55 protein-coding genes and 1 pseudogene (2 of these 56 cut by a window edge) are annotated in these 57,671 nt (G+C 39.9%); 28 read left to right on the plus strand and 28 right to left on the minus strand.

Annotated elements, in window-relative coordinates:
* Positions 1–53 (plus strand): annotated as a pseudogene (locus tag ACTWPM_RS04680) (response regulator) (it extends 296 nt beyond the left edge of the window).
* 34 nt (positions 54–87) lie between these two features.
* Positions 88–555, plus strand: coding sequence for a CcdC family protein (locus ACTWPM_RS04685; protein WP_443131906.1), 468 nt, complete (start codon positions 88–90; stop codon positions 553–555).
* A 32-nt stretch (positions 556–587) separates the two neighbouring features.
* On the opposite strand, the gene ACTWPM_RS04690 is transcribed toward ACTWPM_RS04685, so the two are convergent.
* Entirely contained in the window at positions 588–1,016 is a 429-nt protein-coding gene (locus ACTWPM_RS04690) for a DUF2621 domain-containing protein (RefSeq protein WP_443132033.1), read from the minus strand.
* Between the two features lie 292 nt (positions 1,017–1,308).
* Here ACTWPM_RS04690 and acnA point away from each other — a divergent pair, with 292 nt between their 5' ends.
* From acnA to ACTWPM_RS04725, 7 genes are all read left to right on the plus strand, one after another.
* Positions 1,309–4,014: an aconitate hydratase AcnA gene (acnA, locus tag ACTWPM_RS04695; RefSeq protein WP_443131907.1), complete on the plus strand. Its 2,706-nt coding sequence runs from the start codon at positions 1,309–1,311 to the stop codon at positions 4,012–4,014.
* Between the two features lie 156 nt (positions 4,015–4,170).
* On the plus strand, positions 4,171–4,767 hold the full coding sequence (locus tag ACTWPM_RS04700) for a TlpA disulfide reductase family protein (RefSeq protein ID WP_443131908.1): 597 nt from the start codon (positions 4,171–4,173) through the stop codon (positions 4,765–4,767).
* Between the two features lie 51 nt (positions 4,768–4,818).
* Positions 4,819–4,962, plus strand: coding sequence for an FbpB family small basic protein (locus ACTWPM_RS04705; protein WP_443131909.1), 144 nt, complete (start codon positions 4,819–4,821; stop codon positions 4,960–4,962).
* Between the two features lie 102 nt (positions 4,963–5,064).
* Positions 5,065–5,286 (plus strand): small acid-soluble spore protein Tlp, encoded by a 222-nt coding sequence (gene tlp, locus ACTWPM_RS04710; protein ID WP_443131910.1) that lies wholly within the window; start codon positions 5,065–5,067, stop codon positions 5,284–5,286.
* 134 nt (positions 5,287–5,420) lie between these two features.
* Positions 5,421–7,679, plus strand: a complete 2,259-nt coding sequence (locus ACTWPM_RS04715) for an AAA family ATPase (protein ID WP_443131911.1) — start codon at positions 5,421–5,423, stop codon at positions 7,677–7,679.
* A 3-nt stretch (positions 7,680–7,682) separates the two neighbouring features.
* Complete coding sequence (locus tag ACTWPM_RS04720) at positions 7,683–8,108, plus strand: acyl-CoA thioesterase (RefSeq protein ID WP_443131912.1); 426 nt, start codon at positions 7,683–7,685, stop codon at positions 8,106–8,108.
* Entirely contained in the window at positions 8,108–8,413 is a 306-nt protein-coding gene (locus ACTWPM_RS04725) for a hypothetical protein (RefSeq protein WP_443131913.1), read from the plus strand. Before ACTWPM_RS04720 ends, ACTWPM_RS04725 begins: the two co-directional genes overlap by 1 nt.
* A gap of 167 nt (positions 8,414–8,580) precedes the next feature.
* Here the strand turns inward: ACTWPM_RS04725 and ACTWPM_RS04730 are convergent, their stop codons facing one another.
* The 4 genes from ACTWPM_RS04730 to plsY all read right to left on the minus strand — a co-directional run bounded on the left by ACTWPM_RS04730 (position 8,581) and on the right by plsY (position 10,920).
* Complete coding sequence (locus ACTWPM_RS04730) at positions 8,581–8,868, minus strand: HesB/YadR/YfhF family protein (protein ID WP_443131914.1); 288 nt, start codon at positions 8,866–8,868, stop codon at positions 8,581–8,583.
* Between the two features lie 114 nt (positions 8,869–8,982).
* Complete coding sequence (gene yidD / locus ACTWPM_RS04735) at positions 8,983–9,204, minus strand: membrane protein insertion efficiency factor YidD (protein ID WP_443131915.1); 222 nt, start codon at positions 9,202–9,204, stop codon at positions 8,983–8,985.
* A gap of 11 nt (positions 9,205–9,215) precedes the next feature.
* Positions 9,216–10,148 carry a GTP cyclohydrolase FolE2 gene (gene folE2, locus ACTWPM_RS04740; RefSeq protein ID WP_443131916.1) on the minus strand — a complete coding sequence of 311 codons (933 nt, stop codon included), beginning with the start codon at positions 10,146–10,148 and terminating at the stop codon, positions 9,216–9,218.
* 190 nt (positions 10,149–10,338) lie between these two features.
* Positions 10,339–10,920, minus strand: coding sequence for a glycerol-3-phosphate 1-O-acyltransferase PlsY (plsY, locus tag ACTWPM_RS04745; RefSeq protein ID WP_443131917.1), 582 nt, complete (start codon positions 10,918–10,920; stop codon positions 10,339–10,341).
* A 402-nt stretch (positions 10,921–11,322) separates the two neighbouring features.
* Here plsY and ACTWPM_RS04750 point away from each other — a divergent pair, with 402 nt between their 5' ends.
* The 13 genes from ACTWPM_RS04750 (at position 11,323) to ACTWPM_RS04810 (ending at position 27,464) form a co-directional block, all read left to right on the plus strand.
* The gene (locus tag ACTWPM_RS04750) at positions 11,323–12,387 is read left to right on the plus strand and encodes an ABC transporter ATP-binding protein (RefSeq protein WP_443131918.1); all 1,065 of its coding nucleotides are present in this window, start codon (positions 11,323–11,325) and stop codon (positions 12,385–12,387) included.
* The gene (locus ACTWPM_RS04755; RefSeq protein WP_443131919.1) at positions 12,384–13,910 is read left to right on the plus strand and encodes an ABC transporter permease/substrate-binding protein; all 1,527 of its coding nucleotides are present in this window, start codon (positions 12,384–12,386) and stop codon (positions 13,908–13,910) included. Before ACTWPM_RS04750 ends, ACTWPM_RS04755 begins: the two co-directional genes overlap by 4 nt.
* A gap of 10 nt (positions 13,911–13,920) precedes the next feature.
* A complete protein-coding gene (locus ACTWPM_RS04760) occupies positions 13,921–14,334 on the plus strand; it encodes a CoA-binding protein (protein WP_443131920.1) in 414 nt (137 codons plus the stop codon).
* 194 nt (positions 14,335–14,528) lie between these two features.
* Positions 14,529–16,484: a DNA topoisomerase IV subunit B gene (gene parE / locus ACTWPM_RS04765; RefSeq protein WP_443131921.1), complete on the plus strand. Its 1,956-nt coding sequence runs from the start codon at positions 14,529–14,531 to the stop codon at positions 16,482–16,484.
* Between the two features lie 15 nt (positions 16,485–16,499).
* The gene (gene parC, locus ACTWPM_RS04770) at positions 16,500–18,959 is read left to right on the plus strand and encodes a DNA topoisomerase IV subunit A (RefSeq protein ID WP_443131922.1); all 2,460 of its coding nucleotides are present in this window, start codon (positions 16,500–16,502) and stop codon (positions 18,957–18,959) included.
* Positions 18,960–19,097: 138 nt separating this feature from the next.
* Complete coding sequence (locus ACTWPM_RS04775) at positions 19,098–19,730, plus strand: TetR/AcrR family transcriptional regulator (protein ID WP_443131923.1); 633 nt, start codon at positions 19,098–19,100, stop codon at positions 19,728–19,730.
* A gap of 70 nt (positions 19,731–19,800) precedes the next feature.
* Entirely contained in the window at positions 19,801–20,943 is a 1,143-nt protein-coding gene (locus tag ACTWPM_RS04780) for an acyl-CoA dehydrogenase (protein WP_443131924.1), read from the plus strand.
* 24 nt (positions 20,944–20,967) lie between these two features.
* Positions 20,968–22,608 (plus strand): AMP-binding protein, encoded by a 1,641-nt coding sequence (locus ACTWPM_RS04785; protein WP_443131925.1) that lies wholly within the window; start codon positions 20,968–20,970, stop codon positions 22,606–22,608.
* A 16-nt stretch (positions 22,609–22,624) separates the two neighbouring features.
* A complete protein-coding gene (locus ACTWPM_RS04790; protein WP_443131926.1) occupies positions 22,625–23,980 on the plus strand; it encodes an acetyl-CoA carboxylase biotin carboxylase subunit in 1,356 nt (451 codons plus the stop codon).
* A 13-nt stretch (positions 23,981–23,993) separates the two neighbouring features.
* A complete protein-coding gene (locus tag ACTWPM_RS04795; RefSeq protein ID WP_443131927.1) occupies positions 23,994–24,206 on the plus strand; it encodes an acetyl-CoA carboxylase biotin carboxyl carrier protein subunit in 213 nt (70 codons plus the stop codon).
* Between the two features lie 14 nt (positions 24,207–24,220).
* Positions 24,221–25,123, plus strand: a complete 903-nt coding sequence (locus ACTWPM_RS04800) for a hydroxymethylglutaryl-CoA lyase (RefSeq protein WP_443131928.1) — start codon at positions 24,221–24,223, stop codon at positions 25,121–25,123.
* Positions 25,124–25,139: 16 nt separating this feature from the next.
* A complete protein-coding gene (locus tag ACTWPM_RS04805; RefSeq protein WP_443131929.1) occupies positions 25,140–25,922 on the plus strand; it encodes an enoyl-CoA hydratase in 783 nt (260 codons plus the stop codon).
* A gap of 12 nt (positions 25,923–25,934) precedes the next feature.
* Positions 25,935–27,464 carry an acyl-CoA carboxylase subunit beta gene (locus tag ACTWPM_RS04810; protein WP_443131930.1) on the plus strand — a complete coding sequence of 510 codons (1,530 nt, stop codon included), beginning with the start codon at positions 25,935–25,937 and terminating at the stop codon, positions 27,462–27,464.
* Positions 27,465–27,505: 41 nt separating this feature from the next.
* Here ACTWPM_RS04810 and ACTWPM_RS04815 read toward each other — a convergent pair whose 3' ends face one another.
* A complete protein-coding gene (locus ACTWPM_RS04815) occupies positions 27,506–29,467 on the minus strand; it encodes an AMP-binding protein (protein ID WP_443131931.1) in 1,962 nt (653 codons plus the stop codon).
* Positions 29,468–29,931: 464 nt separating this feature from the next.
* Between ACTWPM_RS04815 and ACTWPM_RS04820 the strand changes: the two genes are divergently transcribed.
* The 3 genes from ACTWPM_RS04820 (at position 29,932) to ACTWPM_RS04830 (ending at position 34,551) form a co-directional block, all read left to right on the plus strand.
* The gene (locus ACTWPM_RS04820; protein ID WP_443131932.1) at positions 29,932–31,080 is read left to right on the plus strand and encodes an NAD-dependent epimerase/dehydratase family protein; all 1,149 of its coding nucleotides are present in this window, start codon (positions 29,932–29,934) and stop codon (positions 31,078–31,080) included.
* A 13-nt stretch (positions 31,081–31,093) separates the two neighbouring features.
* Entirely contained in the window at positions 31,094–32,257 is a 1,164-nt protein-coding gene (locus tag ACTWPM_RS04825; RefSeq protein WP_443131933.1) for a glycosyltransferase family 4 protein, read from the plus strand.
* 1,814 nt (positions 32,258–34,071) lie between these two features.
* Positions 34,072–34,551, plus strand: coding sequence for a site-2 protease family protein (locus tag ACTWPM_RS04830; RefSeq protein WP_443131934.1), 480 nt, complete (start codon positions 34,072–34,074; stop codon positions 34,549–34,551).
* Here the strand turns inward: ACTWPM_RS04830 and ACTWPM_RS04835 are convergent.
* Positions 34,548–35,420, minus strand: coding sequence for an aminoglycoside 6-adenylyltransferase (locus tag ACTWPM_RS04835; protein WP_443131935.1), 873 nt, complete (start codon positions 35,418–35,420; stop codon positions 34,548–34,550). The genes ACTWPM_RS04830 and ACTWPM_RS04835 overlap by 4 nt on opposite strands.
* Before the next feature lie 102 nt (positions 35,421–35,522).
* Between ACTWPM_RS04835 and ACTWPM_RS04840 the strand changes: the two genes are divergently transcribed.
* Positions 35,523–36,089: a hypothetical protein gene (locus tag ACTWPM_RS04840; RefSeq protein WP_443131936.1), complete on the plus strand. Its 567-nt coding sequence runs from the start codon at positions 35,523–35,525 to the stop codon at positions 36,087–36,089.
* Positions 36,090–36,109: 20 nt separating this feature from the next.
* Here ACTWPM_RS04840 and ACTWPM_RS04845 read toward each other — a convergent pair whose 3' ends face one another.
* From ACTWPM_RS04845 to msrB, 6 genes are all read right to left on the minus strand, one after another.
* Positions 36,110–37,027, minus strand: coding sequence for an exonuclease domain-containing protein (locus tag ACTWPM_RS04845; RefSeq protein WP_443131937.1), 918 nt, complete (start codon positions 37,025–37,027; stop codon positions 36,110–36,112).
* A 242-nt stretch (positions 37,028–37,269) separates the two neighbouring features.
* The gene (locus ACTWPM_RS04850) at positions 37,270–37,827 is read right to left on the minus strand and encodes a nitroreductase family protein (RefSeq protein ID WP_443131938.1); all 558 of its coding nucleotides are present in this window, start codon (positions 37,825–37,827) and stop codon (positions 37,270–37,272) included.
* 73 nt (positions 37,828–37,900) lie between these two features.
* Positions 37,901–38,374: a GNAT family N-acetyltransferase gene (locus ACTWPM_RS04855; RefSeq protein WP_443131939.1), complete on the minus strand. Its 474-nt coding sequence runs from the start codon at positions 38,372–38,374 to the stop codon at positions 37,901–37,903.
* A 13-nt stretch (positions 38,375–38,387) separates the two neighbouring features.
* Entirely contained in the window at positions 38,388–38,792 is a 405-nt protein-coding gene (locus ACTWPM_RS04860; protein WP_443131940.1) for a VOC family protein, read from the minus strand.
* Between the two features lie 112 nt (positions 38,793–38,904).
* The gene (locus ACTWPM_RS04865; protein ID WP_443131941.1) at positions 38,905–39,918 is read right to left on the minus strand and encodes an ABC transporter substrate-binding protein; all 1,014 of its coding nucleotides are present in this window, start codon (positions 39,916–39,918) and stop codon (positions 38,905–38,907) included.
* 186 nt (positions 39,919–40,104) lie between these two features.
* A complete protein-coding gene (msrB, locus tag ACTWPM_RS04870) occupies positions 40,105–40,689 on the minus strand; it encodes a peptide-methionine (R)-S-oxide reductase MsrB (RefSeq protein WP_443131942.1) in 585 nt (194 codons plus the stop codon).
* A 153-nt stretch (positions 40,690–40,842) separates the two neighbouring features.
* On the opposite strand from msrB, the gene ACTWPM_RS04875 reads away from it, so the two are divergent.
* A complete protein-coding gene (locus ACTWPM_RS04875; protein ID WP_443131943.1) occupies positions 40,843–41,292 on the plus strand; it encodes a YusW family protein in 450 nt (149 codons plus the stop codon).
* An 88-nt stretch (positions 41,293–41,380) separates the two neighbouring features.
* Here the strand turns inward: ACTWPM_RS04875 and ACTWPM_RS04880 are convergent, their stop codons facing one another.
* From ACTWPM_RS04880 to ACTWPM_RS04895, 4 genes are all read right to left on the minus strand, one after another.
* Positions 41,381–42,250, minus strand: coding sequence for a CvfB family protein (locus ACTWPM_RS04880; RefSeq protein ID WP_443131944.1), 870 nt, complete (start codon positions 42,248–42,250; stop codon positions 41,381–41,383).
* Between the two features lie 161 nt (positions 42,251–42,411).
* Complete coding sequence (locus ACTWPM_RS04885) at positions 42,412–42,498, minus strand: YjcZ family sporulation protein (protein WP_443132034.1); 87 nt, start codon at positions 42,496–42,498, stop codon at positions 42,412–42,414.
* Between the two features lie 82 nt (positions 42,499–42,580).
* Entirely contained in the window at positions 42,581–43,588 is a 1,008-nt protein-coding gene (locus ACTWPM_RS04890) for an LLM class flavin-dependent oxidoreductase (RefSeq protein ID WP_443131945.1), read from the minus strand.
* Positions 43,589–43,627: 39 nt separating this feature from the next.
* Positions 43,628–44,008, minus strand: coding sequence for a helix-turn-helix transcriptional regulator (locus ACTWPM_RS04895; protein WP_443131946.1), 381 nt, complete (start codon positions 44,006–44,008; stop codon positions 43,628–43,630).
* Between the two features lie 59 nt (positions 44,009–44,067).
* On the opposite strand from ACTWPM_RS04895, the gene ACTWPM_RS04900 reads away from it, so the two are divergent.
* Positions 44,068–44,193, plus strand: a complete 126-nt coding sequence (locus tag ACTWPM_RS04900) for a hypothetical protein (RefSeq protein ID WP_443131947.1) — start codon at positions 44,068–44,070, stop codon at positions 44,191–44,193.
* Here the strand turns inward: ACTWPM_RS04900 and ACTWPM_RS04905 are convergent.
* From ACTWPM_RS04905 to ACTWPM_RS04955, 11 genes are all read right to left on the minus strand, one after another.
* Positions 44,182–45,177: a zinc-dependent alcohol dehydrogenase family protein gene (locus ACTWPM_RS04905; protein WP_443131948.1), complete on the minus strand. Its 996-nt coding sequence runs from the start codon at positions 45,175–45,177 to the stop codon at positions 44,182–44,184. The genes ACTWPM_RS04900 and ACTWPM_RS04905 overlap by 12 nt on opposite strands.
* A gap of 524 nt (positions 45,178–45,701) precedes the next feature.
* Positions 45,702–46,499 carry a LysM peptidoglycan-binding domain-containing protein gene (locus ACTWPM_RS04910; protein ID WP_443131949.1) on the minus strand — a complete coding sequence of 266 codons (798 nt, stop codon included), beginning with the start codon at positions 46,497–46,499 and terminating at the stop codon, positions 45,702–45,704.
* 410 nt (positions 46,500–46,909) lie between these two features.
* Entirely contained in the window at positions 46,910–48,529 is a 1,620-nt protein-coding gene (locus ACTWPM_RS04915) for an ABC-F family ATP-binding cassette domain-containing protein (RefSeq protein WP_443131950.1), read from the minus strand.
* A gap of 75 nt (positions 48,530–48,604) precedes the next feature.
* The gene (locus ACTWPM_RS04920) at positions 48,605–49,951 is read right to left on the minus strand and encodes a DUF2252 domain-containing protein (protein WP_443131951.1); all 1,347 of its coding nucleotides are present in this window, start codon (positions 49,949–49,951) and stop codon (positions 48,605–48,607) included.
* A 99-nt stretch (positions 49,952–50,050) separates the two neighbouring features.
* Positions 50,051–50,257 carry a cold-shock protein gene (locus ACTWPM_RS04925; protein ID WP_443131952.1) on the minus strand — a complete coding sequence of 69 codons (207 nt, stop codon included), beginning with the start codon at positions 50,255–50,257 and terminating at the stop codon, positions 50,051–50,053.
* A 75-nt stretch (positions 50,258–50,332) separates the two neighbouring features.
* The gene (locus ACTWPM_RS04930; RefSeq protein ID WP_014643429.1) at positions 50,333–50,533 is read right to left on the minus strand and encodes a cold-shock protein; all 201 of its coding nucleotides are present in this window, start codon (positions 50,531–50,533) and stop codon (positions 50,333–50,335) included.
* A gap of 237 nt (positions 50,534–50,770) precedes the next feature.
* The gene (locus ACTWPM_RS04935; RefSeq protein WP_443131953.1) at positions 50,771–51,274 is read right to left on the minus strand and encodes a superoxide dismutase family protein; all 504 of its coding nucleotides are present in this window, start codon (positions 51,272–51,274) and stop codon (positions 50,771–50,773) included.
* Positions 51,275–51,510: 236 nt separating this feature from the next.
* A complete protein-coding gene (locus ACTWPM_RS04940; RefSeq protein ID WP_443131954.1) occupies positions 51,511–55,104 on the minus strand; it encodes a dynamin family protein in 3,594 nt (1,197 codons plus the stop codon).
* A gap of 81 nt (positions 55,105–55,185) precedes the next feature.
* Complete coding sequence (locus ACTWPM_RS04945) at positions 55,186–56,226, minus strand: C45 family autoproteolytic acyltransferase/hydolase (protein WP_443131955.1); 1,041 nt, start codon at positions 56,224–56,226, stop codon at positions 55,186–55,188.
* Positions 56,227–56,249: 23 nt separating this feature from the next.
* Positions 56,250–57,083 (minus strand): alpha/beta hydrolase, encoded by an 834-nt coding sequence (locus ACTWPM_RS04950; protein ID WP_443131956.1) that lies wholly within the window; start codon positions 57,081–57,083, stop codon positions 56,250–56,252.
* 13 nt (positions 57,084–57,096) lie between these two features.
* On the minus strand, positions 57,097–57,671 hold the 3' portion of the coding sequence (locus ACTWPM_RS04955; protein ID WP_443131957.1) for a gamma-glutamylcyclotransferase. The gene runs 298 nt beyond the window's last position; the window shows 575 of its 873 coding nt (coding positions 299–873); its start codon lies off the right edge, out of view — the gene reads right to left on this strand; its stop codon occupies positions 57,097–57,099.

The raw sequence follows: 57,671 nt of genomic DNA on the forward strand, positions 1-57,671 counted from the left end.
AAACCTTTCGATGAAAGAATGGTACCGAGGCCGTCGAACGTGTGTTAAGTTAAGAAAGGACGATCAGAAAAGAAAGTGTGAATGTATATGTTTTGGTTAATAGCAAGCACAGTGGTGGCAGCTTGCATGGCTACTGCTATGATTTTTGTTAGAATGCGAGCAGCCAGGCAGCCGGCTAGTATAAAGAAAATCATTCTCCCGCCGTTTTTCATGAGTACCGGTGCCTTAATGTTCATTTTCCCGGTTTTCCGGGTGGAGTGGACGCAAGTGATTGAAGCTGTAGTTGTAGGAATGCTTTTCTCCATTTTCTTAATTCGAACTTCCAAATTGGAGGTGCGAGACGGTGATATTTATCTTAAACCCTCCAAAGCGTTTGTATTTATTTTATTCGGATTACTTATTCTGCGGGTCATCCTAAAACTTATTATCGGTCAAACTATTTCCTTTGGAGAGACGAGCGGAATGTTCTTTTTGCTGGCTTTAGGAATGATTCTCACTTGGAGACTTGCCATGCTCAGACAGTATTTGCGACTTGAAAAAACGTTAGAAACATAAAAAGAAGACCCGGTATAATCTGCCGGGTCTTCTTAACGTTCAAATAATGGCTGGTAAGGTTCCAGGTCAATATTCTTTTCTTCAAGTTTTTTAATTAGGAATTTATGATCCCGTTTGGGAGTGGCTAAGATATATCCTTCTATGATCACTTCTTGAGTTATTTTCTTGCGTTTTTTTTCCAAAGCTACTTGACCTATTCTTCCAGCAATTTTTTGACGGGCAACATCACGGAATAATTCTGGAACCGGAGAAACTAATTCCTCTAAGAGATCTTTTTGTTCCTGGGTCCACATTTTGCGTGTTTTATCCACGTAGTATTCTTCCCAATCAATTATTGATTTACCATCTTCTTTTGGCAGACGTTTTAAAAACTTGCGAAACATAAAAAAGCCGCCGATCCCCATTAACGTGATAAGAATAAAGGTCCAAGCAATGATAAAAAGGGCAAATCCGCCTGACATATTATCACCTGTTTCATTCATATATAAACTTATTTTAATTATAAAAGGAACCTTCATGAAATACAAGGCAGCTGGTGACGAAAAGTAATCTACTTCTTGAATTTTCCATAAATCGTCGAAATATAAAAAATTGTGTCTATTTATTTTACTTATAAATCGTTTTCATTTACAATAAGGGGTGCAGATTTGTGAACTTATCTAAACAAAGGGCGCAAATGTACTATAATTGGGGAATGGAGAAGCCTTTATAACAGGGCTCGCCATTAAATTATGATGAGGGGGTAAAAGGAGTATGGCTAGCAATCCATATAATTCTCGCAAACAATTTGACCTAAATGGCCAAACGTACAACTATTATGACTTAAAAGCCTTAGAAGAAGCGGGACAGGGCAAGATTTCCCGTCTGCCTTTCTCCATCCGTATTCTGCTTGAATCTCTTCTGCGCCAGCATGACGGCCGTGTAATTAAAGACGAACACGTAGAGAGTCTAGCAAATTGGGGAACTAGTAAATCAAAAGGGGAAGATGTTCCATTTAAGCCTTCCCGTGTAATTTTGCAGGATTTCACTGGAGTACCTGCCGTTGTAGATCTTGCATCACTTAGAAAAGCAATGGTGGATATGGGCGGAAGTCCTGAAAAGATTAATCCGGAAGTACCGGTAGATCTTGTTATTGACCACTCTGTACAAGTTGATAAATACGGTACAGCAGATGCACTTAACATTAACATGGAGCTGGAGTTTGAACGGAACCAGGAACGGTATGAATTTCTTCACTGGGCCCAGAAAGCCTTTGATAACTATCGTGCCGTACCACCAGCAACAGGGATTGTTCACCAGGTAAACCTTGAATATATCGCGAATGTTGTCCATGCCAAAGAGGATGGCAACGGTGCATATGATACTTATCCCGATACACTTGTCGGAACAGATTCCCACACAACTATGATCAATGGACTTGGAGTCCTTGGCTGGGGTGTAGGTGGAATTGAAGCTGAAGCAGGAATGCTAGGACAGCCTTCATACTTCCCGGCACCAGAAGTTATTGGTGTGAAGTTAAATGGAAGCTTCCCTCAAGGTACAACAGCTACCGACTTGGCTTTGAAAGTTACGCAAAAACTTCGTGAGCAGAATGTAGTCGGGAAATTTGTTGAATTCTTCGGTCCTGGGTTACAGGAAATGCCGCTTGCAGATCGTGCTACAATTTCAAATATGGCTCCTGAATACGGAGCAACTTGCGGATTCTTCCCAGTAGACGGCGAATCACTTGAATACTTACGTTTAACGGGACGCAGCGAGGAGCAAATTTCTCTTGTGGAAACGTATTGTAAAGAAAACCAGCTATGGTATGATCCATCTCTAGAAGATCCAGAATTCACTTCTCTGGTTGAAATCGATCTCGGAGAACTGGAACCGAACCTGTCTGGTCCAAAACGTCCACAGGATTTAATTCCGCTTTCCAAAATGAAAAATTCATTTGAAGATGCTGTAACTGGCCCGGCCGGAAATCATGGGTTTGGTCTTGATAAATCAGAATTTAAAAAAGAAGCAGTAGTTCAATTTGAAAGTGGAGAAAAAGCGGTTATGAAAACAGGAGCATTGGCTATTGCCGCCATCACTTCCTGTACGAATACCTCAAACCCGCACGTTATGCTTGGAGCAGGACTTGTAGCGAAGAAAGCTATTGAAAAAGGCCTTGATGTTCCAGCTTACGTAAAAACCTCCCTGGCACCTGGATCTAAAGTAGTTACCCGCTATCTTGAAGACTCCGGGCTAATGGAGCACTTGAATACGCTAGGCTTTAACCTGGTAGGCTACGGTTGTACTACATGTATCGGTAACTCCGGCCCGCTGCTTCCTGAAATTGAAGAAACGATTGCTGATAATGACTTGATTGCTTCTTCTGTCCTCTCTGGAAACCGTAACTTTGAAGGCCGTATTCACCCGCTTGTTAAAGCAAACTATTTGGCTTCACCGCCTTTAGTAGTTGCTTATGCACTCGCAGGTACCGTGGATATCGACCTGAAAAATGAAGCAATCGGTAAAGACCAGAATGGAAATGATGTATTCTTTGACGATATCTGGCCTTCTCAAGAAGAAATCAAGGCGGAAATTGCAAGAGTTGTAACTCCAGAAATCTTCCGTAAAGAATATGAAAATGTCTTTAATTCCAATGAAAAATGGAATGAAATTAATACAACAGATGAGCCGCTTTATGACTGGAATGATGATTCCACCTATATTCAGAACCCACCGTTCTTTGAGGGATTATCCAGTGACCCTGAATCCGTTAAACCACTTAACGGCATGCGGGTTATCGGTAAATTCGGTGACTCTGTAACTACAGACCATATCTCTCCAGCCGGTGCTATCCCTAAGGATATGCCAGCAGGTGAGTATTTACAGGAAAAAGGCGTCAGTCCACGTAACTTTAACTCTTATGGTTCAAGACGTGGTAACCATGAAGTCATGATGCGTGGTACATTCGCTAATATTCGTATTCGCAATGAGTTAGCGCCAGGTACAGAAGGCGGTTATACTACTTATTGGCCGACAGAAGAAGTCATGCCGATTTATACGGCTGCTATGAAATATCAGCAGGACGAAACACCTCTTCTTGTTATCGCTGGAGATGACTACGGAATGGGAAGTTCTCGTGACTGGGCCGCTAAAGGTACTGACCTGTTAGGCATTAAGACGGTAATTGCTCAAAGCTTTGAGCGTATTCACCGCTCTAACCTTGTTATGATGGGTGTTCTTCCTCTCCAGTTTAAATCAGGAGATACAATTGAATCTCTAGGATTAACTGGTCGTGAAACTTTTGATGTTCAAATTGGAGAAGATGTTAAACCACACGATCTTGTTAAAGTTACAGCAACCGATGAAGATGGCAATAAGAAAGAATTTGAAGTTGTAGCTCGTTTTGATAGTGAAGTTGAAGTTGACTACTATCGTCACGGCGGAATTCTTCAGATGGTTCTGCGTAATAAAATGAGTTAAGTTTCATATAAAAAAGCCGCCTTATTCTTAAGGCGGCTTTTTTACATAGGAGTGTGACAATATTTCTAGAATTTCTTCATTCATCTTTACAGACATATTTGTATTTCTATATTCTTATACTTAGTACATGAAGAATGATTAGGGGAGTGGACCAGGTTGGTTAAACAAGTGCTCGCTTCTGTATTTTTATTGGCTCTATTATCTCTAGTGGCGTACAACGTCTGGAGCGAAAGAGAGACAAGTCCTGCAGACAGTGAATTACAGACATATGAATCTAAAAAGGAAGAAAAAGGTGCAGGTATGACTGCTCCAAACGCTCCGAGCGGATTAAAAGAAGGTGAGAAAGCCCCAAATTTCACTGTAGAGACCTTAAAAGGTGAAGTTGTTCAGCTTTCAGATTATAAAGGGAAGAAAGTTTTTCTGAATTTCTGGGCCACTTGGTGTCCGCCATGTCGTGAAGAGATGCCTGAAATGGAACGATTTCAAAAGCAATATGGTGAGGAAGTAGCTGTACTTGCCGTAAATGGAACAGGATCTGAAACCAATATTGGTGAAGTACGGTCTTATATTGATAAAGGTGGTTACAGCTTTCCCATTCTTCTGGATAAAGACTTAGAAATACACCAGACTTATCAGACCATCTCTATACCTACCACTTATTTTATAGGAACAGATGGCGTGATACAGGAACCCCGAAAAGTTGGACCAATGAACTATGATTTCATGGTAAAAATGAAAAATGCTTTAGAATAGGTATAATACAGTTTCTTAATGGAAATCCTTAACAAAAAAGGAGAGATTTCCATGAGAAAAAAGAGAACATTATCTTTTGAAGATCTTGTTAAAGAGAATATTCGCTCTATAGAGGAAGATGAGCAGTTGATGGCTCAAATTGATGAGCGGATAGAACAAAGACATAATGATAGAATGAAGCAAATCCCATCATAATCGTTGGGATTTTTTTATGGTATAAAAGCTTTTTAACAGGGGAAATTAATGGGTGACTTTATGAAATTAAAGTCAACTTTAGGTTTAAAAGGAGGCCATCACATGACTCATCGATCTAATCCAGATAACCGATCAGACAATGTAGAGAAACTGCAAGAGAAAGTAACCAATACTATTGAAAACATTGAAGCTTCTCATGATTCTCTTGAGTTTGCTACGGAAGAGGAAAAGAAGACTATCAAAGATAAAAACAAACGAAGAAACCAATCCATTAATGCTATGCGTGAAGAAATCAAAGACGAGGCTAGTCACCAGGATTATTAATGATCAGAAACCGCTTCTAACTTTTTAGGAGCGGTTTTGTTATTTAATAGACTATAAGTAGAAAATCAAGTTCATCTACATAGAAAGCTTACTATGATAAAATGAATTACGGTGATAGGAAAGGAAGTGAATTCATGATTGCACAATTAAAACAATGGAAAAGTATAGATGAAAAGCCTCCGCTATCAGAAGTAGAGGCTCTTCGCTATTTTAATCAAGATGAAATAGAGGACAAAGAACTAAAGGCCCTCCTGTATGTTACGTTAGCCTATCATCGAATAAAGCGACATCCAGAACAGGAAAAACTAGCTGACCAATTTATTGATGAAGCGAGAGTGCTGGCCGGTAATCATTCGCTGGTCACTGACTTGTATGAATCGAAGCAGATTATGCAAGCTTATACTCATTTAAAGCACACTCCACTGGAACAGTGGTTACTTCATGAAACAGATCATGATTCAGCTAAAGCTAAAAAAGCTCGGTCTATATATGATGATGTAACAAAATTAAAAGCTCAATGGGATTCAGACCTGGCTTCTAAAACGATTATAGATGCGTCGAGCCGGATAAGGCTATATCAGGAAGTGTACGAACAATTAGATGCTCTTGAACAGATAATGGCAAATGCGCTCAATTCAATTGAGAATCGTCGAATACGGCTTCCGGTTAAAGATATTAATGAACGAACAAGAGAACTATCAGACCATCAGGATGAACTATATAAAAGACTGCCTCGTTTTTTAACAGATGCCTCGTCTGATAACCCATTGGAAGCCTTTGATCAAATGGTAGGTCTAAAGGACGTAAAAGCATATATTAGACGCTATTATCATTTTCTCAAATACCAACAACACAGGAAGAACTTTGGTTTCTCTATGGTAGATGAACCAGGCTTGCACATGATCATTACTGGTAACCCAGGAACAGGAAAAACGACAATAGCTCGTTTCCTGGCTAATATTTATCATGAATTGGGGATCCTTGATACTAAAGAAGTCGTCGAAGTCAACCGTTCTCACTTGGTAGGCTCTTATGTTGGTCAAAGTGAAGAGAATACAATGAACTATGTTAAACAGGCGGTTGGCGGAGTGCTCTTCATTGATGAGGCATACAGTTTGAAGCGTGAGGGGCAGACAGGTAATGATTACGGACAAGCTGTGATCGACACGCTGGTTTCTGCTATGACCGGTAAAGAATTTGGTGGAAAATTTGCCGTAATATTAGCAGGATACCCAGAAGAGATGCGTCAGTTTTTATGGTCAAATCCTGGATTGCGAAGCCGCTTTCCTGAACAAAACCATATTTCTCTTCCCGATTATAGAATGGAAGAACTTATCACAATAGCTGAGCAGACAGCCATTGAAAATGACTTTTTCTTTACTAGAAACGCCCTGAAAGAGTTTACTTCTCTTATTGATCGAGAGCGTGTGGACGAATCCTTCGGCAATGCCCGTACTGTGAAAAATCTAGTCATGAAAACTATTTTTCAAAAAGGGGCTCAAGAAGCAGAGCGAGATAAATCCCACTGGCTGGATCATATGAGAATTGATGAAAATGATCTGGCTTGGGATACCTCTACCCCTGATGAGGAGCTATCACCAAGGGACCGCTTAGATGAACTAATTGGACTCGACAATGTAAAGGCAGAGGTGCGAAAGTTATCTTCCTTTGTTCAAGCTCAGCAAAAGAGAAAAGAAAATGGATATCCTGTCGTTCCTATCCAACTACATTCCGTGTTTTCAGGAAATCCTGGTACAGGTAAGACCACGGTAGCAGAAATTTATTCGGATATTTTAAAGCAGTGCGGACTGCTTAAAAGAGGTCACATGATCGTTGTATCCAGAAGCGACCTGGTTGCCGGATATGTAGGCCAAACTGCGATGAAAACGAAGCGGAAGATCCGGGAAGCACTTGGGGGAGTTCTGTTCATTGACGAAGCTTATTCGCTTTATAATGGCGGTAGAGATGAATTTGGTAAAGAAGCTATAGAAACCATTGTCGATGAAATGACTAAACATAACGAAAATCTCGTAGTCATTCTAGCCGGCTATCAGCATGAAATGGAACAGCTGGTAGAAAGTAATCCTGGACTGTCTTCCAGGTTTAAAAAGTATTTTCATTTTCCAGATTATAATGAACAGGAATTATTGAAAATGACCCATTTTCAAGCGCACCAATTTGGTTACTCTTTTAACGAGTGGGCCGAAGAGTTCCTGCTGGAAAAATTTAAAGATCATCGAATTCGTGGAAATGGACGATTTGTAAATAACCTTGTTAATGAAGCCATTCAGTATCAGGCGACGAGAATTGTAGAAGATGACTCAGCGGATATGAATGAATTAGAAGTAAATGATCTTGAGAAAGCCTGGCAGGCAGTGAGAAGGGAGGCCTAAAGGATGAAAGTAGTAGAAACACCGATTCAGGTTAGGTACCAGGAAACGGACATGATGGGCGTGGTTTACCATGCCAACTATCTCATATGGTTTGAAATTGGCCGAACCGCTTTTATTGAGGAACTTGGATTTAAATACTCAGAAATTGAAAAACAAGGGGTCGTTTCCCCTGTGGTTGACGCCAATATAAGTTTTAAACATCCGGTTCGGTATGGAAATGAAGCCCTCGTAAAGACCTGGGTCGATGAGTATGATGGTTTGCGTGTTACCTACGGGTACGAAATTGTGCATGGAGATGGTAGATTAGCCGTCTCCGGACAAACGAAGCACGTCATAGTAAAAAAAGATAATTTTCGCCCGGTTTCAATCAGGCGCAGCTTCCCGCAGTGGCATAAAGCTTATTTAGCGGCTATGGAAGGAGATCGCTGATGGCTTTTGGTGTGAAAAGAAAGGAATTAGTTGATTGGAAAAGAAAAGTAGAGAAAGGTGAAATAGCTTTTTTAACTCACTTTTGGCTTGATGACCGTTTTCCAGGTTGCGATACGGTCACTAAAGTTGGCTGTTCTGATATAGAGAAACTAAGCCAATGGGGAGCTCAGTATGGCTTAAATGCCCGATGGATTCATCGTGATCCACGTTTTCCGCATTTTGATTTATTTGGTGAACACCAATATAAAATCTTAGTGAAAGAGCGGAAATGGGAGCACATTGAACGATTCAAATTAAAACCCTAATTATGAAGTCAAGGCGCCCCTCCAAAGGCGCCTTGACTCATCTAATTAAAAGTAGAGATATTACTCAGCTATTAGCAATTAATTTTTCATATGCAGGAATCTCCGCCAGGAATAGAAAACCAGAAACTTTTTACCCTAAAGGCTAAGTCTCTGGTTTGTTGGTATCCCTATTGATATTGAAAGTCTGGTTCTTCCCATTTAGAGCTGTATTCTACCTGCAAAGAGTGACCTCCGAAGTACCATTCGTCATCTTCTTCTATAAAATAAGTGATCTTTCCAACTTTTGTTTCCGCAATAGGTTCAGATGGCACTTCTATGCGAATTGCTAGAGAAAACCCCGGCTGAAGGCCACCTGTGCCTCCATATCGGACATAAAATCGAAGGCTTGTCTCTCCATCTACGTCTAGTTCTTCTTCATACCATTTAGCTGCTTCTTCTGTGACGGTAAGATCCATTATTTATTCAACTCCTTCTATTCTATGGTCATCCCATATGTTGTATCCGTAAATGCGGAGGTATAAACCTCATAAAATAGAAAGACAACCAAATCAAAATTAAAGGTGGTTGTCTTACTTGTTTTTATCAGGAACCGGGTCAAAGCCACCTTTATGAAAAGGGTGGCATTTTAGGATCCGCTTAGTGGTTAAATATGATCCTCTAATAAAGCCAAACCGTTTAAAAGCTTCTAGTCCATACTCCGAACAAGTAGGCTGGAAGCGGCAGCTTGGAGGGAAGAAAGGACTGATTCCTTTACGATAAAATTGTATAAGGGCTATCATGACATGCTTCATAGAACAAGTCCTTATTCTGTCTCTTGTTTTTTATCATAGCTGAGAGTGGCCACTGCATCGTGAAGATGGATAGATTCTTCGTTTCGGCATGTGACGGTAAAAGCTTCTACAAATTCATATTCATATAAATCAGCTGCAACCAGGCGTACGATATCTTCTACAAAGCGAGGATTTTCATAAGCCTGCTCGGTGACCATTTTTTCATCTGGTCTTTTCAAAACCGGGTGAATACGGGCACTAGCATTACTTTCCGCAGCCTCAAGTAAAGCTGCTTTCCAGTCAATCTCCTGCTCATTGAAATCATCTGTTAGTTTAACAGTCATAGATACGTTCCCTCTCTGATTGTGTGCGCTGTATTCACTAATTTCTTTAGAACAAGGACAAAGAGTAGTGATTTTACCGGTTAACGTAACCGTTACATCATGCCCGGTTTCTTCCTTATAGTCATCACGAATAGTAGCATCTGCATAGTTCATACCAGCAAGGTCAGAGTATGGCCCTTTTCTTTCAAAGAACCATGGGAAATGGACTTCCACTTCGGCATCTTTTTGTTTCAATCGACCGGCAAGCTCTTCGGTAAATCCTTTTAACGTAGCAATATCTATGGCAAACCCTTCATTGTGGTATTTATCTAATTGTTCTGTGAAGCGGCTCATGTTCGTACCTTTGCTACCTTTCTTAATGGAGGAACCAAATGAGAACGTGCCAATGGTTGTCTGAATTTCCGGAGTCAGGGTGCTTGGAATACGGATGGGGTGCTTAACATTTGAAATTCCCACCATATCAATATCAAAAAGGAAATCTTTTTTTGAATTTTGTAAATCAGCCATTTTATCTTTATCCACCGGTTTTGTACGTGGACCTGGTTTTACAGATCCAAATAATTGGTGGCGCTCTTCTTTGGAAGGTAATTGCTTATTGTGGTTTAGTTCAGTTTTGTTCATAGTAAAAGACTCCTTTCAGGCCTTCATTTCTAGTCAAAGTATACAATATGTAAATCTATTTATACAATTTAATGCTTTTACTAATGTGTTGGTAAAAACAGGATAAACCCCAGCACTATGGTGGTTTTACTATCGTTTCCACAAAAAAGGAGGTCTATGCCTTTTTAGCACAGACCTCATGAAAAGCAGGTTACATCCAAGTGATTTTAGGTTCAGTTTTGTTAATAATTCTTTTAATGTTAGATCGATGACGATAAATCACGAATAGTGTGAATAGGGAAATAACAATGGTTAACCCAAAGTCCTGCACAATTAGAGTAGCAATTATACCGGCGACACCACTAATCATAGATGATAGAGATACATATTTGCTAATGTATAAAGCCAGGAAGAAAGTGGCCAGAAGTATAAAGAAAATTATAGGATTAACTCCCAAAATAACGCCTCCGGAAGTAGCAACAGCTTTTCCGCCTTTAAAACCTGCAAAGACTGGATACATATGACCGATTACAGCAAAGATTCCAATGACGAGAGTAATGACATCAGCTCCAAATAATAAAGGAAAAGCTGTGGCTAGAGTTCCCTTAAGGATATCCGCTGAAGTTACAATCAAACCCGCTTTAATACCTAATACACGAAAGGTGTTGGTTCCGCCCAAATTACCGCTCCCGTGCTCTCTAATATCAGTATCATAGCCATATTTCCCTATTATCAGACCTGATGGAATGGATCCTAACAAGTAAGCGATAATAGCAAATAAAGCGTATTCCATGCCGCTCATCTCCTTTGTTGCTTTATTCTATTTTACCATGAGAGGTTAGAGGAAAGAACCCGGCTGCTTCATTGTAAACATTAAACTAATTCATTCTAAGTGTTATGTAATAAGAATTTGGGAAAAAAGAGGTGAAGAGACTTAAGACTTCATTTATTTTAAATTCCAGCTAACACATCTTAAGATATATATTCAGGCTCTTAAACTGTAACAACTTCCTATTATACCAATTCAGCACCTGGTGACAAGAAAATTTTTTCGCAAATTTCTATTATTGAGAAGATATAAATCACTTGTCTTCAATGTGTTCCAAATGATTTCGAATCTTTGCAAAATGTTTGAAATTGTGGAATTGTGGAAATATAGAATTCATATTTTATTTGAGTGAAGAGGGGGAAAACCATGATTACGTTCCAAGACGTAACTAAAACGTATCCTGACGGGACAACGGCTCTGAAAGACATCGCCTTGCACGTGAATGACGGAGAGCTGTTAACATTGATCGGTCCCAGTGGCTGCGGTAAAACGACCATGATGAAAATGATTAACCGATTGATTCACCCTACAGAAGGGTCAATAACTATACATAATAAAGATATTCGAGAATATAACATTCACGAACTCCGTTGGAATATTGGTTATGTATTGCAAGAAATTGCTTTGTTTCCTCATATGACAATTGAAGAAAACATTTCAATTGTTCCTGAAATGAAGAAGTGGAAAAAGAAAGACCTGTCTAACCGCATTGATGAACTAATGGACATGGTGGGTTTAGACTCTGAAAAGCACAGGAAGCGGAAACCGAGTGAATTATCGGGTGGGCAGCAGCAAAGAGTAGGAGTTATAAGAGCTCTGGCCGCCGATCCGGATATTATTTTAATGGATGAACCGTTTAGTGCTCTCGACCCAATCAGTCGTGAGCAGTTGCAAAAAGATATCAGACAGCTGCAACAGGAAATTCAGAAAACCATTGTGTTTGTGACCCACGACATGGATGAAGCGATGGCCCTTGGAGACAGAGTTTGTGTTATGCAAGCTGGAGAGATCGTTCAGCTAGACACTCCGCAGAATTTAATACTAAATCCTGCAAATGAGTTTGTGAAAGATTTCATAGGAAGCCGTAAAACTCCATGGGAAACAGCGGTGGACGTCATCATGGACCGGACAAAAAATCAAATGTATCCAGTGGCAGAATTAGAGAAAGGAACAATTCCGGAAAAAGGAACATTTGCCTTAAAAAATCCGGATGGAACATACGCTACTGCCGTGCATGATGGGGAAACTATGGATCTTCCTGCTCTAGAAAATGGAATGACTTTAAAAGAGGCTACAGCAGTTTTTGAAAAAACCGATTATCCTATGCTGCCTGTAGTTAAACAGGATCAGCTTCTAGGTACTCTTTCTTATAAAGATATCGTCTTTTACTTGAAAGAAAACCACCGTGAAAAAGGGGTGGGACAGTTATGAATCAATTCAAAGAGGTATTTATTCAACGACAGGATGTCTTACTTGAAAAAATCTGGGAACATTTACAGATTTCCATTATTGCTTTAGTAATTGCGACGCTCATTTCCGTACCTCTCGGATTACTATTATCTCGAAAACACAAGGTTGCTGAGCCGGTTATTGGGGTTACTGCTATACTACAAACGATTCCGAGTCTTGCGGTCTTAGCATTTTTGATTCCTTTATTCGGAATTGGCCAGACACCTGCAGTTATTGCTTTAACGGCCTATGGACTTCTTCCTATCCTTAGAAATACATACACTGGGATAAAAGAAGTAGACCCTGCACTTAAGGAAGCGGCTACAGGGATGGGAATGAATTCTTTTCGCCGCTTATCCCGTGTAGAGTTACCTTTGGCCATGCCGGTAATAATGGCGGGAATTCGTACGTCTATGGTTTTAATCGTGGGGACAACTACGATCGCTGCATTAATTGGTGCTGGAGGTTTAGGTGATTTAATTCTTCTTGGACTTGACCGCGGGGGTGACGTAAATCTTATTCTTCTTGGAGCTATTCCAGCCGCATTGTTAGCAATTATATTAGATGTGATCCTTCGACTGTTTGAGAGAACATCTGCAAAATCCGGATTCCGCTCTCTTGTAAGTCTATTGGTTATTGCCGCCTTAATCGCTGTTGGACCATTGGCATTTGGCGGCAAAGCAAAAAATGATCTCGTTCTTGGAGCAAAATTGGGATCAGAACCGGCTATTTTAATCAATATGTACAAACTCCTTATTGAAGAAGAAACCGATCTATCGGTAGGATTAAGGCCAAACCTTGGTAAAACTGACCTGGTGTTCAGTGCCTTACAGGAAGGCAGCATAGATATTTATCCAGAGTTCACAGGAACAGCGATAGTTTCTTTACTTGATGAACAGGCTAATAGCAATGAGCCCCAGGAAGTTTATCAGCAGGCAAAAGAGGGCATGGCTGAAACGTATGATATGGCGTTCTTAGAGCCTATGAAATTTAATAATACGTATGCTGTGGCTACAACACAGGAGCTTGCTGAAAGATATAACTTAGAAACCATCGGGGACTTAAAACAAGTGGAAGATCAGATTACCGCCGGTTTCACCCTTGAGTTCAATGACCGTCAGGATGGTTATCAGGGAATGAAAGAAGTGTATGATCTTAATCTTGGAGAAGTAAGAACAATGGACCCAGGATTGCGACAGGGAGCCATCAAGGATGGTGAAGTCGATATTATTGATGCATACGCCACTTCAGGTTATATGGTAGACTTAAACTTGAAGGTGCTGGAAGATCCTGAGAACCTGTTCCCTCCTTACCAGGGGGCTCCGCTTATGAGGCAGGAGACGCTGGACCGCTACCCTGAAGTACAAGATGCTCTCAACCAATTAGGAGGAAAAATAACCGGGGATAAAATGCGGCAAATGAACTATCAAGTTGACTTTGAAGATCGCAGCCCTGAAGAAGTCGCACGCGAGTATTTAGTGAACGAAGGCTTAATTGAAGAATAGGAGGTTGAATATGACGTTTAAAAACCCTTCACGCCAAGAGATTGCGGAAGTTTTAAAAAACTCTAAGACGATTGCCGTGGTCGGTTTATCAGACAAACCGCACCGCACTTCTTACCAGATTAGTCAAGCTATGCAGGAAGCAGGCTATCGCATTATTCCTGTTAATCCGACTATCAATGAAACTTTAGGTGAAAAGGCTGTGGCTCGATTAAGTGATATTACCGAACCTATTGATATCATAAACGTTTTCAGAAAATCTGAATTTCTTCCTGAAGTTGCTAAAGAGGCTTCTGCTATTCCTGCTCAGGCTTTTTGGGGACAGCAGGGGGTTATTCACGAAGAAGCCTACGAAGAGTTAAAAGATAAAGATATGACCGTGATCATGGATGTATGCATTAAAGTTGCCCACGCTGTTTATCTTTAAAAATATATACTTTTTTTAAAAAAATCCCTGTCTAGACAGGGGTTTTTTAGTGTTGATATTAGAATAATGTTTGCGAAACCTTATAAAATCGCTACAATATAACAAGCAGCATTTTTTATTGAGCGTTTACACAAACGAACGTTTGTTCTATTATAGTAGTAGATGAAGTTGACGAGAAAGGAGCCGATGGTAAATTGGCGAAGCAGAATCAAACATACTCAGATGATTCCATACAAGTACTGGAAGGTTTGGAGGCGGTCCGAAAACGGCCGGGGATGTATATTGGATCGACGGATCACCGTGGCCTCCATCACTTAGTACATGAAATCGTGGACAATGCCGTAGATGAGGCATTGGCTGGACACGGAGACCAAATGACTGTGACTCTCCATAAAGACGGCAGTGTTTCCGTAGAGGACGAGGCACGAGGGATGCCGACTGGAATGCATCAGACAGGTAAACCGACACCCGAAGTAATTTTGACTGTGCTTCATGCAGGAGGTAAGTTTGGACAGGGCGGCTATAAGTCAAGTGGAGGTCTTCATGGCGTAGGAGCTTCTGTAGTAAATGCCTTGTCTGAATGGCTGGAAGTCTATATATGCAGGGATGGAGAAAGATATTATCAACGTTTTGAAAACGGAGGCCTCCCCGTAACTTCCCTGGAGCCTAAGGGAACGACTAGGAAATCAGGAACAACCATTCGTTTCAAACCAGACCCAGGAATCTTTTCAGTAACGAAGTTCAGTTTCGAAACTTTATCGGAGCGTTTGAAGGAAGCTGCTTTTCTTTTAAAAGGGTTTCGAATCAATTTGATTGATGAACGTAATGAGAAGGTTAAAGAGGTTTACCAGTATAATGATGGCATTGAATCCTTCGTTTCTTACCTCAATGAAGAGAAAGACACTCTTCACCCCGTTGTATCCTTCGAGGGTAGTTATAAAGACATCGAAGCTGATTTCGCATTTCAATTCAATGATGGTTTCGCAGAGAACATCCTTTCCTTTGTTAATAATGTCCGTACAAAAGATGGTGGTACCCACGAATCAGGTGCTAAAACGGCGATTACAAGAATTTTTAATGACTATGCCCGCCGTGCTCAGTTACTTAAGGAAAAGGATAAAAACTTGGAAGGAAACGATATTCGCGAGGGTTTCACCGCAGTGATTTCCGTTCGAATCCCTGAGGAATTCCTTCAGTTTGAAGGTCAGACAAAAAGTAAGTTAGGTACTTCAGAAGCAAGGTCAGCAGTGGACGCTGTAGTTGCTGAACAGTTATCTTATTTTCTTGAAGAAAATCCTGATGTAGCTTCTATGCTGATTAAAAAAGCTGTAAAAGCTAAAGAAGCAAGAGAAGCGGCGCGTAAGGCCCGTGAAGATGCTCGTTCTGGGAAAAAGAAAAAAAGAAAAGATACTTTACTTAGTGGAAAGTTGACACCTGCTCAGTCCAGAAACCCTCAAAAAAATGAACTTTATCTGGTAGAGGGCGACTCTGCAGGAGGTTCTGCCAAGCAGGGGCGTGACAGAAAATTTCAAGCGGTTCTCCCATTAAGGGGAAAAGTTATCAATACAGAAAAAGCAAAAATTGCTGATATCTTTAAAAATGAAGAGATATCCACCATTATTCATACCATTGGCGCCGGTGTAGGCGGAGATTTCACCCTGGAAGACTGTAATTACGATAAGATTGTGATTATGACGGATGCGGATACGGATGGAGCTCATATTCAAGTATTACTGCTCACGTTCTTTTATCGTTATATGAGACAGCTTGTGGAAGCTGGGAAAATTTTTATCGCTCTTCCGCCGCTTTATAAAGTTTCTAAGGGCAAAGGTAAGAAAGAACAAACCGAATATGCTTGGGATGAAGAGGGAATGCACAAGCTTCTTAAAGAGTTCAAGAATGGCTATTCCATTCAGCGTTACAAAGGTCTTGGTGAGATGAATGCGGATCAGTTGTGGGAAACAACGATGAATCCGGAATCAAGGACCTTGATAAGGGTAACGATAGATGATCTGGCACGCGCAGAAAGACGCGTAACTACATTGATGGGCGATAAAGTAGAACCTCGCCGCAAATGGATTGAATCCCATGTCGCTTTCGGTATGGAAGACGAAGCAAACATTTTAGAAAACGACAAAATTCAAACATAAAAGGGGGATATTCTGTTGGCAGAGGCAGAGAAGTATTTAGATTTACCACTGGAAGAAGTTCTTGGAGATCGATTTGGACGGTATAGTAAATATATTATCCAGGAACGTGCTCTTCCCGATGCGAGAGACGGTTTGAAACCCGTTCAGCGTCGTATTTTATTTGCAATGCATCAAGAAAGAAATACACATGATAAGGCTTATAGAAAGTCAGCTAAAACAGTCGGTACCGTGATCGGTAATTACCATCCTCACGGAGACTCTTCCGTTTATGAAGCGATGGTACGTCTAAGCCAAACGTGGAAATTACGTAAACCTCTTGTGGAAATGCACGGGAATAACGGAAGTGTTGACGGTGACCCGCCAGCCGCTATGCGTTATACAGAAGCGAGACTTTCCGCTATTTCATCTGAGCTGCTACGGGATATTGAGAAAGAAACGGTAGAATTTATCCCAAACTTTGATGATACAATTGAAGAACCGACCGTTCTTCCTGCTAAATTTCCAAATCTCCTTGTGAATGGTTCTACAGGTATTTCGGCTGGTTACGCCACCGAAATTCCGCCCCATAACCTTGGGGAGGTAATTGATGCAGTTATTATGAAGATTGATAAACCTAATTCAGGGGTACCAGAACTGATGACGAAGCTGAAAGGTCCTGATTTTCCAACGGGTGGTACGATTCAGGGTGTAGAAGGCATCCAAAAAGCGTATGAGAATGGAAAAGGAAAAATCGTACTTAGAGGACGTGCAGAAATTCAAGAAGTTCGCGGCGGACGTGAGCAGATTGTAATTGACGAAATTCCTTTTGAAGTTAATAAAGCTACCATGGTTAAACGGATGGATGAACTTCGCATTGATCGTAAAGTAGAGGGGATTTCAGAAGTACGTGACGAAACAGATCGGACAGGCCTCAGGGTAGTTATTGAATTAAAAAAAGACGCTAACAGTGAAGGTGTGCTTAACTATCTTTATAAGCATACAGATCTTCAAATATCGTACAGTTTTAATATGGTAGCTATTCATGATCGGACTCCTACACTTCTGAGTTTACCAACGATGCTGGATGCGTATATATCCCACCAGAAGGAAGTTGTCACCCGTCAGTCCGTCTATGACCTGAACAAAGCTAAAAGACGGGCGCATATTGTTGAGGGGCTGATCAAAGCCATCTCGATTCTCGATGAAGTTATAGCGACGATTCGCGGCTCTAAAGACAAGCAAGATGCCAAACAACAATTAATGAATCAGTACTCGTTTACAGAAGCTCAAGCAGAAGCCATTGTCACGCTTCAGCTTTATCGTTTAACGAATACGGATATTACAGCGCTTGAAGCGGAAGCAGACGAGCTGCGCAAACGAATATCTTATTTAGAGACATTACTTGCAAGTGAACACGAGCTGATGAAAGTTATTAAATCCGATCTTCGAAGCATGAAAAAACAGTACAGCGAAGACCGGAGAACCAACATTGAAAATGAAGTACAAGAGCTTAAAGTTGATCTTGAAGTAACGGTAGCCAGTGAAGACGTACTTGTTTCCGTTACGAAAGATGGATATTTGAAGCGTACAAGCCTCCGTTCATACGCAGCCTCCAATGGAGCGGATTTCGCTCTTAAAGATGGGGATCATCTTTTGAGACTGCTTGAAATTAATACAACGGACACCATTTTGCTGTTTACAAACCTCGGTAAATATCTGTTCCTTCCTGTTCATAAACTTCCAGACATCAGATGGAAGGATTTAGGGCAGTTTATTTCGAACATTGTTCAGGTAGAAAAAGACGAGTATATTGTGGAAGCGATCCCGGTCCGTGAGTTCAAGGAAGATCAATACTTACTCTTCTTTACAAAAAACGGAATGGTGAAGAAAAGTGAATTGAAGCTGTATCAGGCCCAGCGACATTCAAAAGCACTGGTTGCGATTAATCTAAAAGGAAATGATGAAGTTGTGGATGTCCACGTCACGGAGGGGCATTCTGAAATCTTTATTGCGAGTAACAAAGCTTATGCTCTATGGTATTCCGAGGAGGAAGTAAACGCTGTAGGTCAGCGTGCTGCTGGGGTGAAAGCCATACATTTGAAAGATGGAGAAGAAGTCATTTCAGGACAGATCTTCCAGAAAGACGAAGACCCATCCATTTTTCTTTCAACTCATCGTGCTGCGGTTAAACGCATGCGTTTGAAAGAGTTTGAAAAGGCTTCTCGTGCTAAACGGGGCGTAATTATGCTGCGGGAATTAAAAAATAATCCTCATCGTTTAATTGATGTCCATTTAGTTCATCGTGATGACCAGGTGATAGTGAAAACGGAAAAACAGGAAACGATTACGCTGAATGTAATGGATTTCAAAGCTAATGACCGTTACAGTAACGGCTCGTATGTTATGGACGTAGATCAAAACGGAAAAATAACAGAATCTTGGGTTAAGCCAGTTTATGAAAATCCGTTTCATTCCCAGAACCCAGACAGCGAATAATCAAAAGACAGTCTCCACACGAGACTGTCTTTTACTATATTCCTAAAGTTCTTCACTTCCAATTTGTCTTTATATTCGTTTGTATTTTCAAAATATTATGCTAAAATGAATGTAAGTTCAGCGGATTGGGGATGGTGTATGAGAGATTTAAAAGAAGACATAATTCAAACCTCGCTTGAATTATTTGATCGCTATGGTTTCCACGGTGTAAGCGTCAATCAGATTGTAGAAGCATCCCACACGTCCAAAGGCGGTTTTTACCATCACTTCAGCTCCAAAGATGAACTTCTTTTCGTTATTCACGATACCTTTATTACATATGTACTAAAAGAAGCTCAATCAGCCAATATCATTCACTCATCTCCTGTCAAAAAGATTCAAGCTATCATTCATGCGTTTGTTCAAGTTTTTGACTTATATAAGCCTCACATTTCTGTATTCTATCAAGAGAGCAATTATCTGAAACCAGCATACGAAGTACAGATAAAACAAAAACGTGATGAATTCAAAAAGATGGTTTTTCAAGTCATTGAAGAAGGACAGGAGTCGGGTCATTTTCGCAAAGAGCTGCCCGTGTCTATTACAGGTATGGCGATACTTGGGATGGTGAATTGGATTTATAAGTGGTATAAACGGGATGGGACTCACTCGATCCATGAGATTTCAGATGTTTTTACGGACCTGATCTTGCATTTTTTGCTGCCACACAAAGAAGAAACGGATGTTTTAAACCAAATGCTCCACATTCCTTTTTTTTACGAAAATAAGTAAACGCTTTCATTTATTTTTTTGATTATTTACCGACCAACCAGTCGGTCTTAATTCTCTGAGGAGGAATCATATGAATTTTGAATTGACCAAAGAACAGGAAATGACTAGAAAAATGGTTCGTGATTTTGCTGAGGAAGTTATTCATCCGCGTGCGGTAGATATTGATACTAAAGCAGAATTTCCAGAAGATATTTTCAAGGAGATGGGCAAGCTCGGGCTCCTTGGTATCCCATTTCCAGAAGAGTATGGTGGATCCGGCGGAGATACGGTTACTTATGCCCTGGCTGTGGAAGAAATCGGTCGTGTCTGCGGGTCTACAGGCCTTAGCTATGCAGCCGCCGTGTCGCTTGGAGCAAGCCCTATTTATTATTTCGGTACAGAAGCACAGAAACAGGAATACTTAGTCCCACTGGCTAAAGGGGACGCCCTGGCTTCTTTTGGATTAACAGAGCCGAATGCTGGTTCTGATGCCGGGGGAACGAAAACAAGAGCTGAACTTAAAGGAGACCATTATGTTATAAACGGGGAAAAATGCTGGATTACGAATGCGGAATATGCTCGATCTATCACTGTAACGGCGGTCTCAGGAAAACGGGAAGACGGTAAAAATATTATTTCCGCTTTTATCATCCCTAAAGATACTCCAGGCATGAAGATCAGCAGTCCTTATGAAAAGATGGGCGTCCGTGGGTCGAACACTTCTGAGATCATCCTGGAAGATGTGAAGGTACCTAAGGAAAACCTGCTCGGAGATCCTGAAAAAGGGTTTAAACAATTCCTTTACACACTCGATGGTGGGAGAATTTCCATTGCTGCTCTTGCTGTTGGTATTGCGCAAGCATCCCTGGATCGTGCTCTTGCTTACGCAAAAGAAAGAAAACAATTTGGCCAGCCGATTTCCAGTTTTCAAGCCATTCAGTTTAAGCTGGCGGATATGGCTATGGAAGTGGAACTGGCTCGTAATATGGTACTTAAATCTGCCTGGTTAAAAGATCAAGGGAAGAACTTCACCAAAGAATCAGCGTATGCTAAGCTGTTTGCTTCTGAAACCGCTTTCCGATCATCCAATCAAGCTATTCAAATACACGGAGGCTATGGATATATGAGGGAATATGAAGTAGAGCGTTTCCTGCGTGATGCTAAGTTGCTTGAAATTGGAGAGGGAACGTCTGAAATCCAGCGATTGGTTATTGCACGTCAGTTAGGCTGCTAATAAATAAAGAGGAGGAATGGGTATATGTCCCTTTTGGAAACGACCGTAGGAGAACTTTTAGAGGAACAGGCTCGTCAATATCCCGATCAGGAAGCTTTTGTTTACCCTGAGAAGAAAATTCGAAAAACCTATAAGGAATTTAACAACATGGCTGATGAAACAGCTAAAGGGCTAATGGCATTAGGTGTAGAAAAGGGGGAGCACGTCGCTATCTGGTCTGATAATAAACCGGAGTGGCTTCTTTCCCAATTTGCCACCGGAAAAATGGGCGGCGTTCTTGTTACGGTTAATACGAATTACAGAGCACAGGAACTCGAATATCTTTTGAAACAATCGGATGCGACAACCTTAATATTAGCGGAAGATTTTAGAGGAACCTCTTATATTGACATTCTAAAAGAGATCTGCCCTGAGCTTTCCTCATCGCTTAAAGGAGATCTACAGAGCGAGCGGCTGCCTCATTTGAAGAACATCATTACCTTAAGTGACAAAGAACATCCAGGGTGTTACACGTGGGATGATCTCATAGGAATGGGCCGATCTACAAGTGATGAAAAATTAGTAGAGCGTAAAAACTCCCTCTCTTATAAAGATGTGATTAACATGCAATATACTTCAGGAACCACAGGTTTTCCTAAAGGTGTGATGCTGAGCCATTATAATATCGTTAACAATGGCAATCAGGTTGCGGACTGCATGAGACTTACCAACGAAGATCGCTTGTGCATTCCTGTCCCCTTTTTCCATTGTTTCGGCTGTGTATTGGGAACGCTTGCTGCCGTATCTAAAGGAGCCACCATGGTTATACTTGAGCAATTTGAACCTTTACAGGTACTAAAGGCAGTAAAAGAGGAAGCTTGTACAGCGCTTCATGGAGTACCTACGATGTTCATTGCGGAACTAAATCATCCTGAGTTTAATGACTGGAAGCCGACCACTCTACGTACAGGTATTATGGCGGGTTCTACCTGTCCAATGGAAGTAATGAAAAGTGTGATCGAGGATATGGGTGCCGAGGAAATTACCATCGCATATGGTCAGACGGAATCCTCTCCTGTGATTACCCAGACCAAGGCTGATGATCCGATCGAACTTCGTGTTTCCAGTGTCGGAAAAGCTCATCCAAATGTAGAAGTAAAAATTATTGACCCGGCTATTGGAGATGAAGCAGAAGCGGGGATACCTGGAGAACTCTGCACACGGGGGTATCTCGTTATGGAAGGCTATTATAAGAACCAGGAGGCTACAGAGACGGCCATTGATTCAGAAGGATGGCTTCATACGGGTGATATCGCGGTGATGGATGAGGATGGATATATTGAAATTACCGGCCGAATGAAAGACATGATCATTCGAGGTGGAGAAAACGTCTACCCTCGGGAGATTGAAGAGTTCTTATATCAACACCCAGATGTGCTGGATGTTCAGGTGGTTGGTGTTCCTGATCAGAAATATGGAGAAGAGATTATGGCCTGGATCATTCCTAAAGAAGGAAAGTCAATTGAAGAAAACGATATACGGGATTTCTGTGAAGGGCAAATTTCCAAGCATAAAATTCCAAGGTACATCATGTTTACCGATGAGTACCCGATGACAGCGAGCGGTAAAATTCAGAAATTTAAACTGCGGGAAGATGCGCTGGACATGATGGATTTGAAATCGTAAAAAGGGGTGGATAATTGTGTTTACAAAGATACTCATTGCAAATCGGGGTGAAATTGCTGCTCGTGTCATCCGTACGTGTAAACAGATGAATATAAGCACCGTGGCAGTTTATTCAGAGGCCGATCAAGAGGCCCCCTATGTAAAAGAAGCAGACGAAAGTTACTTAATAGGTAAACCAAGGGTAAACGAATCTTATTTAAACATCGATAAAATTTTGAAAGCTGCCAGAGAATCTGGTGCTGAGGCTATACATCCGGGGTACGGGCTCCTTAGTGAGAGTGCTGAGTTTGCTGAGAAAGTAACCAATGCAGGACTTGTATTTATAGGACCAAAACCAGAAGTAATTGCCAAGATGGGAGATAAGATTGCGGCCCGTCATGAGATGAGCCAGGCCGGGGTACCGATTGTACCTGGAACCGATGAAGCGGTAGTATCAGCAGAGGCTGCCTTATCCATCGCTCAATCATTTGGTTATCCAGTTATGCTAAAAGCGGCAGCAGGTGGAGGCGGCATAGGAATGCAGGCGGTCTACTCTGATGAAGAGCTTGAAAAAGCCTTTGAAGGGAATTCCAAGCGCGCGCAGACATTTTTCGGAGATGGAAAAATGTTTATTGAAAAACTAATTGAAAATCCAAGGCATATTGAGATGCAAGTGCTTGCTGACCATCATGGCAATGCTGTGCACTTGTTTGAAAGGGAATGTTCAATTCAAAGGCGACACCAAAAAGTGGTGGAAGAAGCCCCTTCACCGGTACTTTCTGAGGAAACACGACGCCAAATGGGAGAAAGTGCTTTAAAAGCTGTAGAAAGACTAGGTTACTCCAATGCAGGAACTATTGAATTTTTAGTGGATGAACAAGAAAACTACTATTTTCTTGAGATGAATACACGTCTCCAGGTTGAGCACCCGGTAACAGAAGAAATTACGGGGGTAGATTTGGTAGAGCAACAGCTTAGAGTCGCTTCAAATGAGGTTCTTTCTCTTAAACAGGAAGACCTTTCAATTCAAGGTCACGCGATTGAAGTTCGTATTTATGCAGAGGATCCGAATACCTTTTATCCTTCTCCGGGACAGCTGACAAAACTGGAATTGCCAGAAGGTGAAGGCATCCGCCATGAATTAGCCGTACATGGAAATTCAAAGGTGACCCCTTTTTACGACCCTATGATCGCAAAGCTGGTCGTACATGCTGAGACAAGAGAGCAAGCAATCGAACGAATGGCAAAGGCTATTCATGAATATGAAATTGAAGGAATTAAATCGAATTTGACCATGTTAAAACGAATTATAACCCATGATCAATTTAAAAACGGAAATACAAAAACAACTTTTATCCAAGATTATTACTTACCGACATTAACAAACCAATAAGGAGAGATGGATGATGAATGAAGTAAAAGCATCAATGGCAGGCAGTGTATGGAAATTAGTCGTGCAGCAAGGCGAAGACGTTAGTGAAGGACAGGACATTGCGATTTTAGAATCTATGAAAATGGAAATCCCAATCTCTTCTGAAGCGGCTGGAAGTGTAAAAGAACTGAAGGTCAGCGAAGGTGATTTCGTAAATGAAGGCGACGTTATTGCCATTATTGAATAACAGGAGCGGATATTATGCTGGAGTTACCAAAAGAAGTGACGATCAAAGAAGTTGGTCCTCGTGATGGACTACAGAATGAGTCCAAGGAAGTCCCGACTGAAGAGAAAATTTCCTGGATAAATCAACTATCAGAAGCCGGTTATTCCTATATCGAATTCAGTTCATTCGTTCACCCTAAATGGATTCCCCAGTTAAAGGATGCGAAACAAGTGGCTGCATCCATTAACCGGAATCCTGACATAACATACGCAGCATTAGTTCCCAATATGAAAGGACTTGAGGCTGCGCTTGAAACCAACGTAGATGAAGTGTCTGTGTTCATGTCAGCTAGTGAAAGTCATAATAAAAAAAATATAAACAAGTCGATTGAAGAAACGTATCCTGTCCTGCGGGAAGTGGTTCAAGAAGCAAAGGGCGCCGGAAAAACGGTCCGCGGCTATTTATCGACTGTGTTTGGATGTCCGTATGAAGGGGATATTCCGGCTGCCCAGGTGATTAACGTCAGCAAACATATGCTTGCTATGGGAATAGACGAGCTTTCTTTAGGAGATACCATCGGGGTTGCGAACCCAAAGCAAGTGGACGAGACGTTAAGTGAAATACAAAAGCAGTTATCTTTTAAAAATATAGCTATGCATTTTCATAATACGAGAGGCATGGCGCTTGCAAATGTCCTGGTGTCTTTAAACCATGGAATTACCACGTTTGACAGTTCTCTCGGTGGTCTTGGGGGCTGCCCTTATGCAAAAGGCGCTTCTGGAAATCTGGCAACTGAGGATCTTGTTCACATGCTGCATCAAATGAATATAAGTACAGGAATTAATGAAGAAAAACTTACACAGGCAGCTTCCTATATTCAAGATAAATTGAATAAACCGCTTGCCAGTCACCTGATGCAAATAGAAAGATCCAGGTAAGAAAGGAGGATTTGGGATGAGTGAACTTGTCACATTGAATGAAGTAAATGAACATGTAGTAATACTCACATTAAATCGACCAGAAGCGGCAAATGCGCTTTCCGGGGAACTACTGGATCAGTTAGCAGTTAAAGTAGAAGAAATAAATGATCGTCCTGACGTACGGGCGGTTCTGATTACAGGAAGCGGAACGAAAGTGTTTTGTGCCGGAGCTGACTTAAAGGAACGGGCAGGGATGTCCGAAGAAGAAGTCATCCAAACGGTTGAAAAAATCGGGGATACGATACGGTTGATTGAACAAATATCAGTGCCTACGATCGCCGTAATTAATGGGGTTGCTTTTGGAGGAGGGCTTGAGCTTGCTTTAGCTTGTGATTTGCGAATTATGAGTAATTCAGCAAGAGTAGGACTCACTGAAACCTCACTGGGGATTATTCCTGGAGCGGGAGGTACCCAGCGACTCAGCCGGTTAATAGGATTAGGTAAAGCAAAAGCCATGATATACACAGCCCGTCCTGTCGAAGCTCAGCGGGCACTTGCGATTGGACTTGCCGAATACGTGTATGAGCCTCAATTGCTGTTAGAAGAAGCAAAGGATATCGCTTTTTCCATTGCCCGTAATGCGCCTATTGCTCTAAAGCAGGCTAAAAAAGCTATACATGAGGGATACGATAAGGAATTATCGGCAGGGCTTCAAATTGAACAGGAATGTTATCAAAGGACGATTCATACAGAAGATCGTCTCGAAGGACTAAAAGCATTCAAAGAGAAAAGGAAACCAGCTTATAAAGGAAAGTAAGGAGGGGAAAAGATGGCGAAGAATCAGACGTTAGAAGAAAAAAGAAAGCATATTTCCTCAGGTGGAGCCGAGAAGTATCATGCAAAAAACGCAGAAAAAGGGAAAATGTTTGTACGAGAGCGGCTTCAGTTATTATTCGATGATGATTTAAATATAGAAGATGCCTTCTTTGCGAATAACCAGGATGATAAACTTCCTGCTGATGGAGTGGTCACAGGCATAGGGAAAATTAATGGAGAACAGGTTTGTGTCATGGCCAATGATTCGACTGTTAAAGCAGGGTCCTGGGGAGCACGCACGGTCGAAAAAATTATTCGAATTCAAGAGACAGCTATGAAGCTGCAGCTGCCAATGCTTTACCTTGTAGACTCGGCTGGAGCAAGAATCACTGACCAAGTGGATATGTTCCCCAATCGAAGGGGAGCAGGCCGCATTTTTCATAATCAGATAAAATTGTCAGGACGGGTGCCTCAAGTTTGTTTATTATTTGGACCTTCAGCCGCTGGTGGAGCTTACATACCTGCTTTTTGCGACATTGTTGTTATGGTCGATGGGAATGCTTCGATGTATCTGGGGTCACCGAGAATGGCAGAGAAAGTTATTGGAGAGAAAGTTTCCCTTGAAGAAATGGGAGGCGCAAAGATGCATTGCTCCGTTTCAGGATGTGGGGACGTACTGGCTAAGGATGAGAAGGAAGCTATATCATTCGCACGGAAATATATGAGCTATTTCCCTTCTAATTACCGCAAATCACCGCCTAAAAAGGAAAGTATTGATCCTGTTGCATTTGAAAAATCCATAGAAGAATTGATTCCAGAAAACCAAAACGCACCTTTTGATATGTACCAGTTAATTGACCGTATTATTGACGAAGATTCATTTTGTGAAATAAAGAAGAAGTTTGCTCCGGAACTCATCACCGGTTTATCCAGAATTGATGGCCGTGTCATCGGTATCATTGCTAACCAGCCCAGGGCGAAAGGCGGGGTGCTTTTTCCAGACTCGGCCGATAAGTCAGCCAAGTTTATTCAGCTTTGTGATGCCTTTAATATCCCTCTATTATTCTTAGTAGATATTCCCGGATTCATGATTGGAACGAAGGTGGAACGTGCAGGGATAATTCGCCACGGAGCTAAGATGTTATCAGCCATGAGTGAAGCAACAGTTCCTAAGATCTCTGTTATTGTAAGAAAAGCCTACGGAGCTGGTCTCTATGCTATGGCAGGTCCAGCGTTTGAGCCGGATGCCTGTATAGCACTTCCTACAGCGCAAATTGCTGTTATGGGTCCTGAAGCGGCTGTAAACGCGGTTTACGCCAACAAGATTGCTGAACTTCCTGAGGAAGAAAGGCCTGCGTTTATTAAAGAAAAACAGGAAGAGTATAAAGAAAATATCGATATTTATCGCTTAGCCTCTGAACTGGTTATTGATGATATTATTCAGCCAGACCGTCTGCGACAAGAACTTTCCAATCGATATGAAGCTTACCAAAATAAAGATGTCACTTTCACGGAAAGAAAACACGGAGTCTATCCTGTATAAAGAAACCTCTCCTGATCTAATTGATCAGGAGAGGTTTTTATTTAGGTAGATGGAGTGGATTTTTTACCAATCATTTGTATCTGTTCGATGGTGCTTGGATTCTCAAGAGCACTCAAATCACCTGCTGGGTTATTTAAATAAGCAGATTTAATCGCTCTTCTCATAACTTTTGCATTTCTAGTCTTAGGCAGATCGTCCACAATGTAAACTTTTTTAGGTGCCAGAGCCTTTCCTAACTTTTCAACTAAATGGCTTTTAAGTTCGTTTATTAGTTCCTCTGATCCTTCTATATTAGGATTAAGAACAGCAAATGCTACTGCTTCTTCACCTTTGACTTCATGAGGAACGCCGATCACCCCGGCCTCTGTAATGGAAGGATGTTCAACCAGCACAGATTCCACTTCTGCAGGACCAAGCCTTTTACCAGCTACGTTAAGGACATCATCGGAGCGGCCAGTTATCGTATAAAATCCTTCATCATCCAGAATGACCCAGTCACCATGAACCCAAGTATCTTTAAAGCGGTTCCAATAGGTTTCTTCATATCGTTTATTTTCATTATAGAAACCATTTGTCATTCCTACCCAGGGTTTTCGTATTACTAATTCTCCTACTTGATTCTTGAGAGAGCCCCCTGATTCATCATAAACATCTGCGTCCATACCAGGTAGAGCAGCATTGAATGTAACCGGCTGAATAGGCTTTACAAGCACATTACCAAGGATTCCGCCAGAGATTTCGGTGCCGCCTGAATAGTTAAAGATGGGAACGTTCGAGTTGCCTGCATGCTTGAACAGCCAGTACCATGGCTCAGGATTCCAAGGTTCTCCTGTGGAGCCTATTAGTTTAAGAGAACTTAAGTTATGTTTCTTAATCCATTCTTCCCCATGCTTCATCATGGACCGCACAAGGGTAGGTGAGATACCCAAATGGGTCACTTTATATTTTTCAACTAAACTCCATAAACGATCAGGGTTCGGAAAATCCGGAGTTCCTTCGAACATGACGATAGAGGAACCGTTAACCAGGCCGCCATAAATGAGGAAGGGACCCATCATCCACCCCATATCTGTGTACCAAAAGAGCGTATCATCTTTTGTGACATCCATGCACACTCCAGCGTCAAAAGCTGCCTTAGTGGGGAAGCCTGAGTGTGTATGCACAGCCCCTTTTGGTCTGCCTGTTGTACCGGATGTATAGATAATCATAAAAGGGTCATCTGCTTCCATGCTCTTCGTTTTGTAAACGGTTTCATTTCCGAGCAAACGAGACCATTGAGTATCCCGATATTCATTCCATTCAATTTCACAGGAAGCGCGCTCGACCACAATTACATGTTCTAAAGAAGGACATAGATCACAGGCGAGATCTGCTTCCATCTTCATAGGTATGGTCTTTCCTCTTCTATAGAAGCCATCTGCTGTAATGAGAGCTTTGGAACGGGCAGCTTGAATTCTGGTAGCAACTGCATCTGCTTTATAGCCTGAAAAGGCAGGGGAGAATACAGCGCCAATTTTTGAAACAGCAAGCATTGATATGAGAGTCTCCGGGATCATAGGCATATAAAGAGTAATAATATCTCCTTCACCAATCCCCAGTTTATTTAGTCCATTTGCGACACGATTTACTTCCTGGTATAACTCCTTATAAGTATATTGAATCGTGTCTCCATTATCACCCTCCCAGTAGAGGGCAACGGCATGTTTTTTTGTGTCATCCATTGCCCATTTATCAAGAGCGTTGTGAACTACATTCATCTTTCCTCCAGTAAACCACTTTGGATAAGCTATTCCACTAGATAAATCCACGGTTTTTTCATATGATTGATTCCATTCTATTCCTAGTTCTTTCAAGGCTTCATCCCAGAACCATTCAATATCTTCAATTGATTTTTTGTGGAATACATCATAGTTGTCGTATCCTAGTTTTTGCATCCATTGAAAAAGTCGTGTAGCTCTGATTTGACTTTCCGATGGAACCCAAGCTTTTTCATATGTACTCATTAAATTTCCGCCCCCAGTTTAATGTTCTGAAATATCTCACACTTCTATTATACCGGAGATTGAGCCTATAATGAACGATTGTACTTTTTTCACAAGGTTGAGTCCTGGTGCAAATACTTCATTCAAATAAGGAGTATTTTCCAAAAATATGGCTATAATAACCTTCAAAGATTCGAGGCCTTATTCATGTGTTTAAATTTGTAAAAACCCAACTTATTATAATTTATTTCCTTAATTTGGACGAGAGTTGCCAAATGATTAAAATATCGACGTCATTCGAGCTACTTTAACAATTAATTAATTGTTTCAAACTAGAATTAATGGTAAAGTCAAAATCGAAGATATTCATTTCTATTGTAGAATAGGGCGCAAGAACAGGGATTAAAACATTACCATTCATTATGAAAAGAATGTTATTCTATAATGGGAATACGAGAAGGCTAGATGTAACTAGGAGGTAGATTATGAGAATTATTGTAGCAGGAGGAGACGGTTTTTGCGGTTGGCCAACGGCATTATACCTATCCAAACAAGGACACGATGTAACAATTGTTGATAATTTAGCACGCAGAAAAATTGATGATGAGCTTCATTCCAATTCAGTAACTCCCATAGCATCATTAGAAGACCGAGTAGCTAAGTGGAAAGAAGTAACAGGGAATGCAATCCGTACATTTATTGGCGATTTGAATCACTATGATTTCTTAAGAGAAGTGTTCCGCCAAGTAAAGCCAGAAGCATTCGTTCACTTCGCTGAACAGCGTTCGGCTCCTTATTCCATGATTGATCGTGAGCACGCTGCTTATACGCAAACCAATAATGTTATTGGAAACTTGAACGTATTATATGCAATTAAAGAATTTGCTCCAGAATGCCATTTAATTAAACTAGGTACGATGGGTGAATACGGAACTCCAAATATTGATATTGAAGAAGGATATATAGAGATTGAGCACAAAGGCAGAAAAGACACACTTCCATACCCTAAACAGCCTGGTTCCTTCTATCATCTTTCCAAAGTGCATGACAGTCACAATATTATGTTTGCTTGTAAGATCTGGGGTATCCGTGCGACAGACCTTAATCAGGGTATCGTGTATGGACTACATACAGAAGAAACAAAACTTGATCCAATGCTAGTAAACCGCGTGGATTATGATGGAGTATTTGGTACAGCCCTGAATCGTTTTGCTAATCAGGCAGCCATTGGTCATGACATTACGGTTTATGGTTCTGGAGGTCAAACGAGAGCTTTCCTTAATATTGAAGATACCGTTCGTTGTGTAGAAATCGCTGCAGAAAATCCAGCTGACAACGGTGAATTCCGAGTATTTAATCAGTTTACTGAATGGTTTTCTGTACAGGAATTAGCTGAGCGTGTACAAAAAATTGCACACGAAGAAGGATTGGATACACAAGTTAAGAAAATTGAGAATCCACGAATTGAGAATGAAGACCATTACTATAATGCGGTTAACACAAAGCTTCGTGATCTTGGTTTAGAGCCTCATTTATTAACAGATGACGTCATTCGTGATATTCTGCGTACAGCAGTTGAACACAAAGACCGTATTATCGTCGAGAACGTATTACCATCAATCACTTGGAAGTAAGGAGTTTTCCACTTTGAAAATCGCCATCATTACTGAAACATTCCTCCCATCAACAGATGGAGTGGTAACCAGACTGAAGGAAGCCATCAAATACCTGCGAAGTCAAGAACATCAAGTGGTCGTCATAGCTCCAGACCTTGGTGTGAAGGAGTATGAAGGTGCGATTGTAGAAGGGGTTAAAGCAACAAAATTACCTTTTTATCGTTCGAAAGAGTTCTCCTTACCTCAGCGTAAGGTAAAAGACTTACTGCAAAAACATAATCCAGATCTTGTCCATGTAGTAAACCCGGCAATCGTTGGTGTGTCAGGTGTATATTACGCAAATAAGCTCAATTACCCACTGATTGCTTCCTATCATACGCATGTGCCTAAGTATCTGGATTTCTATCGACTATATCTTTTCAAGCCTCTGGTATGGTGGTATTTCCGTAAACTTCATAATTATGCGCACGTGAACTTATGTACATCTAATGCTATTAAGAAAGAGCTGGATCATAAGAATTTCCATAATGTTAATGTATGGGACCGTGGCGTTGCAGTAGACCACTACCATCCTAAGTATAAGACTCAAGAGATGCGTGAGCGTTTATCCGGTGGGAAACCTGAAAATAAACTACTTGTGTTTGTGGGGCGTTTAGCTCCTGAAAAAGAAATTCATAAGATCAGACCATTACTTGACCAAAGAGATGACCTTTCATTAGCTATAGTTGGGGATGGCCCCGTTAAGGATGAGCTTGAGTACACATTTGAGGGTACCAATACTGTCTTTACTGGTCTGTTACATGGGGAAGAACTAAGAGAAGCATTTTCTTCATCTGACGCTCTGATTTTTCCTTCTGTAACGGAAACTTTAGGACTCGTCATCTTAGAATCCATGGCTTCAGGTCTGCCGGTTATTGCTGCAAAAAGCGGCCCTACGATGGAACAGGTGGAAGACGGTAAAACAGGCATTCTGTTTGAAAATGAGAATACCGGGAGTATGATCGATGCGATTAACCGTCTGGAAGACGAAGTACTTTATAAGTACTTATGTAAAAACGCAAGAGCCGAAGCAGAAAAACACAGTTGGCAAAAACCTTCTGAACAGATACTGGATTATTACCATGAAACTTTACGAGTATTTGGAGAAAACGAAGAATACTCAACTAAAAAATCAAAGGTTAAAGTCACAGAGTAAGTACTCTGTGACTTTTCATTTGAGCGGGCAATTTCCAATAAATTGGAGAGTTATTACTACAAATTACTTAGTAGCAACTCCGAAATAGAAACGAAAACCAACTTACATTAAATGTTCTTTATAACGAATTAATTAAAAAGAGATGTGAATTTTAACATTTCTACTTAAAACTTAGTAGAAACTCCGATTATAAAAACAAAAAACAAACAACACATCTAATAGAAAAACAAAGGCAAACAGCAGCGTTAGAGGGCGAAGCATATAAGTATAAGTACATGTTTTCTGAACTAGGATCCAGACAATCTTAAAGAGAGTGAAGTCTAATCTAATGGTTTGGCCAACCGGTTCATAAATACCACTTAATTCATCAACAGAGATCATTAATAGAGAAGAATTATACGAGGCAATTTGACTTAAAACTTAGTAGCAACTCCGAAATTAAAATAAAAAACAAAATACAATAAACATTTAGCAACAAAGAAGTTTGGAGCAAAGACATTTGACTGACAACTAAAAAATAATTCAGCGATAAAAGGTTCCAGAGAATATATATTATTGGATAGACAAATAAAACGCAAACTGAGTATATAAAAAGACGAGCTACTGAAGGCATGGCTGGAATGAATATAAAGTAACGGACAAAGAATAATTATTTAGATAATAATCGTTTAGAGAGAGTCTAAAGCTGATGAGTAATAAAACCGTGAGTCATAATATAAAATTTTAATTTAGATATTATTTTGATTTAAACTGACTGATAACAAGCAGTATAGATACCAGATAATTGATCTTAAACTAAAGATGTTAAGTTCTACGGTGAAATTTTTCTTCTGTCTCACTATCATAAGTAAACTTGAATTATGAGATATAATTAAACTCATTTCATTTACTTCCTATAATATATATTATGTAAACTAGAATTTTAAATTAATCAACAAGCGTATAATTTCATTTAAGACCTACTCCACCCGCTAAAATGTTAAGTAATTTTCAGTTCATCAATAAGAATCCTGGATCAACTAATCCTTATTCCTTAATGATCTAACTTTAGGATTCATGTTAAGAAATCATTTCATGCTAAGATCGTATATATTCACGTTCCTCTAATATTCCTTCCATATTTCTTCTGAACTACTTTTTACTTAATTGTTTATGGATCTTGAATACTCTTCAATACATTCACCAATCACACTTTAAACGAACATTTGTTTCTATCCCGTGATTTTAGCATTTTATTATATTCTAAAGCTAAATTCACTACTTTCTCTTGAGCAGTTAACCTCATGGGAATGCTTAAATATAATTAGGCTTTTAGCAGCTCCTGCACTGTTAGTGCAAAATACTTTCCTTTTTGCTTCTAAATATATTTTTCCTATATTTATGGCCGATTCACTCGTTCTGCAGTCTTCTCATTCAAGCTTCTTTAAACAGCTGGGGCTATTTATGAGATAAATAAATGAAGCAAAAAAGCCATCCTTTAAATAAGGATGACTTTTGCACGTTAAAACAGAACGTTTGTTCCCAACCCGCAAATTTAGCATTCCGCCTGCATTTCTTCTGCAGGATATACAACAAACTAACCCGAATTTACCTTTTCTATATAATAAATAATTCATTATCCATTTCAAAAATACTGAATTATAAGCTTTTTTTGAAAAATGATTCTATATTTAAAAAATAACCGGTGATATATTTCCTATTTCTAGCTGTTTTCGGTTGAAAATAGTTTTTATTTAAGAAATTGGGGTAAGCTCTGCCTTGTGCCTTATTATAACCGAGTCTTATATAGATGTTAGAATATGGAGGTTTTGAAATTGTTTACTTTAAGTGATTTACCGATGTTCTTTATAAATTTCTTTTTTATCTTACCTGTCGTTACTCTCGTACATGAAGCAGGACACGTGTGGGTGGCCCGTTTGTTCGGAGGAAAAATTCATTTCTGTATAGGTACTGGGAAGACCATTTTCAACATTGGAAAATTAGAAGTCAAAAAGAAATATTTCATGGAAGGCTGGTGCCAGTATAAAGATCTAACCTATAATAAAACTTGGGCGCACGTGTCTATATATTTAGCAGGAAGTATCTTTAACATGATGGTAATTCTCGCTATTAATTACCTTATCTTTGCAGATGTATTGCCCCCGGCTTTGTTTTTCTATCAATACTCTTATTTCTCAGTTTACTTTATTTTCTTTTCATTATTCCCTTACCGTGATGACGACGGGAAACCAAGTGATGGATTGGCTGTGTATGACGTTATCCGGTACGGGAAAGCAGAAGATCCGATTGATTAATATGAATCCTGCTGATCGGCTGAGCTCTTATGTAAATATTTTAAGTATTCAAAAACGTGAATTCCCTCTGAATCTGCTTGGGGATAATTCAGTTGGGAAGTAAGTTCTCTTGATAAAGTTATAAATAATTCACCCATTTGGAATAAAGCCTTCCAATTGTTCAAGTACTCCCCATCTGCGTATGTTCTTTTATAATCCTGCCAAATATGATCTTCTAAAAAATATTCGAAATATTTCCCGGCACTGCCGACATTTACTTGGAAGTTATTTTTTGCACCAATGTACCAGCTGATCATGCGTTTAAGCATCTCTCTTACTGGACCTTCCATCATTTCTTTGGCATAGGGAAGCTGAAGCCGGGCAAGTCCTTTTGCTACATACGTGCTTACCCACCAAAATTCATTGGTACAGTTTTCAATATCATAAAGAGATGGTTTTTTAACTAGATAATCACTGTCATCAGGTTCTCGTAAAGCTGGCAGATTGTTGTCTTTATCCAGTAAAACAACGCTTAAACTATCTTGATTCTCAGGAAGGTGATTTCTTTGATATAACGTAAGATCTATGCGGTTTCCATCCATAAACTGCATTAAGTAGGTGAATTTTTGCTTTGGTTCTTGATCAATGGAATACAATTGCATCTCATCCGGCATCTGCATGATGAGTCTTTTACCAAAAACGTCTACCCAGGAATGATCTGCAATAAAGGAAGTCAACTCAGTGACCACGTAGACAATATCATAGTCTTGAAATGAATCAGGTGTAACATTCGGATTGACTCTTGAGCCGTTCATGATTATCCCTCTAATATGAGGTTCTGTTTCAGCAACTGAAAGAATCAGTTCCATCATCTCTTCTTCTGATCTCATCCTGGGACCCTCCCAATATAAAATACCTTTCTTCCTAATCAAATCAAACTATTTATGTGATATCATGAATGTAAATATATCTATGACTAGAAAGGAAAAGTTATGAAAAAACGCCTATATTCAATTCTCTTAGCCGTTTTTGCAGGTGTAGCAGCCTATGCAGTAAAGCCAAGAAAAGCTCAAGCACCATCAAATGATAATACGATATCTCTTACGTATCCAGGTACAAATATAATCATAACCCCAGGGGATCTATTATTTACTCCCATCGGAAAAAGTGAATCGAAATATGCGGGCCACGTTGGTATAGTAAATTCCCGCAGAGAGGTCATTCACTCTATTCCTTCAGGGTTGATAAAAGACCCGATCAAACGTTATTTTGATAAATTCCGATCGATTACTATTTTTTCTGCTAAAGATCCCCAAAGCGGCATGAAAGCCTGCGCATACCTTGACCATCTTTATACTAATTATCCGAAAGCTGCTTATAAAGTGTTCACACCGCTCGGCTATAGTGATCATGAACAATATTGTACAAAAATTGTATGGCAGTCTTATTATTATGGAGCAGGTATAAATTTGGGACGACTGTCAGAACACTCCATAGCCATTCACCCAATCTTATTAAAGGATAAAAGGTATTTGAACTGTGTAGCAAAAAACTTATAAAAACCGATACACGGTAAACCTTACAAATAATTCAGGAAGTCATTTTCAGGAAGAATTTCTATGGAATGTCCCTGACTTAATAGCGTTTCTGTACGCTCTAGCTTACTGTTTTTCTTTCCATTTAAATATTGATCGTAGGTTTTGCTTCCTACAATTAAATAATTAGTTGTGCTCTCTACTGTCGAATAGGTATATCCTCCAAGATTAGCAACTGTTTGAACAGCCTTCTCTCGATTCATAGCTGTTAACCTTCCTGTAAACGCAAAGGAAGCACCATAAAAAGGATGACTGTGGTCAATTTCTCTGCTTGCTGCCACATAATTTATACTTTCAGGTTTTTTTGCTTTCTGTTTCTTATTCAATCGTGCAGGTTCATATTGCTGATCATACATCATGCCGTTAGTGGTTTGTGTCTTCTCAACCAGGTCTTTTGTATTTTCAGCCTTTAACTCTTCGCAAGCCTTAATTAAGATATGAGCAGCGGCCTGGGCATCCTCAAGTGCATGGTGATGATTAAAACGAAAACCAATATGGTTTGAAACAGACTTAAGATTATAACGTGGGAGTTCCCATGTTTTCTTTGAAATGTTTAAGGTGCAGTTATAAGCAAGCAGTGGATATGGTAGACGATATTCATCCAGAACTGCACGAAGCACTCCCATATCGAACTGAGCATTATGCGCCACTAGAAACTTCCCTTCAACCATTGGTTGGATTTCATTTTTCCATAAAATATCGAACTCATAAGCATCGGCTATATCATTTTTTGTTATGCCGTGAATGCTTATATTTTTCGGGGAAAAATAATTTTTTCTAGGTTTAACCAAACGATAATATTCATGTTTTACTTCATTGTTTTCATACTCTACTAAACCGATCGAACAGACACTTCCTCGAGAGGAGTTGGCTGTCTCAAAATCAAGCGCTACAAAATTCATTGAGAATCTCCTTTATAAATATCTTATCTATTATCATAAAACCAACCGTGCTATGAGTCTATCATAATGCCTCCACCCCTCTAATAAGACTTCGTCCTATGCCTCGAGGCTCTACGCTGTTTCCAATTAGAGACTTCTCCTTCAATAAAAAAGTAACCAGTGTGACCAAGATCTGAAAACCCTGATTAATCAAAGTCAGTCAATGGATTAAAAAAACCTCCTGTCTAAAGGAGGTTTTATCATTATTTCTTTTTATATACGGTAATTCTTTCTTCTATTGGAGTTCTATCTTTAGTTTTTGGCACTTGATCAAAGAAACCTAGATGGAGAAAGCCGACTATTTTCTCGCCAGGCTGCACACCAAGCATTTCACGGACCTTAGGTTCATGAATTTGAGGGTTCGTTTTCCAAACTACTCCTAATTCTCTTTCCCATGCTAACAACTGAAAATTTTGTATAAGAGAGCTGATCGCTCCAAAATTTTCTTCCCACTGTTTTTGACGGGGGTCTTCATCCATTACAGCAATTAAAAAAGCTGCCGGCTGGCTAAAATAATTTCTTCTATTTTCCTGTCTGTCCCGCGGAAAAGTCTGCACGATATCCTCCACAAAATGATCTTTTTCTCCCGTCGGAATAAATATAAAACGCCAGGGTTCTCTTAATCCGTGCGTTGGTGCCCAACGAGCGTCATCTAAGAGCTCTATAATTAATGATTCAGGAACTTCTTTAGCTAAATAACCACTCTTTACTGAGCGGCGCTCACGAATAATTCTGGCTAATTCACTTTTATTTTGGTCCATGGTTTCACCTACAGTTAAATTATTTTCTATTCTACCACAAATGATAATCATTCTCACTTGTGATGTCAACCATTTATCCAATGAACTTAGACATATTTATATCTGTAACCTCGTACATAGCTTGTTGATAAAGATGTATGGCCCGTTTATTATGCGCAAAAACGTGGAGGGAGAGTTTTTTAACGCCCTGGTGTTTAACATGCTTTTCTAAGGATTCTAAGGCTCTTTGCCCAAAGCCTTGTCCTCTGTAAGGTTCAAAGATTAAAAAGTTATAAATGAAAGCCTCTTTTTGAGGGTGACTTTTATCAAAGTGGTACCAGAAATAACCTACTACCTCATTCGTCTCGGGGCTGCTTAAAGATAACAAAAAGTGATGAGTCGTCTGAAGCCCATCAGGTAAAAGCTGTTGAAAAGCTTCTTTTGATTTTTGCAAAGATTCTTCTTTTGTCCAGGTTCCAGCTTTAACCTTTTCATCTGCATAGTTTTGAACTTCTATTTTCATTAGTTCACCGAAATCTTTCTGTAACATTACGTTTAAGTTAAGCATAAATTTCTTCCTCTCATATTCCCTTAGTATTCATAAGTACCAGGCGCCATCCATCCGGATCTTCAATAGTTGTGCCTCTTTCTTCCCAATAAGGATTCTCTGGTTCTACCGGAAAGAATCCTTGATTAGCTAAGCGGTTTATTATGGTTTGGATTTCATCTTTTTCTTCTATGTATAGCACCAATAAATTGTCTTTAGTAGGAGCGGGACAGGGGCTTCCCTCTGCATGAGTAGTGAACTCTAAGTGATACTGGCTATCTGGCAGCCCAAAAATTACTCCATCATATCCGGCATGGTTGGAAAATTGAGTTAGTTTTGGTAATCCTATTCCTTCTTCATAAAAAGTCATAATTTCAGTTAGTTGATCTGTTGGTCTCGCAATTCTAATTTGTGAAGCCGAAAACCCTTTGAACTTCATATAAAAAATCTCCTCTTCTGTTAGTATAGTATAATTATGATAAATGCAGGAAAAAAATCTGGTTAAATGGAAAGACCACTTTGGCAGTAAAAGTGGTCTTTCCTTACGAACATTATTTTTCTAATAGTGCATTGGCTATTTCCTTAGAAAATCTTTCGGCTGATAGTGGTCCTGCAAAAGTTCCCATATCTCCCGGCAGCTTATAAGTCTGATTCTCTTCCACAAAATTAAGATTTGTCCATGCCGGGTTGTCCTCCAGGTTATCAAATATTGGATCGTCATTTTGGACTAAATAGAAGAAATGGGAGTCTTGATAATTCTGTAAAGCTTCAACATTTGTTGAGATAAAACCATAAACTTCTGGTTCATCGGTTTTAATCGCATTACTTGCATTCATTTTATTCAGAACTCCAGCGATGACAGAGTTATTGGTAAACAACCTCATTGTAGGCGTGTTTTGTGATGTAAAAGCTTGAGCAACCACAGCATTCAGGTTTTCATATCCAGCCTCTTGAATACGTTCTCCCTGTTCTTGAAAAGTTTCTTCCATCTGTTTAATATATTTTTCAGCTTTTTCCTCTTCATTGAATACTTTGGCTATAGTATTAAACTCATTTAATAAATGCTGGTATTGATCTTCTGCTCCCTCTTCGGAATATGGAGCGAATAAGGCGGTAGGAGCAATACTTTCCAATTGATCTTTAAAACTTTCATGTCGATATTTAGCTCCAATAATTAAATCAGGATCCAACCGGGAGATGGCTTCAAAGTTAGGCTCTGATCTCGTACCCACATCTGTTACCGAGTCACTTAGAGGCTCCCCTACATTCACCCATTTATTATAGCCTTCCAGATCTGCTACCCCGACAGGTTCAATACCTAATGGCAATAAGTGCTCCACATAGGTCCATTCTAACACTACTACTTTTTTAGGAACGCCATCTATAGTCATCTCACCTACTCCATCTTCAAATGTGGTAGAGCCTGTATTAGTTTCCTCATTTGATTCAGACTCTGAGGAAGAAGCGGCCCCTCCTTCGTCCCCATTGGATTGATTGGAATCATTACTGCATGCCGCAAGGATTCCCAAGAATAAAATTAATCCTAAAATACTAAGTTTTTTCATAAAGCCTATCCTACCTTTCTAATTTAATTAATTCAGCAATGGTATGTATTACTGACTATTGAATTGATAAAGATTATCATTATCAATTCAGTAGTCAGTATAGAGAAAATTTACTAGGAAGTCAATGATAATGGTTCTCATTATCATATAAAAAAAGAAGCAGGAATCTCCTGCTTCTTTCTTAGTTTATTCTTCAAATTCATCTAAATATTTTTCATAGCCGCGTTCAGCCATTTCTTCTTTAGGAATGAATTCCAGCGCTGCAGAATTCATGCAGTACCTTAGTCCCGTTGGTTGAGGTCCATCTTTAAATACATGACCAAGATGCGAATCTGCTCCCTTACTTCTAACCTCGGTTCGTGAACCAAAAATACCTGGATCTTTTTTAGTTACAATATTTTCTTCCGAAAGTGGCTGAGTAAAACTTGGCCATCCAGTCCCGGATTTATATTTATCTACGGAACTGAACAACGGTTCCTTAGAAATGATATCTACATAAATTCCTTCATCTGTATTATCCCAATATTTATTTTCAAAAGCTCTTTCCGTACCATCTTTTTGAGTAACCTTATATTGAACTGACGTTAGCATGTCTTTTAATTCTTTCTTAGAATAAGTGACAGTCTCTCCGTTATACATAGTCACGGTAAGATCACCTTCCTCTTTGTTCTGATGTTTTTCTTCTCCAGATAAGTGTCCATTTGCTACCGGGACTGTAATTATTGCCCCGATTAATATAAACAGCATCCCATATAAAGATTTCTTCTTCATGGGTTGATCCTCCCTTTAATAGTCTTAGAGGAATGACTATATATTAATCATAACATGAGTAATCTCTTCAGCTAACTATTGTGCTTGGATATAGATTATGAAAAACGAATTTTTTGGTAATCCTATGGATAACAAAAGAATGGAGTGATTTTAATGAAATTACTGAGTCTAACCTTGTTCCTGTTGCTCTTATTAACAACGGGATGTAACAATGCAAATAACCAATCCGGTGAACAAACACAAAATGAACCATCGCCAGAAAGTATCTCTTACCAGCAAATTAATGAGGAGCGGCCCTTTAACTTTAATAGGTTTGAGCTGGAAGTTGATTATGTAGATCGACTGTCTTACCACATTGATTATATTAATTTAGAAAATAGAAAAGAAGCACGTATTGACGATTTTGATCGGCAGAAGGTTACAGGTGTAGAAGCTTTTAATCAGCTTGCACCTCAGCTTAGAGAGATGAGTTTTGATCAGGACACCCCTGAGGATGAGGTAATCAATGAAGTCCTTACAGTTCTTGGACTTGAAGCTCCTTATAAGGAATTTAAGTTAGAAGTAACCTATCAGGATGGAACCGTAGTAAATTACGAAGATTAAATATTAAAACCGCCAACAGTTTAACGTTTGGCGGTTTTAATATTTGTTGATTAGTTTTTGTTTATAAGTTCGGAGTTGCTACTAAGTATTAATCGGAACTATTGAGTAGTTTCGTGGATCCATTTTTCTGTTCTACTTGATTTTCCTTCATTAATTTGCCCACAGCTCGTTTAAATGCTGATTTGCTGATTTGAAAAGTATCACGTATCTTCTCAGGATCGCTGTTGTCATCTAAATAGACGATGCCATCATTTTCCCTCAGGTAATCGAGAATGACCTCAGCGTCTTCTTTTCTGCTTTCTTTCTTAACTGGACGTAAAGATAAGTTAATTGACCCATCGTCTTTTACATCAATAACCCTTGCAACCACTGTTTCCCCTAACCTCGGTTCCTCTTTTCGTTCATTCGGATGGATAAACCCTCGATACCCTTCTTCTGTTAATACCGATGACCCAGCTTTTGTTGAGCGGTAGACTCTGCCTTGAGTCTCAGTATTTAGAATAGAAGTGGGCGCCGGCTCTAAATCGTCCCATACTTCCTGTTCTGTAATGGGTTCAGCCAGAAGCCGTCCTTTTTTGTCTAATTCTAAGCTGACGAATAAAAAGTCGCCTTTAACTGGCCATACTGATTTAAGTAATGGAAGGTCATCTGTTGAAACTAATATTTCTTTATCCTCTAAGCCGATATTTACGAATACACCCATATTAGGCACAACTTCTTCTACTTCTGCCCATCCATAGGAATCACGGCTTACTTCCGGAATAGTCATGCTTGCTACAGCCTGTCCTTTTTTATTTGTGTATAGAAATACCTTTATAGACTGCTCCAAATCGATTTCCTGATGAACTGCTTCATCGGGCAGCAGTATTTCTGTGTCTTTGAATTTTAATATAAATCCATTGGTTATTTTTTTTGATACTGTACAGCTCTGTATCGTTCCAATAAGGGATTGATCCATGGGTATTGTTCGCTCCTTTGTGACGTAATGTACCCCATTATAGCCTAGATGAAAAATTTTTAAAACAAAGATCTTGATAACTTAAACTTTAGTTCATTTGATTAGAACTAGTACACCAGAAATCCATAGAAAAAGTGTGGCAGCTGCCACACTTTCATCTATTAATACAACCATGAAGCTCCTACGATAATAAGGAGAATAAACAACACGACGATTAGCGCAAAGCCTCCACCATATCCTCTACTCACATTAATTCCCCCTTTCCCTACTTATATATGCAAAAGGATGAAGGGTGGTATGGGTGAATGGAATGGTTTTGTTTATTCTCTCTTACGACCTGGACCTTTTCATTAATTCATTAGCAACCAGATAATAAGAATGTTTCTTTTTAGCAAAATCAATAATATTGGTAATTAATAAAAATTCATCAATACGGTACTCATGAGCAAGCCTTTGTAATTGATCCACTACACTTACGGGATCGCCAATGATGCATCTTCGTCGATTATTGCGTATTTTTTCCTTTTCGATTTCTGTGAAACTGTATTGATTCACTTCTTCCAGAGAAGGAACTCTTGTCTCAAGGCCTTTTTCAACTTGTAAAAGCCACATATCCTGACTTTTAGCGATCTCTTCAGCTTCTTCTTCTGTATCTGCACAGACAACAAATACGCAAGCATTTGCCTCGGGTTGTCTGCGAGCTAAGGAAGGCTTAAATTTTTCACGATAGGTCTCCAGGGTCCCGGCGGCATGATCAGGATTTATAAAATGACCGAAAGTAAAACCCGTTCCATGTAGAGCCGCATGCTTTGCTCCTCGTTCCGTTAAGCCCAGGATCCAGACTTCTGGCTGATATGAACTATCGGGGCGCGCCGTTACACCAAAATAGGAATCTCCCTTTTCCATAGAATGAAATAAGAACTTTTGGAGTTCTTTCACCTGCCGCGAAAAAGAACTTAACGGTTTCTCAATACCATCCGTCAGAGCCAATCTCGTTTTCTTTCCTCCGCCCGGGGATCTACCCAGACCTAAATCAATCCTGCCGGGATGGAAATTTTCGAGCATTCTAAAATTCTCTGCCACTTTCAACGGGCTATACTGCGGAAGCAAAACGCCTCCTGATCCTACACGTATAGTATTAGTAGCCTGAGCGATTTGACCAATTAGTATCTCAGGCGAAGAACTTGCCAGACCATTTGTGCTATGGTGCTCAGCAACCCAGTAGCGAAAGTAGCCTAAATCCTCTGTAAACCTGGCTAGCTCAATAGAATGCTGGAGAGCTTCACTGGCTGTTTCCCCTTTGGAAATAGGACTCTGATCTAAAACACTGAGCTTCATGATGATCTTCCTTTCAAATGAGCGACAGTTAAGAAGAACTTACTTATATACATCTTTCATGATTTGTTGTAAGATTTGTAACTGTTCCTCAAATAAGAGTTTGTACCTTTTCTTTAAAATATCAAATTCTTCTTTTCCTTTATCAGTCAGGTAATACCAGTACACTTTTTGTCTTTTCTTTTCATGAGACTTGTAATCTTCACGTCGGTATAGAAACCCTTCTTCCGTCATCTCGTGAAGAGTATCCAATAATGTAGAAGGGGCAGGTATCCAGTTTTTTGTTAATTTTTTAAACTCCGTTTTAAAATGTTCACTAATCATCGGCTGATGGATTTGAAGTAAGTGCATAATATAAAACTTAGTAAATTGAGCGGCACTCATGTTTAAAGCGAATCGCTTGGGATTATTTTTATGAGACATCCTTATCCACTCCTTATGTATAAGCTTCTTCCTCCATTTTACAATAAAGAGTGGACGGTTTGTCTACTATTACGCACATTCGTTCGGTTTTTATTGATTATTTTTATATTGAATTCGGAGTTGCTACTAAGTTTGAAGTAAGAACAGTTAATTTGAGATGGAACCGTTTGTTCTTAATTGAATGAAATTCCTATTTTTCCAAAGTTTTGCGTATCTCTCAAATATTCAAAGGCTTTTTCGTACTCGTCTAATGAAAACACACGATCGAGTTGAGGTTTTATGTTGTGTTTATCAATAAATTGGAGCATCTCCCTCAGCTCTTCTGCACTGCCCATCGTAGAGCCTAGCAAATTATACTGCCCATAGAAAAATTTACGAATATTTATTTGAATTTGATCTTCTGTGGTAGCCCCGAACGTTACAATGGTTCCTCCTTTTCGTATAATATTCAAAGATTTATCGAATGTAGCTTTCCCAATACTTTCAATTAATAAATCAATAGACTCGTTACGTAGTTCTTCATTCCAATCGGCTTCTGTATGAATGGCTCGATCTGCTCCTAATGTTAAAGCCTCTTGAAGTTTATCTTCAGAACGAGAAGTAACTATAACTCGAGCTCCAGTAGCTTTGGCGTATTTCAAGGCAAATGTAAGCACACCGCTGCCGATTCCAGGTAGCATAACGGTTTGATCTTTTTGTAAATTGCCTCGAGTGAATAAAGCTCGATAAGCCGTTAAAGCAGCAAGAGATAATACTCCAGCTTCTTCAAAGCTTAAGTGAGGGGGTTTAGCCTCAAAATGATTCTCGTCACAGGTATAAAACTGTGCAAACGTTCCGTGATCAGGAAGGCCTACAATCTCAAATCCTTCTGGAGGTGCCGAACTGTTTTTCTGCCAGCCTAAACCAGGATTAACTACAACTTCGTCTCCTATTTGGAATCTTCTTACTTTCTCTCCTACTTCTACAATGGTACCTGCGGCATCGGAGCCTGGAATTAACGCAGGATCCTCCGGCTGGTGTCTTTTAGTAACGACAGCCAGATCACGTCTATTCAACCCGGCTGTATGTACCTTTACTTTTACATCATTTTCTCCCAGGTCCCGTTCTTCCATTTCTTTAACTTTTAACCCTTCGATTCCAGCTTTTTGTTCATGTACAATTGCTTTCAATTTCAGCACTCCTTCCAATAAATGATTCTTAACAAGTCTATCAATTAAGTCATGAACTATCCACCACTTCCCACTACCGCGTCAGTTATTAGGGTTTTGCGTGATATTCAATTATAAGAAGTAAACTCTTCCTACTCGTTAGCAGCATCTCTTTTCCATATGTCTAAGAGCTTTTTTAAATAAGGTCTTAAATTAAGGAGCTAGTCCATATGAGTTATGATACATAGGCTGGTTTGCCGTTTTTTCTACTGTGTTTAAATTCGATTTCGCTCGCTGTTTGTTTCCCATTAAAAAAACCTTTCTTTTACAAGAAAGGTTCTGTTAGATATTAACTGAGCTTTTAAACATTTGATGACAGCATTTGAGGTAATCCATCGAGCATAATAAAACTTTTCCTATATAACTAACATGTTATATCTACCATTATGCCTTACGTTAAATATATAAAAGCCCATCTCTGTACCGAAACAGAAATGGGCTTGTTTATGGAATAATAGCAATTTCAAAGGGGGAGAACGCTTTTATTATTCACTTAGAACTTTAACTTGCACAGACTGTCTTCCGAAATCAAGAGCATCTTCACGCTCTGGGATAAAGACATCAATGCGGTTGCCATTAATAGCTCCACCTGTATCTGCTGCAATTGCTTCACCGTAACCTTCTACATACACCTTAGATCCTAGTGGAATGACATCAGGATCCACCGCGATAACTTTACGGTCAGGGTTTGCACGAAGATCTACACCTGTAGCTGTAACGCCACTGCAGCCAGTGCAGTATGCTGTGTACGCTGTAGCTTCTGCTGTAAATTCTTTCACTACGTCACTGCTTGTATCCTCAGATTCTTCTGATTTCGATTCAGAAGCTGATTCATTACTTGAGGAATCATCATTATTGGAAGAACTAGCTACAACTTCAGCCTCAGAAGAAGCTTGTCCATTCACTTTAAATTTATCTCCCGGGTGAATTAGAGTTGAATCCAGATTGTTCCAATCCATAAGCTCATCTACACTAATTCCGTATTTCTTAGAAATTTTATATAGTGTATCACCGGACTTAACTGTGTAAGTATCACCGTTACTGCTTTTTTCAGATGAAGAAGAACTGGACTCTTTCGATACCGTAAGCTGTTGGTTAGGGTGAATTAAGTTTGAATTCAGATCATTCCATGATTTAAGTTGATTTACCGATACATCATATTTTTTTGAAATGCCCCAAAGCGTGTCGCCTTTATCAATTGTATATTCTTCAGCACTCACAGAAGTTGCGAATGCACCTGTTAATGCTACCGTAGCTGCTACTGAGAAAATTTTCTTTTTCATGCAGTTAATGCCTCCTCTAAATGATTCCAAAAACGAAGTGTTTATTTCACTAACTACAAGACTATCAGAATTTCCTTATATTTTAAGAACAAACAGCTAACAGTTTGATTTCAAAGGTAACATACATGTTTCATAGAGATTACAAACCTCAGCATTTAAAATGTATACCAGTGTAATTATGACAGATTCAGCTCTTCACCACGAACGGCGAGATTACTAACTTACTTCGTCAACTCCCATCCTTTAAACTAACCTTAAGCTCTCTCTGCCCTCTTATTCAATTGACTCTTTTAAACGTTGCGCTTAATTTTATAATCAGGTTATTGAATTACTTATATTAATAGATCAATAGTTGGACTTAACAGAGCTATCCAAATAAAATAAGCCTGCCAGTACTGGCAGGCTTATAATTATTCAGCTAATGCTGCTACTTGCTTTTGGACCTCTGGATCATTTAAATACTCATCATAGCTCATTTCTTTATCCACGATACCATTTGAAGTTATTTCAATAATTCGATTGGCAATCGTTTGAATAAATTCATGGTCGTGAGAAGCAAAGATGACAGATCCCTTAAAGCGAATCAACCCTTTGTTGAGAGAAGTAATGGATTCCAGGTCTAAGTGGTTGGTAGGCTCATCTAAAAGTAACACATTAGCTTTAGATAGCATCATTTTAGAAAGCATACAGCGAACTTTTTCTCCACCTGAAAGCACATTAGCCTTTTTGAGCGCTTCTTCACCAGAGAACAGCATACGACCAAGGAAACTTCTCAAGAACGTTTCTGTTTCATCTTCAGGAGAATATTGGCGAAGCCATTCCACCAGGTTCAAGTCCGAGCGTTCAAAGAACTTCGAATTATCTTTAGGGAAATAACTCTGAGAAGTGGTAACTCCCCACTTATAGGTTCCTTCGTCTGGCTCTATTTCTCCCATAAGAATTTGGAACAGAGTAGTCTTTGCGGTTTCATTAGCTCCAACTAATGCCACTTTATCATCTTTATTAAGTGTAAAGCTGATATTATCCAACACTTTGACACCATCAATAGTTTTAGATAGATTCTCTACTGTTAATAAATCATTCCCAATTTCACGCTCAGCAGTAAAGGAAATGTAAGGATACTTACGGGAAGAAGGCTGAATATCATCCAGCGTGATCTTTTCCAACAGTTTTTTACGTGACGTAGCTTGTTTGGACTTGGAAGCATTCGCGCTAAACCTGGCTATAAACTCTTTCAAATCTTTAATCTTCTCTTCTTTTTTCTTGTTTTGTTCTTCAGCCATTTTTGTCGCCAGCTGGCTTGATTCATACCAGAAGTCGTAGTTCCCGACATAAACCTGAATCTTGCCATAATCTAGATCGGCAATATGCGTACACACGTTATTCAAAAAGTGACGGTCGTGTGAAACGACAATAACCGTGTTTTCAAAATCAATTAAGAAATCTTCCAACCATTGAATAGCTTTAATATCCAGGTGGTTGGTCGGCTCATCCAGTAATAGAACATCTGGATTGCCAAACAGAGCCTGAGCAAGCAGAACTTTTACTTTCTCCGAACCTGCAAGTTCACTCATTTGTTTATCATGCAGATTTTCTTTAATACCAAGACCTGTTAAAAGACGAGCGGCATCTGATTCAGCTTCCCATCCATTCATCTCAGCAAATTCACCTTCAAGTTCAGCTGCTCGCATGCCATCCTCTTCGGTGAAATCACCTTTCATATAAATGGCATCTTTTTCTTTCATCACTTCGTACAAACGAGTATTACCCATAATCACTGTTTCCAGAACTTGATACTCATCATACTCAAAGTGGTTTTGTTTTAATACAGACAGACGCTGGTTATTCTTTAAAGAAACTTCGCCAGTCTGCGGTTCGAGCTCCCCACTTAAAATTTTCAAGAAAGTTGACTTTCCTGCGCCATTGGCACCAATCAATCCGTAACAATTTCCTGGGGTGAACTTTATATTGACGTCTTCAAATAACTTTTGATCGCCGAAACGAAGACTAACATTATTTACATTTAACATTAAAAATCCTCCAGTATTCGAATGTATAACATTAAGACATTATATCATTCATACGAAAGATATAACAGGTCTCACTTATGATTTAAAATAATCTTGTTCTACCAGCCATTCTTTGAATAGTTCAAAATCACTCTCTACAGTTTCTTTATAGTGTCTGGACCACAAACCGAGCTGATGGCGAAATAATTTCTGGTCAGATCCAATGGCTTTAAGGATGGCTTTTTCACTATGGTAATCCATAATCCCACTCTCGATATCAGCATCTGCACGAGCGTGGATTTTTGCACTTATTTGAGCCATTGATTTGATCGTCTGGGTGAATTTTTTATAGTCTCCCAAATTCTTTTCCTTTAAATCCTTAGAGAATGGTGATCTCTCACGCACATAAAAATCATGTCCATCCATTTTGAAATATCCTAAATAAGGATCTGCCTGATGGTGCATAGCTTGCTGAGTGTGTGCAACTCTTCTTCCTTGGTGTTTGTTATCTTCCCAGAATTGTTCATCATAAGGGAAGAAATAAGCAGGAATAGGAGTACGCGCTTCTTTTGCTTCTAAAATGATATCATCGTGATGCACATCATTATCTCTGCCTTCTATCAGGATATAATATCGCTTAAGACCAGTCGATCCAATCCCTGAACCGTTCTTTTTAACAACATCTTTTATATTGTAGAATGAGTCGTTTTTTTTCACATCCGCATTTAAAGAGGACAGATACTCTTTCCATGCTGATTCAAGTTTTTCTCTTTCCTGTTTCGGCACGGATGAAAGTTTATCTTTTCCAATATCAAAAGAACGAATGGAGTTATGATCCACTACAGTTTGTTTATCAAGTTCATGAGAAGCTTGTCTTTCTTCAATCTTCTTCAAAGTTTTCTTAATCGGCCCTTTGGTATTCTCGGACGTAAATTGGAGAGATGCTGGATCTTCGTCTCCCTCTTGAAAGGACTTCAGCTGTTTGCGATAGGTTTTTAAATACTGATCAACCAATTCATCTTCTTCCTTTTCTGAAAATCCTTGCCTGGATGACATGAGGCGGATGCTGACAACCATTCGAAGGATATCATATAAATAAGATCCTAAATAACCTTCATCAAAATCATCTACATCAAAAACTATGTCATGGTTCTCATTTAGGAATGCACTAAAATTGTCAAAATGCATGTCTCCCATAATCCACGTGGGTTTATCTTTTGGAGTGTGAAAAGTGAAGGGGAAATCAATTACGTCAAAGAAGAATAAGTAAGCACTGCCTCTGAAAAAGCTGTAGGAATCTTCTCTCATTTTCTGATATTTCTTCTTTCGGCTGGACTGGGATAATTTCATTATACTTCCATCAAATTGTTCAAGTATTGTCCCAAGCGTGTTTTTTCTAAGTTTTTTCTTAGTCGATAAAATGTATTCTAGCTGCGGATCCATAAAGCACCCCTTCCGTTGTTAATTCGTATTGTCTTTACCCGATTCAGACATTATTATAAACAAAAAAACGGCCGCTCGAAAGGCGGCCGCTTCGTTATCTTAATTTTTATAATACAAACTGTTATTCTCTACCACTTGCAGGACTTTATTTTCCTGTTTCATCGGACTACCGCATTTAGGGCAAAGGTTTTCTTCATTGGTTCTAAAGTTATCCCTCATCCAGCAGTTACAGTCCTCAGATGTGCAAACCCAAATTTTTGTTTCTTCTTCTTTAATTTCTGCCTGATTCTTTTTACCGAAAGCCATGTTTGAAGCCTCCTCTAGACATAAAATTATGTAAAAAAGACTGACTCTGAAGCCAGTCTCTTTCTATTTTTTGAATTATAATTTAGTTACGTTTGCAGCTTGTGGTCCGCGGTTACCTTCTGTGATTTCGAATTCCACAGATTGACCTTCTTCTAGAGACTTAAAGCCTTCTTCGTTGATCGCGCTGAAGTGTACGAATACGTCGTCTTCTCCTTCAACCTCAATAAAACCAAAACCTTTTTCCGCGTTAAACCACTTCACTGTACCTGTTTTCATAGGAATGGATCCTCCAATATTTCTAAATTAATATGTGCTTACCATACTGAAAAAATCACATATTATAAAAAGTACCAATAATGCCTGATCACTCTTTATAATAGGTGATTCTTAATAATTGGTAAGCTATATCTCTTATATAGTATAATACTATGACTCACCGGTTAAGTCAAGTACTGCTTCTTAACATCCTACACTGTTAAGTATATCCATTTGCTAACAGAATTATGCCGCTTTTTATGATTTTTCTATAATTCCACAAGCTATCCTCTTTCCAGCATTCCCACTAGGCTGAGACCTGTAATCATCCGGCTGTTGATGAATGATCACAGACTTTCCGATAATATCCTTAACTCGAAAGCGGTCTGTAAAGAAAATCATTCGAGCTCTGCCTTGATTAGAGAATAAAACGGGGAAGTCGCCTGCATGGTTTCCGTGAGGCTGCTGATCTGGATTCCAATGTCCTCCGGCCGAAGCAAATGGATCTTTGCCTTCTCCTATTTCACAGATCCCTTTCTCATGAATATGAAATCCATGAGGTCCTATTTGCGTACCATCCTTCAAAATTTGAAATTCAGGGAGTCCCTCAACCTGGACAAATACCTCGACCCCATAAGGCATTTCGTAAAAATACATGGCCCCTTTTAAATCAGGAGCAAGCGGGCTGCTTCTGAAAGTTACCTTAGCTGTCTGAGAAGTATAAGCTGATCTGTAAGGCGAGTAAGAATAATAAGGATACATACTCTTCGACCTCCTTTGTCCTTATAGATATGTTTGAAGGACACCGTTCATGATAGTAAAATCCGTATATTACTTGTACTGTTATCGAGGCTGATTATACAAAAAGGGCCTGAAACAAGTTCAGACCCTTTACAGAGATGTGATTTTCAGGAGATTCACTGTGTAAGAAGGAGGAAGAAGTTCTTACACAGAGATATCTTCTTCACTTGATCTAGTTTATGATCGAAGTTTGTGTCTTAGACCAGGTTTTTCAAATGTTCATACTTTTCCTGTAGAGGACCAATATCTGCCGGGTGCTCTACACTATGAAGCAGACGATTGAAGGAAGCTTCAATTTGATGGTGCCAATCATGGACATGATCCTCCAGGAGGTTTTCCCATTGCTGATGATAATAGTTTTTCATAATTTTACTTGCTTCGTTGAGCTGACCCTTTAGTATTGGAGAGATAAGTGCAGCGAATTCATCTTTCATATGCTCTTTTTCGTTATCCTCAAAAAAAGCACGTGTACTTTTGAACATTTTCAAGATAGATGAAGACTGCCTCTCCTCGATCACAAGCTCTCCATGGAAAGATGGTATAGGAATTGAAGTCCATTCCCTGCGTTCCAGCCTAAGCTGATTTCTTACTTTTTTAAGCTCCGCTTCCACTTCCTGTTGCATCTGAGCAATTAAACCTTCAAGCAGACGTTCAATTCTTACCCCTACGGCTTTAAACTCCTGATTCATCTCAAATTCTATTTCCTGAACTAGCTCATTGCGTGCTTCTCTAAGCTCTTCCTGTACACTCTTTTCTCTACCGTTAATAGTAGCAGGATTAAAATGACGCTTAAAGTAATCTGTGAAATTAAGCATCATCCGCTGATGCACATAGTAAAACTGTTTGTCTATTTTATTCCTAAGCGTCTCTTTTTCTTTCATGCGTTCAAGGCCCTGGACTACCTCTACCGCGTCCTCACGCTGTGTTTTTACTTTATTAAGGAACTGTTTCCGCTCCTCTTCATTAAGCTGATTATTCTCAATAAACGTGGCAAGTGTCTCTTTTAATTCATTTAAATTCCGCTCTATAGACCGGATTAACACCTCAGCGAGCTCGCCGTGTAGAAACTGATTGAACTGAGATTCAAACGTGTCAATACCGGAGGATTTGGCATGTGCCCCCTGTTTCTCTCTTAAAGCCCTAAGACTGGAGAGTGAAAACATACGCGGATGACGAATATCGAAGCGTCCCAGCTGATCCGCTACATATGTCTCCACCTGCTGTACTTCCTCATCCGACGACGCTAAATCCGCTGCATTTATAATGAAAAACATCTTATCCATAGCAAAGCTGTCTTTGACACGACCTAATTGAGTGAGAAAAGATTGGTCTGCTTTTGAAAATGGATGGTTATAGTAGGTAACAAAAAGTACAGCATCTGCATCTTTTATATATTCAAACGAAACATCGGTATGCCTTGCGTTCACTGAATCCGCTCCTGGTGTATCCACCAGAGTAATTCCTGCACTCGTAAAGGGACAGTCGTAAAAGATTTCTACAGACTCGATAAAACAAGATTTAGATTCTTCTGCTACGTATAATGAAAAATCATCCCAGGGAATGGAAATCAACTGACCTAAATGTTCTTTCATGGAGCTGTATCCCTTTAGAAAAGCCTCTAAAAACGCCGCGGATTTATGTTCAAGACCGCTCCAATTCTGTAAAGTCTTCAGTTGGGATACATAGCCAGAAAGTGTTTCACTTAGGAGGTTCAGCTTTTTAAAGATTGGTTCCAGATCATCTAACAGTTCTTTTTCCTTCTTTATAACCGCTTGAATCGAACCATGTGGGTTTTCTTCGCTGGAAGGAGATATTTTATTAATGGTTGCCGTAGTCGGATTAGGAGAGGCTGGTAACAGTGTATCTCCTAATAGTGCATTAGCAAAAGACGATTTCCCTGCACTAAAGGCACCAAACAATGCAACCGTATAATGTCTGTTACGTAAGCGCTCCTCTTTATCCTGAAGCTGTTGATATAACCCGTCAATTCCGTCAACATCCTCCACAATCGATAAAGCCTTTGTAACTTTTTGCAATGTTGAATCAGCGGACGCCTGTCCTACTGTTTGCGATACCTCCGGGTTCAGCTGTTCTTCCTTACTGGACTCCTCCGTAGGTGTCGATACCTCACTTGTAATCTGCTTGTGCTGAACACGGTTCTCCCGCTCCTCCAGGTCGCTCTCAATCAAATCTTTAACCTCTGAAGAGAGCGTTTCATTTTCCAGGCTCTTGTATAAGTTAGTATGGTAGGAAGCAAGTTCTGCTTCCATCTGATCCAGTTCTTCCATGATCTGATCTTTTCCTTCCATAGCCTGGAAAACATTCTTATTTTTTTCGTACTCCTTTTCCCTGGCGTTACTTAAAAGTTTTTCCATTTTTTTCCACCATTGATTCACAAACTGCCGCATCTGTTTCTTGATATCATTAGATAATTGATCAGTATAACGAAGAATATAATGACCCGTCACAGAAGCACCCGGTTCTATCATTTCACGTAGTTTAGCCTTCTCGTAGATAAAATCAAAATGCTGGATATCGTTCAGGAGCTCTTCATCAGTTATCGAAAGCTCTTCAGTAACTTCTAGAAGACGTTCTTTAAGCGGCCACTTTAAATTTTTCTCAATGCTCTCGAGCACCAATTCATAAAAAGCGGATTCTCTTTCGGTTTTAACCTCTTCTGTCTTCTTTTTAGTAAACAGAACTCCTACTTTGAAGCCTTGCTGCCTGGATTCAAGGAATTTCTCTGCTTCATCGCGTAACGAACTCGGCATAAGGTAAGCGTTAGGAATGAAGGAAGATACCCGGCGCTTAAACAGCTCTGCAGCTTCTGAAATAACCTGTTCTGTATCTCTGCGGTCTTCCTGGGTGAGGTGACTCTCCCTAAGCAACTCATCTAAGTGCTCTTTACGGTCTACTAACTCCTGTTTTCGCTGAAAAAATCCATCCGATCGACTATGTACACTTTCCTCGATAATGGTCTCTGCCGTCTGTAGCGCCTGCTCTTGGACTCGAGCATAAGAAGTGGAAAATAACTGGGTAAACGCCTCTTGTAAATGTTTATACTCATTCTTATCATGAGAAAAATCTCTTAGAGAGATATAATAAATGGATTTTGGTGTAATCCCCCGATCAGAGAATGAACGTTCGACACTCCGCTTAAAGTCCTCAAACGATAGTTCCGATTCATTGTGTTTATCAATTTGATTAATCACTATGGAAAATGGCGTTCCGCGTTCCTGCATCTCCATTAAAAACTTAACATTAACTTCAGATTGAACATGATTATAATCCATCACATAATACAGGACATCCATCAAATGAAGCGAAGACTCCGTAATCAGGCGGTCCGCATCATTCGTCGAATCTACTCCCGGAGTATCTAACACGGTAACATGCTCAGGCAGTCCGCAATCCGGTCGGCTGATTACCACCCGCGATATATCACTGCCGTTCTTACATAAGGCCTGGATGGTTTCAAAGTCTGCTTCCCCTTCATACTTCTCAGGAAGATCGTTATGAAAATAGGTCATGGTATAGGGTTCACCAGTCATAATCTCCACAATGTTTGCACTGGTTGGTATAGGGCTGGAAGGCAGCATTTGTTTTTCCAGTAAATTATTAATTAACGTAGATTTACCAGCGGAAAAATGGCCTCCAAAGCCGACCATCACTTTCTCATGGACTAACTTATCGATCACATCCAGAACCTTCTCACTCTGTGGAGGATCTTCGGTTTTTAAATACTGGTAGAGATTCTGTAATTGTGTTACTGTCTCTCTCGTTGCTGTCATGCAATTTTCCCCTTTTTAACTATAGTGTATCATGATTTTACTAGGATAGAGTACTATTCACAAGATCATGACTTAAAAACCTCATCCATCGATATAAGGAAGAGGCTCTGTAGTATCCAGCTGACCGAGAACGCGTTTTATTGGAGTCCTGTATCCACTTATCCAATTGTTCAAATTAAATTTGACGGGGGCACTGTCTCCCCCGAGCCCAAACAACAGGGATAGAGTTTCAGGGTAATAACACGCCGTATGGATGGTGCCTGACCATTGACTGTACCGCTTAGAAAATATCGGCTTGCTGGTGTTATTCAAGTAATTAAAAGCCTCTCCTCCTGTCGCAATTTGAGGATTTCCTTCTCTTAGCCTACGGAGACGGGAATGTGATTCATCTACATGGCGACGATTTTCCTGAGACAGAACTTCAAAGTGATTGGTGCACACACTTTCCTCTCGAATACGAACCCCCCTCGGCGAACCTTCTACAATTCTTGAATCTCCACTTTTGTCATAAAGAACGTAATTGAAAGAATGGCGGTGGGGAAGCTCTTTTAACCACTCAACCGCTTCATCGGTAGTCTTACAATTTTCCAGTAAGATTCTTGTTAATAGGCAGCAGATCAAACCGTCTCCAGGTTTAATTCGATTAACAAAATTATATCCTGCACAAAGACCGTATTCATTCATTCCATCTGTTCTTCCGATGATACGTTGTGAAGGACCGATTAAAGCCGGTCCCTCAGAAGGCTGAAATAATACGACACGCCCTTCATACGTTTTTGGGTGATAATCGTAATTGCGGGCAAAGAAGTTTTCTTTAGCCATAATTGAACATCCTGAGTGCACCCAGTCCTGCTGCCAGCCGCTGAATTCATGGACGACCTCCTCCACTGGCCATCCTAAACCAGCAGAAAGCCCTTCTAATTCAGCCCAGAGGCCGCTTGAATAATTCGTGAAAAAAGCTTTGGCTTCCTTTTGATTTACCCTGTATTTCCGCATGGATTTAGCGCGTCGATTTCGGTATTTCGTAAGCAGGGGATTATCTTTTAATAGCTCAGCCTGGTAACGTCCGAATTCATAATGACTCCCCCTGAACTGAATGACGTCTGAATAAATCTGCTTCATCTATTTTCTCCTTGTCGCAAGTCCTATCCCTTTAGCCACTCCCCAACCGAGGTGTGAAAGGCGGGGTCGTGCAGAATATGATTATGATCGGTATCCTCTATAATCCTCATGTTTAAACCGAAAGTATTTTCGTACCAATCTTTTAGATTCTCAGGATCCACTACCTCATCATACTCCCCTACATAGGTGCGTATTCGGTCTCCCATACCCTCAAACAAATCCTCTGGTAATTTTTCAAGAAAGCGGGACATCATCAGGCGGAAACTCAGCGATAGTCTTCCGGAATGATGGAATTCATCCGGGATTTGGGCAACGGTCCAATTTAGTATGCGTTTCACTCCCAGTTTATACAATACCATAAGAGTTCCTGCCTTTTTCTCATGCACAACATAGTCTACATCCGTAGAAGGTTTAAATTGATCGGTAGCATCATTACGGTAAACAGAAAGGTTGGGATGGAAAAAAGGAGAGACGAAAAGATAATGATCAGCTGTCTTGGGATTCCTATGAATCAGCCTCAGTAGATTAGCACAGCCCATCGAGTGACCAACTAATACAATCTGTTCGTATCCTTTTTTCTTAACGAAATGAATGAAATCAAATAAGTCATCATCGAACTGCTCCATATAAGACAGGTCCCCGCGGGGATTTAAATGATCATACCCTCTTAAAATTGGTAGAAATACATCGGCTTCTATATTAAGCGATTCGGCAAACTTTTTCTGGTGGTTCAATTCAGCAGTAATTCCGTGAATCAATATCACCGCACGGTTATTCGGTCTCTCTTCTTCAAAAGATACATAATGTAAATGCGAAAAATCTCTTGCCGTATACGTTTTCCAGATTGTGTTTACCATAGCTTGAACTCCTCTATTCCATTTGCTGGAGGTATTTTGTAAATTCATTCACGGGCAGCTCGTGCTGTAAACGCTGCTCTAATCGCTCCATATAGTTCTTACTTAAATAATAACGTCCTCCACGGTGAATCTCTCTTGCGTAGTGCAGGGGAGGGGTAAGACTTTCTTTTTTGTGAATAACCGTAAACGAAAGGGCTTCTATCACAGGTCCGTTATGAAGAGTAACTTCGACTACTACCGGTCGATAAACATGGTTCGTTACACCTTCGCGGCGATATAAATATTCAAGGGCTTCTCCGGTAATCTTGTATACTACGCCCTCCACTGCGTCCCCGCTTCTCTCGATGATATCCGCACGACCTCCATCAGCACGGTGATAAGAAAAACCTAAATGATAACCTTTTAATTCGGCTCCTCCCTCAATTTCCTGAAATAAGTCCTGCACGCCGCTTCTACAGAATCGTTCCTGATCCATACATGAGCCGAAAGCAAAATAATAATAAGATTCCTTCTTTAATAGTTGCTCCACTTTCCAGTCCTGATGGGCAACAGGGTTTCCTTCCGGAGGATGCGGATAATAGTAAACGT

The sequence above is a fragment of the Halobacillus sp. K22 genome (genome assembly GCF_052246795.1).
Classification (GTDB): Bacteria; Bacillota; Bacilli; order Bacillales; family Halobacillaceae; genus Halobacillus.

Excerpts from the sequence above, each read along its gene's own strand:
- ACTWPM_RS04685 (WP_443131906.1), top strand. The coding sequence starts at position 88 with ATGTTTTGGTTAATAGCAAGCACAGTGGTGGCAGCTTGCATGGCTACT.
- ACTWPM_RS04690 (WP_443132033.1), bottom strand. The coding sequence starts at position 1,016 with ATGTCAGGCGGATTTGCCCTTTTTATCATTGCTTGGACCTTTATTCTT.
- acnA (WP_443131907.1), top strand. The coding sequence starts at position 1,309 with ATGGCTAGCAATCCATATAATTCTCGCAAACAATTTGACCTAAATGGC.
- ACTWPM_RS04705 (WP_443131909.1), top strand. The coding sequence starts at position 4,819 with ATGAGAAAAAAGAGAACATTATCTTTTGAAGATCTTGTTAAAGAGAAT.
- tlp (WP_443131910.1), top strand. The coding sequence starts at position 5,065 with ATGACTCATCGATCTAATCCAGATAACCGATCAGACAATGTAGAGAAA.
- ACTWPM_RS04715 (WP_443131911.1), top strand. The coding sequence starts at position 5,421 with ATGATTGCACAATTAAAACAATGGAAAAGTATAGATGAAAAGCCTCCG.
- ACTWPM_RS04720 (WP_443131912.1), top strand. The coding sequence starts at position 7,683 with ATGAAAGTAGTAGAAACACCGATTCAGGTTAGGTACCAGGAAACGGAC.
- ACTWPM_RS04725 (WP_443131913.1), top strand. The coding sequence starts at position 8,108 with ATGGCTTTTGGTGTGAAAAGAAAGGAATTAGTTGATTGGAAAAGAAAA.
- ACTWPM_RS04730 (WP_443131914.1), bottom strand. The coding sequence starts at position 8,868 with ATGGATCTTACCGTCACAGAAGAAGCAGCTAAATGGTATGAAGAAGAA.
- yidD (WP_443131915.1), bottom strand. The coding sequence starts at position 9,204 with ATGAAGCATGTCATGATAGCCCTTATACAATTTTATCGTAAAGGAATC.
- folE2 (WP_443131916.1), bottom strand. The coding sequence starts at position 10,148 with ATGAACAAAACTGAACTAAACCACAATAAGCAATTACCTTCCAAAGAA.
- plsY (WP_443131917.1), bottom strand. The coding sequence starts at position 10,920 with ATGGAATACGCTTTATTTGCTATTATCGCTTACTTGTTAGGATCCATT.
- ACTWPM_RS04750 (WP_443131918.1), top strand. The coding sequence starts at position 11,323 with ATGATTACGTTCCAAGACGTAACTAAAACGTATCCTGACGGGACAACG.
- ACTWPM_RS04755 (WP_443131919.1), top strand. The coding sequence starts at position 12,384 with ATGAATCAATTCAAAGAGGTATTTATTCAACGACAGGATGTCTTACTT.
- ACTWPM_RS04760 (WP_443131920.1), top strand. The coding sequence starts at position 13,921 with ATGACGTTTAAAAACCCTTCACGCCAAGAGATTGCGGAAGTTTTAAAA.
- ACTWPM_RS04775 (WP_443131923.1), top strand. The coding sequence starts at position 19,098 with ATGAGAGATTTAAAAGAAGACATAATTCAAACCTCGCTTGAATTATTT.
- ACTWPM_RS04780 (WP_443131924.1), top strand. The coding sequence starts at position 19,801 with ATGAATTTTGAATTGACCAAAGAACAGGAAATGACTAGAAAAATGGTT.
- ACTWPM_RS04785 (WP_443131925.1), top strand. The coding sequence starts at position 20,968 with ATGTCCCTTTTGGAAACGACCGTAGGAGAACTTTTAGAGGAACAGGCT.
- ACTWPM_RS04795 (WP_443131927.1), top strand. The coding sequence starts at position 23,994 with ATGAATGAAGTAAAAGCATCAATGGCAGGCAGTGTATGGAAATTAGTC.
- ACTWPM_RS04800 (WP_443131928.1), top strand. The coding sequence starts at position 24,221 with ATGCTGGAGTTACCAAAAGAAGTGACGATCAAAGAAGTTGGTCCTCGT.
- ACTWPM_RS04805 (WP_443131929.1), top strand. The coding sequence starts at position 25,140 with ATGAGTGAACTTGTCACATTGAATGAAGTAAATGAACATGTAGTAATA.
- ACTWPM_RS04810 (WP_443131930.1), top strand. The coding sequence starts at position 25,935 with ATGGCGAAGAATCAGACGTTAGAAGAAAAAAGAAAGCATATTTCCTCA.
- ACTWPM_RS04815 (WP_443131931.1), bottom strand. The coding sequence starts at position 29,467 with ATGAGTACATATGAAAAAGCTTGGGTTCCATCGGAAAGTCAAATCAGA.
- ACTWPM_RS04820 (WP_443131932.1), top strand. The coding sequence starts at position 29,932 with ATGAGAATTATTGTAGCAGGAGGAGACGGTTTTTGCGGTTGGCCAACG.
- ACTWPM_RS04835 (WP_443131935.1), bottom strand. The coding sequence starts at position 35,420 with ATGAGATCAGAAGAAGAGATGATGGAACTGATTCTTTCAGTTGCTGAA.
- ACTWPM_RS04840 (WP_443131936.1), top strand. The coding sequence starts at position 35,523 with ATGAAAAAACGCCTATATTCAATTCTCTTAGCCGTTTTTGCAGGTGTA.
- ACTWPM_RS04845 (WP_443131937.1), bottom strand. The coding sequence starts at position 37,027 with ATGAATTTTGTAGCGCTTGATTTTGAGACAGCCAACTCCTCTCGAGGA.
- ACTWPM_RS04850 (WP_443131938.1), bottom strand. The coding sequence starts at position 37,827 with ATGGACCAAAATAAAAGTGAATTAGCCAGAATTATTCGTGAGCGCCGC.
- ACTWPM_RS04855 (WP_443131939.1), bottom strand. The coding sequence starts at position 38,374 with ATGCTTAACTTAAACGTAATGTTACAGAAAGATTTCGGTGAACTAATG.
- ACTWPM_RS04860 (WP_443131940.1), bottom strand. The coding sequence starts at position 38,792 with ATGAAGTTCAAAGGGTTTTCGGCTTCACAAATTAGAATTGCGAGACCA.
- ACTWPM_RS04865 (WP_443131941.1), bottom strand. The coding sequence starts at position 39,918 with ATGAAAAAACTTAGTATTTTAGGATTAATTTTATTCTTGGGAATCCTT.
- msrB (WP_443131942.1), bottom strand. The coding sequence starts at position 40,689 with ATGAAGAAGAAATCTTTATATGGGATGCTGTTTATATTAATCGGGGCA.
- ACTWPM_RS04875 (WP_443131943.1), top strand. The coding sequence starts at position 40,843 with ATGAAATTACTGAGTCTAACCTTGTTCCTGTTGCTCTTATTAACAACG.
- ACTWPM_RS04880 (WP_443131944.1), bottom strand. The coding sequence starts at position 42,250 with ATGGATCAATCCCTTATTGGAACGATACAGAGCTGTACAGTATCAAAA.
- ACTWPM_RS04890 (WP_443131945.1), bottom strand. The coding sequence starts at position 43,588 with ATGAAGCTCAGTGTTTTAGATCAGAGTCCTATTTCCAAAGGGGAAACA.
- ACTWPM_RS04895 (WP_443131946.1), bottom strand. The coding sequence starts at position 44,008 with ATGTCTCATAAAAATAATCCCAAGCGATTCGCTTTAAACATGAGTGCC.
- ACTWPM_RS04910 (WP_443131949.1), bottom strand. The coding sequence starts at position 46,499 with ATGAAAAAGAAAATTTTCTCAGTAGCAGCTACGGTAGCATTAACAGGT.
- ACTWPM_RS04915 (WP_443131950.1), bottom strand. The coding sequence starts at position 48,529 with ATGTTAAATGTAAATAATGTTAGTCTTCGTTTCGGCGATCAAAAGTTA.
- ACTWPM_RS04920 (WP_443131951.1), bottom strand. The coding sequence starts at position 49,951 with ATGGATCCGCAGCTAGAATACATTTTATCGACTAAGAAAAAACTTAGA.
- ACTWPM_RS04925 (WP_443131952.1), bottom strand. The coding sequence starts at position 50,257 with ATGGCTTTCGGTAAAAAGAATCAGGCAGAAATTAAAGAAGAAGAAACA.
- ACTWPM_RS04930 (WP_014643429.1), bottom strand. The coding sequence starts at position 50,533 with ATGAAAACAGGTACAGTGAAGTGGTTTAACGCGGAAAAAGGTTTTGGT.
- ACTWPM_RS04935 (WP_443131953.1), bottom strand. The coding sequence starts at position 51,274 with ATGTATCCTTATTATTCTTACTCGCCTTACAGATCAGCTTATACTTCT.
- ACTWPM_RS04940 (WP_443131954.1), bottom strand. The coding sequence starts at position 55,104 with ATGACAGCAACGAGAGAGACAGTAACACAATTACAGAATCTCTACCAG.
- ACTWPM_RS04945 (WP_443131955.1), bottom strand. The coding sequence starts at position 56,226 with ATGAAGCAGATTTATTCAGACGTCATTCAGTTCAGGGGGAGTCATTAT.
- ACTWPM_RS04950 (WP_443131956.1), bottom strand. The coding sequence starts at position 57,083 with ATGGTAAACACAATCTGGAAAACGTATACGGCAAGAGATTTTTCGCAT.